Origin of the sequence: Pedobacter cryophilus (assembly GCF_005116455.1) — a bacterium.
GTDB lineage: Bacteria > Bacteroidota > Bacteroidia > Sphingobacteriales > Sphingobacteriaceae > Pseudopedobacter > Pseudopedobacter cryophilum.
In genome coordinates, this window is sequence record NZ_SWBP01000005.1 from 1 (window position 1) to 57671 (window position 57671).

The 57671-nt window shown below is 34.8% G+C and carries 44 protein-coding genes (1 of these 44 running past the window's edge); 31 read left to right on the plus strand and 13 right to left on the minus strand.

Annotated elements, in window-relative coordinates:
• The 3 genes from FA046_RS13460 to FA046_RS13470 all read right to left on the minus strand — a co-directional run.
• Positions 1-377, minus strand: a 377-nt coding sequence (locus FA046_RS13460; protein WP_136827058.1) for a sigma-70 family RNA polymerase sigma factor, incomplete at its 3' end; no start/stop codon positions are given.
• 206 nt (positions 378-583) lie between these two features.
• A complete protein-coding gene (murB, locus tag FA046_RS13465; RefSeq protein ID WP_136827059.1) occupies positions 584-1597 on the minus strand; it encodes a UDP-N-acetylmuramate dehydrogenase in 1014 nt (337 codons plus the stop codon).
• A gap of 105 nt (positions 1598-1702) precedes the next feature.
• Complete coding sequence (locus tag FA046_RS13470; RefSeq protein ID WP_136827060.1) at positions 1703-2140, minus strand: sterol desaturase family protein; 438 nt, start codon at positions 2138-2140, stop codon at positions 1703-1705.
• Between the two features lie 72 nt (positions 2141-2212).
• Here FA046_RS13470 and FA046_RS13475 point away from each other — a divergent pair, with 72 nt between their 5' ends.
• The 6 genes from FA046_RS13475 to FA046_RS13500 all read left to right on the plus strand — a co-directional run bounded on the left by FA046_RS13475 (position 2213) and on the right by FA046_RS13500 (position 9775).
• Positions 2213-2821, plus strand: coding sequence for a TetR/AcrR family transcriptional regulator (locus tag FA046_RS13475; RefSeq protein ID WP_136827061.1), 609 nt, complete (start codon positions 2213-2215; stop codon positions 2819-2821).
• Between the two features lie 120 nt (positions 2822-2941).
• Entirely contained in the window at positions 2942-3556 is a 615-nt protein-coding gene (locus FA046_RS13480) for a TetR/AcrR family transcriptional regulator (RefSeq protein ID WP_136827062.1), read from the plus strand.
• Entirely contained in the window at positions 3534-4148 is a 615-nt protein-coding gene (locus FA046_RS13485) for a TetR/AcrR family transcriptional regulator (RefSeq protein WP_136827063.1), read from the plus strand. The genes FA046_RS13480 and FA046_RS13485 overlap by 23 nt, the downstream gene beginning before the upstream one ends.
• A 23-nt stretch (positions 4149-4171) precedes the next feature.
• Complete coding sequence (locus FA046_RS13490) at positions 4172-5524, plus strand: TolC family protein (protein WP_136827064.1); 1353 nt, start codon at positions 4172-4174, stop codon at positions 5522-5524.
• 4 nt (positions 5525-5528) lie between these two features.
• Positions 5529-6587, plus strand: a complete 1059-nt coding sequence (locus FA046_RS13495) for an efflux RND transporter periplasmic adaptor subunit (protein ID WP_136827065.1) — start codon at positions 5529-5531, stop codon at positions 6585-6587.
• Positions 6588-6595: 8 nt separating this feature from the next.
• On the plus strand, positions 6596-9775 hold the full coding sequence (locus tag FA046_RS13500; protein WP_136827066.1) for an efflux RND transporter permease subunit: 3180 nt from the start codon (positions 6596-6598) through the stop codon (positions 9773-9775).
• 106 nt (positions 9776-9881) lie between these two features.
• Here the strand turns inward: FA046_RS13500 and lpdA are convergent, their stop codons facing one another.
• Complete coding sequence (gene lpdA, locus FA046_RS13505) at positions 9882-11285, minus strand: dihydrolipoyl dehydrogenase (RefSeq protein WP_136827067.1); 1404 nt, start codon at positions 11283-11285, stop codon at positions 9882-9884.
• 247 nt (positions 11286-11532) lie between these two features.
• Between lpdA and FA046_RS13510 the strand changes: the two genes are divergently transcribed.
• The 5 genes from FA046_RS13510 to FA046_RS13525 all read left to right on the plus strand — a co-directional run bounded on the left by FA046_RS13510 (position 11533) and on the right by FA046_RS13525 (position 13019).
• Positions 11533-11868 carry a nucleotidyltransferase family protein gene (locus FA046_RS13510; RefSeq protein WP_136827068.1) on the plus strand — a complete coding sequence of 112 codons (336 nt, stop codon included), beginning with the start codon at positions 11533-11535 and terminating at the stop codon, positions 11866-11868.
• Complete coding sequence (locus tag FA046_RS13515; RefSeq protein WP_205943657.1) at positions 11837-12058, plus strand: HepT-like ribonuclease domain-containing protein; 222 nt, start codon at positions 11837-11839, stop codon at positions 12056-12058. Before FA046_RS13510 ends, FA046_RS13515 begins: the two co-directional genes overlap by 32 nt.
• Before the next feature lie 8 nt (positions 12059-12066).
• Complete coding sequence (locus FA046_RS17635; protein WP_394347369.1) at positions 12067-12168, plus strand: HepT-like ribonuclease domain-containing protein; 102 nt, start codon at positions 12067-12069, stop codon at positions 12166-12168.
• A 7-nt stretch (positions 12169-12175) separates the two neighbouring features.
• Positions 12176-12532 carry a DoxX family protein gene (locus tag FA046_RS13520; protein ID WP_136827069.1) on the plus strand — a complete coding sequence of 119 codons (357 nt, stop codon included), beginning with the start codon at positions 12176-12178 and terminating at the stop codon, positions 12530-12532.
• A 61-nt stretch (positions 12533-12593) separates the two neighbouring features.
• Positions 12594-13019, plus strand: a complete 426-nt coding sequence (locus tag FA046_RS13525) for a hypothetical protein (RefSeq protein ID WP_136827070.1) — start codon at positions 12594-12596, stop codon at positions 13017-13019.
• A 21-nt stretch (positions 13020-13040) separates the two neighbouring features.
• On the opposite strand, the gene FA046_RS13530 is transcribed toward FA046_RS13525, so the two are convergent.
• The 7 genes from FA046_RS13530 to FA046_RS13560 all read right to left on the minus strand — a co-directional run bounded on the left by FA046_RS13530 (position 13041) and on the right by FA046_RS13560 (position 27587).
• The gene (locus FA046_RS13530; protein ID WP_136827071.1) at positions 13041-13604 is read right to left on the minus strand and encodes a DUF1003 domain-containing protein; all 564 of its coding nucleotides are present in this window, start codon (positions 13602-13604) and stop codon (positions 13041-13043) included.
• Positions 13605-13919: 315 nt separating this feature from the next.
• A complete protein-coding gene (locus FA046_RS13535; RefSeq protein ID WP_136827072.1) occupies positions 13920-14390 on the minus strand; it encodes a hypothetical protein in 471 nt (156 codons plus the stop codon).
• A 28-nt stretch (positions 14391-14418) separates the two neighbouring features.
• A complete protein-coding gene (locus FA046_RS13540) occupies positions 14419-14928 on the minus strand; it encodes a hypothetical protein (protein ID WP_136827073.1) in 510 nt (169 codons plus the stop codon).
• Between the two features lie 439 nt (positions 14929-15367).
• A complete protein-coding gene (locus FA046_RS13545) occupies positions 15368-17443 on the minus strand; it encodes a prolyl oligopeptidase family serine peptidase (RefSeq protein ID WP_394347370.1) in 2076 nt (691 codons plus the stop codon).
• Between the two features lie 171 nt (positions 17444-17614).
• Positions 17615-24616 (minus strand): T9SS outer membrane translocon Sov/SprA, encoded by a 7002-nt coding sequence (gene sov / locus FA046_RS13550; protein WP_136827075.1) that lies wholly within the window; start codon positions 24614-24616, stop codon positions 17615-17617.
• A gap of 62 nt (positions 24617-24678) precedes the next feature.
• Entirely contained in the window at positions 24679-25263 is a 585-nt protein-coding gene (gene ruvA, locus FA046_RS13555; protein ID WP_136827076.1) for a Holliday junction branch migration protein RuvA, read from the minus strand.
• A gap of 2 nt (positions 25264-25265) precedes the next feature.
• Entirely contained in the window at positions 25266-27587 is a 2322-nt protein-coding gene (locus tag FA046_RS13560) for an NADP-dependent malic enzyme (protein ID WP_136827077.1), read from the minus strand.
• Between the two features lie 357 nt (positions 27588-27944).
• On the opposite strand from FA046_RS13560, the gene FA046_RS13565 reads away from it, so the two are divergent.
• The 8 genes from FA046_RS13565 to FA046_RS13600 all read left to right on the plus strand — a co-directional run bounded on the left by FA046_RS13565 (position 27945) and on the right by FA046_RS13600 (position 37006).
• Positions 27945-29462, plus strand: a complete 1518-nt coding sequence (locus FA046_RS13565; protein ID WP_136827078.1) for a MiaB/RimO family radical SAM methylthiotransferase — start codon at positions 27945-27947, stop codon at positions 29460-29462.
• A 168-nt stretch (positions 29463-29630) separates the two neighbouring features.
• Entirely contained in the window at positions 29631-30869 is a 1239-nt protein-coding gene (locus FA046_RS13570; protein ID WP_136827079.1) for a sigma-54 interaction domain-containing protein, read from the plus strand.
• Positions 30870-30873: 4 nt separating this feature from the next.
• A complete protein-coding gene (locus FA046_RS13575) occupies positions 30874-31389 on the plus strand; it encodes an LptE family protein (RefSeq protein WP_136827080.1) in 516 nt (171 codons plus the stop codon).
• A gap of 44 nt (positions 31390-31433) precedes the next feature.
• Entirely contained in the window at positions 31434-33461 is a 2028-nt protein-coding gene (locus FA046_RS13580) for a hypothetical protein (protein WP_136827081.1), read from the plus strand.
• Between the two features lie 10 nt (positions 33462-33471).
• Positions 33472-33810 carry a preprotein translocase subunit SecG gene (secG, locus tag FA046_RS13585; RefSeq protein WP_136827082.1) on the plus strand — a complete coding sequence of 113 codons (339 nt, stop codon included), beginning with the start codon at positions 33472-33474 and terminating at the stop codon, positions 33808-33810.
• A gap of 354 nt (positions 33811-34164) precedes the next feature.
• On the plus strand, positions 34165-34440 hold the full coding sequence (locus FA046_RS13590) for a co-chaperone GroES (RefSeq protein WP_136827083.1): 276 nt from the start codon (positions 34165-34167) through the stop codon (positions 34438-34440).
• A gap of 118 nt (positions 34441-34558) precedes the next feature.
• Positions 34559-36196: a chaperonin GroEL gene (groL, locus tag FA046_RS13595; protein ID WP_136827084.1), complete on the plus strand. Its 1638-nt coding sequence runs from the start codon at positions 34559-34561 to the stop codon at positions 36194-36196.
• A 207-nt stretch (positions 36197-36403) separates the two neighbouring features.
• The gene (locus FA046_RS13600) at positions 36404-37006 is read left to right on the plus strand and encodes a hypothetical protein (protein WP_136827085.1); all 603 of its coding nucleotides are present in this window, start codon (positions 36404-36406) and stop codon (positions 37004-37006) included.
• 66 nt (positions 37007-37072) lie between these two features.
• Here the strand turns inward: FA046_RS13600 and FA046_RS13605 are convergent, their stop codons facing one another.
• Together FA046_RS13605 and FA046_RS13610 are read right to left on the minus strand one after the other, a co-directional pair.
• On the minus strand, positions 37073-38110 hold the full coding sequence (locus FA046_RS13605) for a zinc-dependent alcohol dehydrogenase family protein (protein ID WP_136827086.1): 1038 nt from the start codon (positions 38108-38110) through the stop codon (positions 37073-37075).
• A 107-nt stretch (positions 38111-38217) separates the two neighbouring features.
• Complete coding sequence (locus FA046_RS13610; protein WP_136827087.1) at positions 38218-39072, minus strand: OmpA/MotB family protein; 855 nt, start codon at positions 39070-39072, stop codon at positions 38218-38220.
• A gap of 184 nt (positions 39073-39256) precedes the next feature.
• Here FA046_RS13610 and FA046_RS13615 point away from each other — a divergent pair, with 184 nt between their 5' ends.
• The 12 genes from FA046_RS13615 to FA046_RS13670 form a co-directional block, all read left to right on the plus strand.
• On the plus strand, positions 39257-39934 hold the full coding sequence (locus tag FA046_RS13615) for a BON domain-containing protein (protein ID WP_136827088.1): 678 nt from the start codon (positions 39257-39259) through the stop codon (positions 39932-39934).
• 428 nt (positions 39935-40362) lie between these two features.
• Entirely contained in the window at positions 40363-40731 is a 369-nt protein-coding gene (locus FA046_RS13620; RefSeq protein ID WP_169303373.1) for a response regulator, read from the plus strand.
• A 174-nt stretch (positions 40732-40905) separates the two neighbouring features.
• A complete protein-coding gene (locus FA046_RS13625) occupies positions 40906-41307 on the plus strand; it encodes an Hsp20/alpha crystallin family protein (RefSeq protein WP_136827090.1) in 402 nt (133 codons plus the stop codon).
• Positions 41308-41401: 94 nt separating this feature from the next.
• The gene (locus tag FA046_RS13630) at positions 41402-42625 is read left to right on the plus strand and encodes a glycosyltransferase (protein WP_136827091.1); all 1224 of its coding nucleotides are present in this window, start codon (positions 41402-41404) and stop codon (positions 42623-42625) included.
• A 267-nt stretch (positions 42626-42892) separates the two neighbouring features.
• Complete coding sequence (locus FA046_RS13635; RefSeq protein ID WP_136827092.1) at positions 42893-44179, plus strand: BNR repeat-containing protein; 1287 nt, start codon at positions 42893-42895, stop codon at positions 44177-44179.
• Positions 44180-44212: 33 nt separating this feature from the next.
• The gene (locus FA046_RS13640; RefSeq protein WP_136827093.1) at positions 44213-47911 is read left to right on the plus strand and encodes a DUF4450 domain-containing protein; all 3699 of its coding nucleotides are present in this window, start codon (positions 44213-44215) and stop codon (positions 47909-47911) included.
• 52 nt (positions 47912-47963) lie between these two features.
• A complete protein-coding gene (locus FA046_RS13645; protein WP_136827094.1) occupies positions 47964-50330 on the plus strand; it encodes a glycoside hydrolase family 2 protein in 2367 nt (788 codons plus the stop codon).
• 26 nt (positions 50331-50356) lie between these two features.
• Positions 50357-51727: a TolB family protein gene (locus FA046_RS13650; protein WP_136827095.1), complete on the plus strand. Its 1371-nt coding sequence runs from the start codon at positions 50357-50359 to the stop codon at positions 51725-51727.
• Positions 51728-51745: 18 nt separating this feature from the next.
• Complete coding sequence (locus FA046_RS13655; RefSeq protein WP_136827096.1) at positions 51746-54091, plus strand: beta-galactosidase; 2346 nt, start codon at positions 51746-51748, stop codon at positions 54089-54091.
• 139 nt (positions 54092-54230) lie between these two features.
• Complete coding sequence (locus FA046_RS13660) at positions 54231-55790, plus strand: sialate O-acetylesterase (protein WP_136827097.1); 1560 nt, start codon at positions 54231-54233, stop codon at positions 55788-55790.
• A 79-nt stretch (positions 55791-55869) separates the two neighbouring features.
• Positions 55870-57411, plus strand: a complete 1542-nt coding sequence (locus FA046_RS13665; protein WP_136827098.1) for an alpha-N-arabinofuranosidase — start codon at positions 55870-55872, stop codon at positions 57409-57411.
• Between the two features lie 150 nt (positions 57412-57561).
• A protein-coding gene (locus FA046_RS13670) for a glycoside hydrolase family 95 protein (protein WP_136827099.1) crosses the window boundary here: on the plus strand, positions 57562-57671 show its start. Its footprint extends 2329 nt past the window's final position; only the first 110 of its 2439 coding nucleotides appear in the window; the start codon lies at positions 57562-57564; its stop codon lies beyond the right edge, outside the window.

Below are 57671 nucleotides of genomic sequence, written 5' to 3' on the forward strand. Positions count from 1 at the left end.
GTAAAAGGAGTATAATATTCTTTTTGTAAACTAGATAAAGCCTTTTTAATGTCATCCATTACAAACTTTTGTTCTCCACCATTTCCTGTTGCACTAAAAGAAAGTTGAGCTGATGATATTTCATCTGTTTTAGTTACAAAAGAGCTAATCTTTACAAAGCGACGGTAGTTATTAATAAATGTGTTTTTCATGATGGTATATAACCATCCTTTCAAATTTGTTCCTTCTTTAAACTTGTTGTAATAAGTTATTGCTTTTAATAAGGTATCCTGAACAAGATCATTGGCATCATCCGCATCATGAGTAAAATGTAAAGCATACATTTTTAGTGATGGAGCCTGACGCATTACGAGAGTATTGAATTCTATCTTTGTCATTTTGTTTAACCTTTTAATAAATAAGTTAAACAAAAGTAAGTAATGAATTTTACTTACGCAAGTTTTTGTTTAGCTTTTTATCAATTAACATAAACAAAATGTTTAAACACGTATTGTTATCATTGAAAAAGATACATGATTAAATGCTAGAGCGCTTTTATGAAAAAATTGGTAACAGAGTTAACGAAAATTTAATTTATAAATTTTTATATGATGTTAACTTCTCTTTGTAAAGTAACATTAAATTTCTCTTTTACAGAGGTGATAATTTCTTCAGAAAGTTTAAAAACCTCTAATCCTGAAGCATTTCCGTGGTTTACCAATACCAAAGCCTGATTTTTCCAAGTTCCGGTATTTCCTACTACTTTTCCTTTCCACCCACATTGCTCTATTAACCAACCAGCGGCTAATTTTACTTTATCATCTACTAAAAAGTGGACAATATTTGGATATAAATGATGAATTGGATCAAACTCAATTTTAGAAATCACAGGGTTTTTGAAAAAAGAACCCGCATTACCGATAGTGGAAGGATCAGGAAGTTTAGAAACTCTAATGGCAGAAACTACTTGAGAAACATCTTTGATATTAGGTTGGTGGATTCCTCTTTTTAATAATTCATCAGCAATAGCACCGTAAGATATATTGATTTGACCTTGAGTGTGCAATTTAAATTTCACACGGGTAATGATGTATTGATTTTTGAATTCTTGTTTAAATATGCTTTCGCGATAAGCAAAATGGCAATCTGCTTTGGTAAAATGTTTAGTCTCACTACTGGCAATTTCAAAAGCTTCACAGCTTTCAAAAATATCTTTAAGTTCTACACCATAAGCGCCTATATTTTGAATAGGAGAAGCGCCTACAGAACCCGGAATTAAGCTCAAGTTTTCTATCCCTGCAAAACCCCAATCTACACAGTAATTAACCAAATTATTCCATACCTCGCCAGCTCCAGCTTCTACGGTTACTTCGTTATGGTTAATCCGATGTTCAATGCCTCTAATATTTATTCTAATAACTAAACCATCAAAATTTTTAGTAAAAAGCATATTGCTGCCTCCACCTATCACTAATCGTTGGGTTTGTAGCCACTGCGGATCTTGAAAAAGCTCAACCAAATCTTCTTTATGATTAATTTCCACAAAATACCTTGCGAAAGCATCAATACTAAAACTATTGAAGTTTTTTAAAGAAACATTTTCGTGGATTTGAAGCATACTGATTTGAAAATTAGTTAATTTGAAGATAGGTATTGATTTGATGATTTGAAAATTAATGAATTTGAAGATTCCTAACAAACTAATAACTAACCATCCAACAAACTATTTAAAATATTTCTTTGAAGCAATTAGCAACCCAAACTCTTCCGCATCATCTTTCTCCATAGATTTATGATGAATTTTATGTGCTCGTCTAATTCCTTTTAAATATTTGTTTTCAGATTTAAAGGCTTTTAATCGGTTATGAATAAACCAATCGTGAAAAACAAAATAGATAATTCCGTAAATGGATATCCCTGCTCCAATCCAAAATTTATAATCTAAAGTTTCATGTCCTAACCATATTAAGCCAACAGCAATAGTTCCAAATAATAAACTGAAAATATCATTGAGTTCAAAAAAACCATGCCTTTGTTGATGATGCGTTTTATGAATAAACCAAAGCGGCCCATGAAATAAATATTTATGCATAGCCCATGAAATGATTTCCATCACAACTAAGGTTAATAAAATTATTACTATTGCAAAAAGCCAGTTCATATTATTTTAAAAAACAAAGATGCATTTAATTTTGTATCGTTAATTTAGCTTAATTATAATTTTGCGTAATAAATGGATCAACAAGATCAAAAAAGGGAACAGATTATTGAAGGTGCTTTAAAGCGGTTTGCACATTTTGGTTTAAATAAAACCACTATGAATGAAATTGCAAATGATTTAAGCTTGTCTAAATCACTCTTATACTATTATTTTCCTGATAAAATTAATTTATACGCCGCAGTTTTGTCTAAAGTATTTACAGAAATCACAAGTCAAGTAGATGCTAAATTGGCTAACGAAACTTCGCCAGAGGCTGCGCTTAAAATTTATATAGAAACCAGACAAAATTTTATAGAAAAGTACTTTCCCATCCTGGATTTTAACAAGTTTGCTAATATTGAGAAGTATCAAGATTTAAAAGTGATACTTGATCAATCAAACGCATCTGAGATTAACCACCTAAAAGAAATTATAGAAATAGGAATCAAAAGCAATACCTATTTGGTTGAAGATGCTACTTATACCGCAAATTTACTTTTTGATGCTTTGCAAGGCTTGCGTAAATTTTATATGAGCAGTTCAAATATTCAATTTGGTGTGGATAGAGCCTATTTAGATATGATTTCTAGACGACAAAAAGAAATTGTGTACATTTTTCTTAAAGGTCTGTCTAAGCCCTAATTATCATTTAATCGTCATTTGAAGAAATTTTCAGGTAAATATTCTTTGCCTGAAAATGTTTTGCTGTATTTTTGACTAAAATACTTATAAAGTCAGTAAGTAAATTATTCAAATCAATAAATGATTGAACAGGTAGATATAAAACAAGAGCAAATTATTGAAGTCGCCCTAAAAAGGTTTTCTCATTTTGGAGTTTCTAAAACTACCATGAATGAAATTGCCGATGATTTATCTTTTTCAAAGGCCCTATTATACTATTACTTTCCTGATAAAACCACGCTTGTACTTAAAGTTATAGAACACATTTTTTATGATTTCATTAATAAACAGAATTCGATTTTAGCTGGTCAAACATCATTGAAATTAGCTTTAAGCTCCCTAATTGATCTCAAGATTGAGTTCGGAAAGAAATACTTCATGTTGCATATGAATGATGGGCAAACTGATCATTATTTAACTGATGCCAGATTTAGAAGTTTATTAGATAAAACAAAAGAAGAAGAGTTAAACATACTTTTTAAACTTTTCAGCAGATTTAAATCACTTGGGCTAATTAAGGATATTGATTGCAAAGATACTGCGCAAATATTTATTGATGTACTAACAGGGCTTTGGGTTTTTGAAGTACATATCAACCTTAAAACATTGATCCCAACAGAAGAACAGTTTCTGAGCATCAAAACTAAGTATGAAAAACTAATCACCATTTTTTATGATGGCATTATTGCAAGATAAAACAGAAGATAGGACTAGGATATTAGAAAAAGCAAGAGAGCTATTTTTCTTTTTTGGCATAAGAAGCATCACCATGGATGATATATCTAAGCATTTAGGAATGTCTAAAAAAACGTTATACAACCATTTTAAGGATAAGGCAGAAATTGTAAACATCATCATTGATGATTTAATAGTTAGCCATGGTAATAAGCTCAATGAAACTAGAATGATAAGTCAAAATGCAATCGACGAATTGTATTTACAAGTGGATGTGCTACTCTATTTTTTCAAAGAAATTAGCCCAAATATATTTTTTGAGATGGATAAATATTTTCCCGAGTTATCAGGGCATTTTACACATCATCGGCATCATTGCATTTTGTTGGGTATTAAAGAAAATTTGGAGAGAGGTATAGAAGAGGGTTTGTACAGACCAGATTTAGAAGTTGAATTTATATCTAATGCTAGGTTAAATCAGTTTGTTGCTGCATTTGATGAAAACGCTTTTCCTGAGATAGATTTTGATGTTACTAAAACTTTAAACAAGCTTAATGATTTTTACCTCCATGCCGTTTGTAGCGATAAAGGCAAACTATATATTAAATCATAAATAATAAAAATTAACATATAAAAATGAAATCAATAAAAATAATGCTGCTTTTAATCATCGGATTATTTATAGCAGATATAACTTTTGCTCAACAAAGCCTGTCTTTAAAAGAGGCATTAAACTATGCTATAAAAAATAGTGAGAATATTAAAAAGGCTAAACTTGATATAGAAGGTGGAAAATACGCCACAGCAGAAATAAAAGCACAGGCTTTACCACAGATAAATGGAACAGGAACACTTACTAATAATTTAATTCTTCAACAAAATCCTTTGCCAGGAGAATTGGTTGGAAGGCCAGGAGAAACGGTTTTGGTTGCTTTTGGTACAAAATGGAATTCGGCAGCTCAAGTACAATTAAGTCAGCAAATTTTTAATCAATCTGTTTTTACTGGACTAAAAGCAGCAAAATCTGGTGAGGATTTTTACAACTTAAGTGCTGAATTAACTGAGGAGAGTGTAATTCAACAGGTAGCTTCTGCATATTATCAAGTGTTAGTTTACAAAGAAAACATTGCCGTACTTGATTCCAATATCAATTCTTTAAAAAGCACCCAAAAAATAGTAAGTGCTCAGTATCAAAATGGATTAGCAAAGAAGATTGATTTAGATAGGGTGAAAGTGAGTTTAACAAATTTATTAAACCAAAGAGCTCAAGTAATTGATGGGGTAACTCAGCAAGAGAATTTATTAAAGTTTTATATGGGGATGCCAATTTCTACAGCCATTGATATTCCAACAATAAATTTTAAGGAGTTAAATATTGATGCGAATAAAATTGCTGATAGTTTGACTTTGGCAGATTTAACAGAGTATAAGGTTTTAATGAAGCAAAAAGAGCTGTTACAGTTTCAGAAAAAAGCTAATCAGGCAGAGTATTTACCAAAATTATCTTTCAATAGCAACTTCGCATATACGGGGGTGAGTCAGAAATTTGATTTGTACCGAAGAAACAACGGTACAGCTACATGGTTTGATGCTTCTTCATTGGGGTTAACGCTAAATATCCCAATTTTTGATGGATTTGCCAGAAGATCAAGAGTAAATAAAGCTGATGTAGAAATTAGAAAGATTAATGAAGAGTTAACGCTTACCAAACAATCTTTAAATCTTGCTTATGAGAATGCTAAAATTCAAATTAGAAATAGTGTAAATACCATTAATTCACAAGAAGAAAATAAGCAGTTGGCCCAAGAAATTTACAACAGTACCCAAAATAACTATAAAAATGGATTAGCAAGTTTAACAGACTTGTTAGATGCAGAAAGTTCATTAACAGAGGCACAAAACAGCTATAATCAAGCTTTATTGAATTATAAACTGGCCGAAATACAACTAATCAAATCAAAAGGTAATATCCAAAATTTATTAAACTAAAAACATGAAAAAAATAATTATCCCGGTAATCAGCGTAATTACTTCAATTGTAGTTATTGGCTGGGTTCTTACAAATAATAAAAAAGAGAATGAGGCCAAAACAGCTATAGCAGCAGAAAGTGGAGGTGCTGTTATGGTAAGAACAAAATTGGCTACAAAAAATGATATTAATTTAAATTTTACTGCCAACGGAACTTTTGCAGCACTGCAAGACTTAACTTTCCTTTCTGAAAATTCTGGAAGAGTCACCCGCATCACAGTTGATGAAGGAAGCAAAGTTTCTAAAGGACAAGTATTGGCTTATTTAGATGCTGAAATTTTAGGTGTTAATGTACGTAATGCAAATGCTACCTATCAAAATGCCTTAAGGGATTTGGAAAGATACCAAAGTTCTTATCAAACTGGTGGTGTTACTCAGCAACAGTTTGATCAAGCAAAGTTAGGCGTAGAAAATTCAAAAGCCATGTTGCAAGAAGCAAAAAGAAAGTTAAGTGATGCTAATATTAAATCTCCAATAAACGGCATTGTGAATAAGCGATTTATAGAACAAGGCGCTTATGTATCAGCAGGAAAAGAACTGTTTGAATTGGTAGATGTTTCTAAACTTAAGTTGGCTTTAACAGTAAATGAATCTCAAGTGGCTAACCTTAAAGTAGGAGACCAAGTAAAAATAAAATCAAATGTTGTTGCTAATAAAGACTTTGTAGGGAAAATAACTTTTATAGCACCAAAGGCTGATAATTCATTGAATTTTCCGGTTGAAATTGAGTTGGTTAATAATGCCGAAAAGCAAATTAAAGCAGGTATGTATGGCACTGCAATTTTCGAGTTCCCTAAACAAGCTCCAACTTTAACTATTCCAAGAACTTCTTTTGTAGGTAGCGTGAGTAGTAATAAAATTTATGTAATGCAAAATAGATTAGCCAAAGAGCGTAAAGTAATTGCCGGTAGAATTTTAGCAGAACAGGTAGAAATTTTAGATGGGCTTAAAGAAGGCGAAACTGTAATTATAAGTGGCCAAATCAATTTAATTGACGGCGTAAAAGTGGCTCCTATTAAATAATTAAAACAATGAAAATTACAGAAATATCAATTAAGCGTCCATCGCTTGTAATTGTGGTTTTTACAGTACTTACTTTGCTGGGTTTATTAAGTTATTTCTCATTAAACTATGAGTTATTGCCTAAATTTTCTCCTTCGGTAGTTTCTGTAAGTACTATTTATCCAGGAGCATCACCAAGTGAGGTAGAGAATACCGTTACTAAAAAAATAGAAGATGCAGTTTCTTCTATGGAAAACATCAAAAAAATTGAAGCAAAATCTTTCGAAAGTTTATCATTGGTGACCATCACTTTAAATAGTGGAACTGATGTAGATTTAGCTTTAAATGATGCGCAAAGAAAAGTAAATGCCATTTTAGCTGATTTACCTGATGATATTGAGGCGCCAGGATTAAACAAATTCTCTTTAGATGATTTACCTATTATTACCATGTCGGCCTCAGCAAATATGACAGATGCCGAGTTTTTTGATTTAATTGATAAAAGAATTGCGCCAATTATATCTAGAGTACCCGGTGTAGCTCAAGTTAATTTAGTAGGTGGTGAGGAGCGTGAAATTCAAATTAGCATAGATGCTAGTAAATTAGAAGGTTATGGTTTATCCCTTTTACAGGTTGAAAAAGTTATACTAAGTTCTAATTTAGATTTTCCTACAGGTAGTGCCAGAACAGAAGATCAAGATATATTAATCAGATTAGCAGGGAAATATAAATCAACCAAAGACATCAGAGACCTAGTGATTAGTACAGGTAAAGAGGGTGCGCAAATTCGTTTAGGTGATATTGCTGATGTGCAAGACACCCAAAAAGATGTAGAGAAAATTGCTAGAGTAGATAGAAAAAACGCTATCGCTTTACAAGTCATAAAGCAGTCAGATGCTAATGCTGTGGAAGTGAGTGAAGGAGTGAAAGGACTCATTAAAAAAGTAGAAACTGATTATAAATCTACAGGATTAAAGATCAGCATCGCTAATGATAGCTCCGTTTTTACACTAGAATCAGCAGATGCGGTAATACATGATTTAATTTTAGCAATTATTTTAGTTGCATTTGTAATGCTTTTCTTCTTACATAGTATTAGAAACGCCTTAATTGTAATGGTTTCTATTCCTGCATCTTTAGTGGCAACTTTTATAGGAATGAGTTTATTAGGATACTCCCTCAACTTAATGTCGTTATTGGGATTATCACTGGTAGTGGGTATTCTTGTAGATGACGCTATTGTAGTTTTAGAAAATATCTATCGCCACATGGAGATGGGTAAAAATAAAGTAAGAGCTGCCATAGATGCTACAAAAGAAATAGGTTTCACAGTAGTTTCCATCACCTTGGTTATTGTGGTTGTATTTTTTCCTATTGCTTTAAGTTCGGGTTTGGTGTCAGATATTCTCACCCAATTTTGTGTGGTGGTTATTATGTCTACTTTATTATCGTTATTTACATCATTTACTATTATTCCTTTACTTTCTTCTCGTTTTGGAAAATTAGAACGCATTACCAATAGAACGTTTTTTGGCCGTATTATTTTAGGTTTCGAAAAGCAATTGCATCGTTTTACTAATTGGGTAACCGATATTTTAAAATGGTGTTTAGCACATAAGAAAACAGCTTTAGGAGTAACTTTTGGATTGTTAATTGCGTCTTTTGTATTATTAGGAAAAGGATATATTGGAGCAGAGTTTTTTCCTCAGAGTGATAAAGGAGAGTTTTTGGTGCAAATAGAAATGCCTAAAGATGCATCGATAGAGCAAACCAACCAAATGACAAGAAAAGCAGAAGAATTTCTATCCGCAAAAAAGGAAATTGTTTCTTTAATAACTACCGTTGGGCAATCAAGTGATGGTGGTACAGGCGCCTCACAATCAACAGCTTATAAATCAGAAATTAATGTAAAGTTGGTTGAAAAGAAAGATAGAGAAGATGATGCAACCATTTATGCAGCAAAGATAAGTAGAGAAATGGCCAAGCAATTGGTAGGTGTTAAGATTAAAACAGTTCCAATAAGTTTAATAGGTACTGCACAACAAGCACCTATTAATTTGGTAGTTATGGGTTCTGAATTGGATAGTGTACTGAAATTTGCTGAACAAGCTAAAACAGTTTTAGGTAAAATACCAGGAGCGGCTGAAGTAAAATTATCTGTTGAAGCGGGTAACCCAGAGATTAGGGTAGAAGTAAATAGAGATAAAATGGCCGTACTTAGTTTAGACTTACAAACAGTTGGCGGAACCATGCAAACGGCTTTTAGCGGTAACACTGATGGGAAATTTAGACAAGGAGAATACGAGTACGATATCAACATTCGCTATCAAGCTTTTAATAGAAAGAATATTAATGATGTAAGCAATTTATTGTTTGTAAACACCAAGGGAGAGCAAATTAAACTTTCTCAATTTGCATCCATTTCTCAAAGTTCAGGTCCAAGCCAATTAGAGCGCCGAGATAAAAGCACCTCGGTTTCTGTGCAATCACAAGCTATTGGTAGGCCAAGTGGAACTATTGTAGCAGATTTTCAAACAAAATTAGATGCCATGCCTAAGCCAACTGGTGTAAGCTTAACTTGGAGTGGCGACCAAGAAAACCAAAGCGAAGGTTTTGGGACTTTAGGTATTGCATTATTGGCTTCAATATTTTTGGTTTATTTTATTATGGTTGCCCTATATGATAGCTTTGTATATCCTTTTGTGGTGATGTTTTCTATCCCACTGTCAATTATTGGAGCCTTATTAGCTTTAGGCTTAACTAATAATTCTTTAAACCTGTTTACCATTTTGGGTTTAATTATGCTAATAGGTTTGGTAGCAAAAAATGCTATTATTTTGGTGGATTTTACCAATCAGATGAAGAAAGAAGGTAAAAGCACTTATGAGGCTCTCATTTTAGCCAATCATGCTCGTTTACGTCCCATTTTAATGACAACTATTGCCATGGTGATAGGGATGATCCCAATTGCTATTGCTAGTGGTGCAGGTGCCGAGTGGAAAAACGGATTGGCTTGGGTTATTATTGGTGGGTTAATGAGTTCTTTATTTCTTACTTTAATTATTGTTCCAGTAATGTATCAGATTTTTGATAGATTAATTGAAAAGTTTGGAGCTAAAAAGGGAGAAAAAACTATTGAAGAATTAATGGTAGAGGATTATAATCACAAAGATGTGAAAGAATATGAGCACTCTCCAGAAATGATTTAAAAATAGTTTAATTGTTAGTTTGAGTGAAAGGAGCCGCAGCTATGCGGCTTTTTTTAAGGCTTTGGATAAGAATCATCCAAAGCCTTAAAAAAATGATGTCTCAATATTAAATATGTATCGCCCTGTTTGCAGTTGCAGCTAAAGCAGCTTCTTTAAAAGATTCTGTAAATGTTGGGTGAGCATGGCTTATTCTACCAATATCCTCAGCACTTGCTCTAAACTCCATGGCTACCACAGCTTCTGCAATCATATCAGCACAACGTGGGCCAATCATGTGAACACCTAAAATTTCATCAGTATCGGCATCAGCTAAAACTTTTACCAAACCATCTGTATCCATACTTGCTCTTGCTCTTCCGCTAGCTTTAAATGGGAAAGAACCAACTTTGTATTTTTTGCCGGTCTCTTTTAACTGCTCTTCAGTATAACCAACAGCAGCAACTTCTGGCCAAGTGTAAACCACACCCGGAATTAAATTATAATTGATATGAGGTTTTTGTCCGGCTATTACCTCCGCAACAAAAGTTCCTTCTTCCTCAGCTTTGTGAGCCAACATAGCGCCTTTAATTACATCGCCAATAGCATAAATGCCTTTTACACTTGTTTCTAAATGCCCATCAACAGTAATTTTTCTGCCTCGTTCTTCAACTGTAATTCCAATGTTTTCAAGTCCTAAACCATCGGTGTAAGCTACTCTGCCCACAGCAACTAAGCAATAATCACCTTCTAAAACCACTTTTTCTCCTTTTGGCGAATCAGCAGTTACGGTTACTTTTTTACCTTTTACTTCAGCACCTGTTACTTTATGGCTCAACAAAAATTTCACACCAATTTTAGTCAGTGATTTTTGAAGTTCTTTACTTAGCGTACGGTCCATTGTAGGGATAATAGCATCAGCGTATTCAACTACTGTAACCTCTGCGCCTAAACGAGCATAAACAGAACCCAACTCTAAACCAATTACCCCACCGCCTATTAAAATAAGGTGTTTGGGTACTTCAGTCATGTTTAAAGCTTCGGTAGAAGTAATAATTCTTTTACCGTCAGTTTTTAAGAAAGGTAATGCTGTAGGTTTAGAACCTGTTGCAATAATTACGTTTTTACCAGTAATTTCCTGCTCGCCACCTTTTGTTAATGCAATTTTTACTGTGTTTTTATCTTTAAAAGAACCTAAGCCCTGGTAAGTATCAACTTTATTTTTTTTCATTAAAAAAGTAATGCCGGCAGTAGTTTGTTCTACCACTTCATTCTTTCTTTTAATCATTTGCGCTAAATTCACTTTCACTTCTTTCACATCAATTCCATGCTCAGCAAAAGTATGGGTAGCATTGTAGTAATGTTCTGAAGAATCTAATAAAGCTTTAGATGGGATACATCCTACGTTTAAACAAGTTCCACCAAAAGTTGAATATTTCTCAATTAAAGCAGTTTTTAAACCTAACTGAGCACAACGGATTGCGGCTACATAACCACCAGGACCCGAACCTATAACGATAACGTCGTATTGCATTTGTTTAATTTTTGTTTGCGCTAAATTAGTTAATCTATTTTTGGGATAGAAAGGTTGTTTTCATTTAATTGCCATAATTTTTTGAAGCGCAAGGTTAGGTTTTTCATAACTTAGGTTAGTCCCGCTTTTCCCTGCAATCTTTTTGCCCATTTGCTATGTTTATTAAAAAGGCAAAAAGGATTTTCGGTACAATCGGGGCTAGAGAATTTGGGTTAGTGCTGAAAAATTAAAATCAGTATATTTGAGTATGGATTTAGCCACACTTATAAAAGCAAGCTATTCAGAATTTATAGAATTATGCAGAATGCATCGGGTAGATAAAATCTATGCATTTGGATCTTCTATTACCAATCATTTTAATCCGATAACAAGCGATATTGATATTGTAGTTAAGTTAGATATTGATAATCCTGCAGACCGAGGAGAAGCATTATTGTCTTTATGGGATAAATTAGAAATCCTTTTTGGGCGGAAGGTTGATTTGTTGACTGAAGATGCTATCCGTAATCCTTACCTTAAAGAAAATATCAACAGAACAAAGAAATTGATTTATGACAGAGAAAGAGAAAAAGTTTTTAGCTGACATAGAACACTCCATTGAATTGATAGAAAGTTTTATTATAGAGATAAAATCTTTTGAGCAATACTCAAAAGACGAAAAAACAAAAAGTGCGGTAGAAAGACATTTAGGGATAATAGGGGAAGCGGTTAATAAGTTTTTAAAGAGTCTGATGATAATCTCCTTGAAAATGCGATTCAAATCATCAGTTTAAGAAATAGATTGATCCATTCTTATGATAATATAGACGATTCTATTATTTGGTCAATTTTAACTCGTCATCTTAAAAATCTCAAGATTGAAGTATTAAGTAAATTAGATTAATCCTTTAATGAATAAAAATTTTTGGGCTATATTTATAGGAATCATGTTTCTTCTAGCCGGAATCAATCATTTTGTGATGCCTGGTTTCTACCTGCAAATTATGCCGCCATACTTGCCTTTTCCTATGGCTTTAATTTATTTAAGTGGCTTGGCCGAAATTATTTGCGGCGCTTTATTTATTCCAAAGCAAAGCAGAAGAATGGGAGCTTGGTTAATTATTTTATTATTGATAGCCGTTTTTCCGGCTAATATTCAAATGAGTATTGATGAATATCAAAATGGTGGATGGCTTTTTTATGGTTCTGTTTTAAGATTGCCATTGCAATTTTTATTCATTTGGTGGAGTTATAAATTTACTAAATAGCCTAAAAAGAATAATTAGCACTCTTTTTATTTTTTTATGTACGTTTATAAGAAAAAAACCGATGATAAAATTCAAGCTAGTTGGCTTAATTCTAATTTTATTCACTACCATTTCATCTTGTAAAGAAGATAATGCAGCATCTGTAAGTATTAATCATAAAGTATGGGCTCCAGCTTTAATAGATAAAAATTCTTCTTCAAACCCAAGCGGTCAAATTTTGTATTATGCTGTTTTAGATTGCGAAAAAGATGATTCTTACCGTTTTGGTACGGATGGAAAATTAACCATTAACAGAGGCACAAACAAATGTAATAATGCCGAACTTTCTACAGAAGTTGTTAATTATACTTACAACTTAAGCAACAAAGAATTAATTATTAAAGGCGTAAAATATACCGTTGCTGATGAATCTGCGGTTCAGTTAAAGTATTATACAGCCATACCAAATGCTACAGGTTTTCAATCTCTGATTTTTTTATTTGAATAGGTTATTTATTTGATTTTAATTTTAGGGATTCTTTTTTAAATGCTCTCTTACTTTTTTATCTAAAGCTTCAATATTATCCATTTGAGCTTGTTGAATTTCAAAAAGATCTTTCATTTGCTCGGCAATTAAGAGGTCTATTTTTTCATGTAAATGCCTAATTTCTATCTCTGATTTTAAGTTCACCATATAATCATCCTGAGCTCTTTCTCTATCTCGGCTTTCTTTGCGATTTTGACTCATCATAATTACCGGAGCTTGTAAGGCTGCGATACTTGATAAAATTAAATTCAATAAAATAAAAGGATAAGGATCAAAACCTTTATTGCTGAGTGCAATTACATTAATGATCATCCAAATAACCAAAAAAACAGTGAAAATGATGATGAATTTCCAGCTACCACCAAAAGTGGCTACTTTATCTGCTAATTTTTCTCCAGCCGTTGGTTTAATATCTTGTTGTTTATCAAGTATTTTTTGAGATATTAATTGCTCTTCTTCTAAGGCTTTCACCACAATATCATGAAGCTTAGAAAGGTTTTTGTTATTGGTTTTCAGCAGTTCTCTGTAGTTTTTTTTCTTAGCCATGGATGTTTAATTCTTTTCTGAATTTAAGGATATTTTTTAGCTTTTAATTGGATAGTTTTTTTTGCCACGAATGCACAAATTTTAACCAATGAAATAGGGGTTTTGTATTTCTTGGGTGGTTAATATGGCTTAGGGATTGGAAAGGTTTTGCTGCAAGCAAAAGTGCAAAGTGCAACGAAGCACCGTAACAAAGTGAAGCCTTGTAAAGCCCGACCCACCCGATTTTTCTTCGGGTGGGGAAGCTGCAAATTATGCTATTTTTGATAGTTAACCTTTATGTTTTGAAACATAAAAGACCATTTATCTGCTTGTTCTTCAATTACTTTTTAATTTAATAATGGTTTCGACATCATTGCTAATTTTAACATTTAAAACTAAATCAAGTTTGTTTACTATTCCGTCTGCATTAATATCCGCATATTTTGTATCGCCAACTTTTGGATTTGGAATTTGGATAGGGTTAGCATCAATTTCCAGTTGACTTTTAAAAGTTCCTGTATTTCCAATATATAAATCTTTATACTCATAAGCTGGGACTAAATAAACTTGATAATTTTTATTATTTGCAACTATAAATTTTAGTTCTCCGTTTAATGAAGTTTTATTTTTTTGAAATCCAGGAGTTAGACTTAATAGATTATCAAAAACATCAACAAATATTCCAGAGGCTAATTGGTTGTTAATATCTAAAACTTTTATAGTTAATGTAGCAGTTTCATTTTCTTTTTTACAAGATATTAGGCAAAACACCATCAAAATTAAGGACATTAATTTATTGGTTTTCATAATGATAGTTTAAGAATTGAAAATTAATTTATTCTTTTTTAGCAGGTACAGATTCTTTATCAGGATTTTTTGTGTTATAAGCTTGAACTATCTTTTTCACACCTTTAATTGTTACTTTTTCTAAAGCTACTATCTGCGATTGATATTCCTCACCAAAAACAGCCAATAAATTAGCTCTTGAAATTTCCTGCATATATATTTTACCACCTTTAAAAGGATAAAATTGATAATAGGTATTCCCTGTTTTTCCTTTTCTTAAATAATAATAATCATTTATTTGGTAGCTATTAGCTAGCGGATTTGGACTGGCTTTAATTTCTAGCCAATTAATGCTTATTAGGTTTATATTACCCTTTATCAAATATTTTTTATTGAGGCTACCAGAAGGAGATTCAGTAAAACCTTCCTGAATTCTATCAATATTAAAAGGAAGTTTCTTTTCATTTAAAACCTCTAATTTGGCTTTTTTAATTGATTTTTTTTGAGCAAAAGAGGAATGAATGGAAAGCAATAACACTAAAAGTAAAATGTATCTCATAACCCAAAATTATAGAAAAAGATAGAGATTTAATTTTTTAGAAAAATATTATTCCTAATTTTTCACTCGTTAAACAACTCCCAAGATTATTTTATTGAAATCTCATTTCGATATTAAAACTTTCAAAGATTTTGAAAAACCTTTGATAACATATCTTCAGCATCCTCAGTCCTTTTCATACATCGTAAACATACTTTGAATAGGTAGCCGCTGTAATTTTCAAAAAGTTTACGCAATGCTTGAGGCTTCCCTCTTCTATAAGCTGTATGTTTATCAATTTTCTAATGCCTTTTATAGGTGTAATGCATAAAAACAACAGTAATGTTGCTTGGTTAGTAAATTTAATTCTTAAACAACAAAGCCACTAACTCACAAATCCAAACCTTTTTAGTGGCGTGTCTTCATGAGTTTGTGGCTTTAGAAAGCTTTTAAATCAATTCTATTTTTGATAGTTAATCTTCATGTTTTGAAACATAAAAGACCATTTATCTGCTTGTTCTTCTATAATTTTTGAAGTTGGTTTTCCAGCTCCATGTCCGGCTTTACTTTCTATTCTAATTAAAACAGGGCTATTTCCTTTATGGTATTCTTGCAAACGAGCTGCAAATTTAAAAGAGTGTGCAGGTACCACTCGGTCATCATGGTCTGCTGTGGTCACCATGGTGGCTGGGTAATTTGTACCTGCTTTTAATGCGCTATAAGGCGAATATTTATACAAGTATTCAAACATTTCTTTAGAATCTTCGGCGGTACCATAATCATAAGCCCAACCTGCGCCTGCGGTAAATTTATTGTAGCGCAACATATCCATCACGCCAACAGCTGGGAAAGCCACTTTAAATAATTCTGGACGCTGAGTCATGGCTGCTCCAACTAAAAGGCCACCGTTTGATCCTCCAGAAATGGCTAAATAAGGTGTGGATGTATATTTCTGATCTATCAAATATTGTGCTGCGGCAATAAAATCATCAAAAACATTTTGCTTTTGCATTTTAGTACCGGCTAAATGCCATTTCTCGCCATATTCGCCACCACCACGTAAATTAGGAACGGCATAAATACCGCCCTGCTCTAATAAAATAATGTTTGAAGTACTAAAAGCTGGGGTTAAATTCACACTAAATCCGCCGTAACCGTAAAGTAATGTTGGGTTTTTACCGTTTAATTCAATCCCTTTTTTATGGGTAATAATCATTGGAATTTTGGTGCCATCTTTAGAATTGTAGAACACCTGTTTTGATTCGTATTTCTCAGGGTCAAACTGTACACCAGATTTTTTATAAATTTCTGACTGACCTGTTCCTATATTATATTTAAAAATAGTAGACGGATAAACGTAAGAAGTGAAGGTAAAATACAATTCGCTTTCGCCTTTTTTAGCGCTAAAACCATCGGCAGTTCCTATGCCTGGTAAAGCAATTTCACGTTCTTTAGTTCCGCTCATGTCGTACTGCATCACCAATGATGTGGCGTCTTTAAGGTAATTGGCAAAAATTTTGTCGCCACCTGTAGCCGCACTCATTACGTTTGTGGTTTCGGCAATCATATCTTTCCAGTTTGAAATGGCTGGGTTGGCGGCATCAACGGTAACCAACCTATAATTAGGCGCTTTGTAATTGGTGTAAATGTATAAAACACTTGCTTTGTTGGTTAATACACTTTGTTCGCTATCAAAATTGCCTACTACTTTTACAATACCGCTATTGGGTTTGCTTAAATCTTTAAAATAAAGTTCGTTACCGGTGGTAGAATTTGCGGCGGTAATCACCAAAAATCTTTCGTCTTCAGTTAAGTAAGCGCCAATGTATCTGCGTGGAGTTTGTCCGCCACCAAAAATCAATTTATCAGCACTTTGTGGCGTTCCTAATTGGTGAAAAAACAATTTATGGTATTGGGTTAAACCCGATAATTGACTTCCTTCTGCGGGTTTATCATAACTACTGTAGTAAAATCCTTCGGTCCCTTGCCAAGCTAAACCCGAGAATTTTACATCAGTTAAAGTATCTCCAACGGTAGTTTTATCTGATGTTTTAATGACGATGACTTTGCGCCAATCTGACCCTCCTTCTGAGATTTGATAAGCAGCTAAACTGCCATTTTTAGAAAAATCTATGCCGGCTAAAGAAGTGGTGCCATCACCAGAAAATTTATTAGGATCTAAAAATACTTCGGGCTCACTGCCTTCGGTTTGGCGGTATAAAACCGATTGATTTTGCAAACCATCATTTTTGTAGAAGTAGGTATAGTTTCCTTCTTTAAAAGGAGCAGAGAATTTTTCGTAATTCCACAGTACTTCTAATTTTTTTTTAATGGCTTCGCGATAGGGGATTTGTTCTAAATAATTTTGGGTGACTTTATTTTCCTCTTCCACCCAAGCTTTAGTTTCTGCAGAGGTATCATTCTCTAACCAACGGTAAGGATCAGGAACGATGGTACCAAAATAATCATCGGTAACATTTCCTTTTGCAGTTTTTGGATAGGGTAAAGTTTTAATGGTATCAGCCGGAGCGATCATATCTTCTGAAGTGTTTGTTTTGTTATTGCTACAGCCCGCAAAAATAGCAGCCGAAAGCGTGAGTAATAATAATTTCTTCATATAAATGGGGTTGTTTAGCTTAATAATTAAAACTACTAAACAAGAGTTGATTAACCTAATTAGGAGTGTAAAAATTTGATGAAGAATAACTTACTGAATGGTAAATCTTAAGTTAATGCCAAAGTTGCTAAATGCGGTAACAAAAGTTTGAGAAGTGTAAGGCCTGGTCACGTTAGAATCGTAAAATAACCTTAAATTAAATTTTTGGTTAATCACGTAATCTATGCTTGGTCTAAAGGTGATGTTTTTAGAACCTGCAGAAACTTCTGGCTCTAATACATCTGCTCTGTAAATCACTGTTTTGTTATCTCTAATGGCTACATCCATTTTAAAGTTTAAATCATTTTTTAAATTAACGCCTTTAAATAAACCAAAAGGGAATCTAAAATCGGCAGTACGGTAACCAAAACCTAATACAATGGCTTCGTCTTTTTGTGAGGCTAATTGGCTGTTAGCTAAACTTAAGCTTAACGCTCTTGATTTACGGTATTCTACATTAGCCGTCATATTGTTTTTCAACCTCACATCTATTCCTAAAAGTGGAACAAATTGTTCAAATAAGGTGATTTGCGAGAATTGGTAAAAAGGTAAAAAGTTATTTTCGGCATCTCTTACGTTTACTCCTCCATTACTTTCAGAGTATCTAATTAAAGAGTTAAAACCATTTACGTTATAGGTAGAATTATAAGTATGCGTTAAATCTATCGAAGAAAATATTTCGCTAATGGCATCTATCTTGGCTAAGCCATTGTAGGTAATTCTCCAGTTTGGAACCGGAATTCTTGGGAATTTGTTTAAATCTGCAGAGCCGGCATCTTTATTTTGATAAGCCGCTAAAAAAGCAGGAACTACCACATCTTGTGCGCTTTTTCCGTAACCATCAGCAAAGGTGCCAATAGTGCCGCTACTATTTGGGTTTTGCCTGCCTAAACGTTGTGATACAATGGTTCTGTTGGCTAAAAATTGGTCAAATACAGATGAATTTTTTGCTCCATTTTTATCTTTAAACGCACTACCTAATGAGATCACAGAAATGCTATAATCGCCGGCTGTTATAGGACTTAAGCTGCTAAATCTATTGGTAGCGTTATTGTATCGGTAATTGGTAGAAAAGTTTCGGCTGTTATTTTTAAAAGCACTTAGCTCTATTCTCAAATCTCTTAAGGGTTCTAAAGTTCCTCTTAAATTTAGTTTTTCATTTAAAGTGGTTATGTATAGCTGATTTTGTAGAGTGTCTTGCGTAAGCCAACCGTTGCTTAATGCTTTAAACCTGAGGTCTTCCTGAGATCCTAAAATAAAACCTACACCAGGTGCATTGGTGCTAAAGTCCATTCCAAATGCATTGGTTTTAGGCAAATATCCTGGTAAGAAAGTCCCGTCGTTTTTGATGTAAGAACCACTCACATTCTTTAAACTAAATAAAAGATTAACGAAGAATTTACTCAATCCTTTTTCATTATTAGGGTCATTTAAACGCCTAAAAAAGCCAAACTTGTTATACAAGGTGGTCATGTTTAAGGTTGGGTTTATTTGTATAGTTCTAGAGTTTTGAATGGTGTTTCCAAAATCAATTTCAGGATCGTTTAAGCTCAATAATGGTTCGGCCATCCAGTTAAACTGCGTTTGATACCTAGTTACCACATTTATAAAATCTAAACCCGGTATTTTATTGATAGGTAAGGTATAACTTAAACTTACCGTGTGATTGTAGTTTGTTGTACGGCCCAATTTTTTAAGATTTTGCCAAACGGTATCTCGTTTTAGTCCAGTAATTCTTCCTTCGGGCTCATCAACTACAGAAAGGTTAGTGGCATTAAAATCTAATTTTAATGATTTTGAAAGATCCCAACTTACACCATACAACCTGTTAATTTGAAAATTCTTATTAAAATTTGTTCTAATTGGAATAAAGTTATTTGGATCGTTATCTCTTAAAGTATTTTCAGAATATAACCTGTTTAATTCTACCCTAAAGTTAAGTACCGATGGAAGTAAGTTAAAGTTTATGTCTTTAAACAGCGATAATGATTTTGATTTTATGGCTTTATTAAATGGAGTAATAAACTTAGCTGGGTTATTATAATTGTATCCTAAAGCCCCTCTGTATGTTTTTTGTTGGGTGTTTAAATTGATAAAATCTCGGTGCCCGTACTCTGTAAATGCATAGGTTAAGCTCCAGTTTTCTACATCCCACAAATGATTTTTTGCTGTAGGATTGGTTTTAATTTTACGCACATTGGTAAAGTTGATACTTTTTCTTTGCGTATAATCCTGAGCGTAATTATTAATAGAATCTCTGGTTTTTTTAGAAACCTGATCTAAAATATTCTTTAATTCTATATCAGGGTTACGAGGATCATATTGAGGGTTGCTTAACTGACTAGAATAGTTAATGTACATTGGAATTTTGATTCCGGTTTTTTCTGAGAAAAATTTACCCAATTCAAAACTAGATGATACATCAAAAAAGCGATCATCAGCTCTGCTTAATTCGCTCACTCTTTTTTCTAAAGATCCAAAACCAATGGTGCTTTTATTGGCAGAAATGGTAACATCACCAAAATCAGCTAGTTTGGCATTCATTCTTGCGGTAGCCGCCCAGCCACCACGTTCGTCAAAATCAGTTAAACGTAATTCATTAAACCATAATTCTACCGTTTTATCTAGCCCATCATCCCCTACAGAAGCATTCGTTTTTAAAGGATTTCTAGCGCCCAACATTAATACCCTAAGCTTACTTAAATCTGGCTGCCCTTTAATGGTAATTCGGTTAGTACCATCAATAAAAGTGTAAGGAATATTTACTGGCCAAGGTTGCCCGTTTAATAAAGCGGTATTTCTAGAAGTTTTTGCTAGTTGAAATAACCTAAATTCTATATCAATTTTATTTTCCTCAGGCCAAATCAAATTAGGGTCTTTTGTGCCAGCAAGAGTAATTTTTGTAGGAATCTCGTATTCGTAATAATTGTCTTGATAATCTGTTCCTATTCTTATAAACGCATTAATGTCGCCATCTTTTAACTGATCACCTTCGGCATGAATAAACATTTCCATACGCTTATAAGAACGTATATCATTCACCGTAGTCTTATAGGCTGCTCTTGCGTAACCATCTCTTAAATTTTTGACAATTACAGCCAAAGCTTGCTCATTTTGGCGGGTATCTCCTCTAAAATTCGAAAAATCTTTTTCTCTTTGAATACCCGGAGGCACTACATAAGGAATTGGCGTTCTTGTCCCGTTTTCTTCAATGTTTACTGTGGTAACATCTAGCGTAGAATTATCTAAACCAGGGTTATTTAGGCTTGGGTCTGTTAAGGCTTTCGCCGGATTGTTTTCGGCATTAAATCTTCTCCATTCACCACGCACCAACTGTAAACGAGCCAGTCTTAAAACGGCCGTATCGGTAAAATTGGTCATAAACATCCGCATAAAGCGAATAGATTTAAAATCCTGAATGTTGCCCACTCTACTTTCATATTGAGCAATAGGAATTTTAAATTGATACCAGCTTACAGCTTGTTTAGTGCCATTTGCCAAGGTTACATTAGAAGTAACTTTATCTGTAATATAATTTTGCCCAACCAATAAATCTTGCGGACGCATACTTACCTTATATTGGAAATACTCGTCGGATTTGGTTTGGTTATTATCTCTGTTAATATCCTCGCCATCTGGCAAAGCAGTAGAAGCGGCATTCTCTATGCCAACAGCGTCTAAAGATTGTTGCGAGGTTTTAGAATTACCTTCTGTACCGTTAAAATTCTCATATCTTTTTAAAATACCGGCACTTTGTTGGTCTAATTGGTTTCCTCTGTAATAAGTAAAATCATCAGATGAAGGGTCGCTTCTAAATTGGTTTGCAGCTTGCGTATTAAGTTGTGCTGTTACTTGGTTAACAATGGTTTGGTATTTTTGCAATTCACCGGCATTGCCTAAACCATCTAAACCAACATCCTGTATTTTTCTCGCATTAGGGTCGTTATCAAAAGCTTGAATTACCGGTTGCAGTTTAGGCACTCTGCCCCAAACTGTCTCGTCTGTGGTGGTGCTGTTGCCGTCAATGGGTAGTCCGTTTTCTAAACTTTTTCTGCCATCTTTTAAAATGTCTTCTGATATGTTTCCTATGTTAAAATAAACATCTCCACCTTGTGCATTAGGTTTGTAAATGAAAGGATCTAACACCCAAAATTCAATAAATTCTATGTTTAAAGCTTCAAAATCATTGGTTTCTATGCGTCTAAACATCCCGCCCCAGCGGCTTCTTGGATTGCTTAACGTTCCATCATTGTTTATCCCTGTTGAGGTGAAATTATACGGACCTCTTAGCGTTGGATAATAAGCTAAATTTAGCGTAGGCAAGGTGAGTAAAGTTCCGGTTTGAGATTGCTTAAATGGGAATACTTCGGTTTCTAAAATCTCCCTTACGTAATGATTAGAAAGTTCGGCTCTGTTATTTTGAATATTAGGAGGCGTAAAATTATTGCTTCGACTATAAAAAATAGGGTCGATATTAAAGAACGAAAGTTTTGCCCTGTTAAAGCCGTATGATAAATCGTTGGTAGATTGAGATTCGGCAAATAACTGTGGGGTTCCTGATAATTGCCAAGTCACAGCACTTTTTAAATCAATAATAGAACGGCTGCCTTCAAAATCGTCTAAATAACTTGTTCCGGTAGAGCTACCTGCAAAGTTTAAAGCTTTTGGATGCCCGGGATTAAAACTAGCATACTCGCCATTAAAATTTATGGAAGAGGTTTCTTTGGTTGATATTAAAGGAATTTTATCAATTAACCGAGTTAGTAAACGGCTATTGGTATTGTAATTTACATCAAAGCCATAAATGGTGTTTGAGATAGATTCTTCCCCAAAATTTACTTTTTGAGTAAGCGGAGTTTCTTTCAAATTCATAAGTGTAGCTCCTAAATTGAAGTTTTCACTAATCCGGTAATCTAATCGGGTACCAAATAATGATTTTTGCTGAATCCCAAAAAGCTCGTTACTTTCTAATTTTATTTTAATGGGTTGCCCCGAGTTTAGTAAAGCTTCGTTTAATATTTTAACTCTTCCAATATTGTAGTCAACGGTATAATCTGCGCCTTCGGTTAATTTTAAAGTTCCGGCGGTAACCACTACCGAACCTTCGGGTACGTTAATGGCATTCAACTGAAATTCAGAACTTACCTGAGATTGATAAGTCCCTTTAATCACATATCGGTTTAAACCAGGGAAAAATTGTTGTGCAATAGTTTTGGTAGAATCATACAAAGGTTGATACACATATTTTTTGATCAATGCTTGTTCTGCAACCGGATCAAACTGAGCGGCTAAATCTTTACCAAAAGGTTCTACTTCCGGAAAAATTAATCGGCCATTTTGGGCATCAATAGTTAAACCTTGTAAAAAGTCAAAGAAGCCATCAGGTTGTTTAGCATTTTGTTGATTTAAACGATCTAAGCTTGTTACCTGAATCCATAATTTTCCGTTTGTACCTGTGCCTTCGGTAATCAAAGGTTTTTCTACTCCCGATTGATCATCTAGCCTAAAAATATTTAACCTAAAATCAGTCTGACTAATTTGATAAGCTCCTAAAGAATAAATATTTTTCATCATTAAATCCCAAAGTGGCAGGTTGGTTTTAATGGTTTCGTTTTTTAATAATTTTGTAAATAAAACCGTAGGATTATCAGGCACAACCTGCAAATCTGATGAAAATTCGCCCACCTGATATTCTACACCGTTTACCGTATAACGATAAGCTACTGATAAAACCTCATCGGCATTTAACGCATTATTTAAAGATATATAACCTAATTGAGGGTTTAAAGTATATTCTTTTTCGTTTAATTTTCTGGCGTAAGTAAGCTTATTGTAATTATCGGTTCTGCCGCTAGACTGGAAATAATTATCAATATCATTAGAATTTGTTTGCCTAGAATTAGCAGGAATATTTTGAAGTAAATTGTTAGATTGTTGTGGAAAACCAGGGCCAGTAAAAGCAGCCGGAAGCCCTGAGAAACCTGCGCCACCTTGAAAAAGAGTTTGGTTATAAGGCGTGTTTTCTCCTAAATCTAAAAAGGCTAAAACATCTCTAGAATCTGTTGTACTGTTGTTTCTGTTGGTTACCCAAACTTCAATTTTAGTAATGTTGGTGTTAGAGGTAATGATAGGCAAATTGGCCATTGCCCTGTTGTAGTTGTTTCTAAAATACTGCGCCAAAAAATAGTGTTTGTTGGCTTCATAATTATCTGTAGTTAACCTAAACTCGTTTTGTTGGGCGCCATTGGTAATATTAATCTCTTTAGATTGCGATTTTTGCTGAGAATATATACTGGTAATGCCTAAACGACCAAATTGTAATTGCGTTTTTAAACCGAATAAGGCTTGGCTACCGCTAATTAAACTGGTGTTTAATGGGAAATTAACCATACCAGCTTCAATTTTTTTAATGATTTCGTCTTTTCTACCGGTGTATTCTAATTTAACCTGGTTTTCAAAATCAAATTGAGCTTCGGTATTGTAATTGGTGGTAATTTTTAGCTTATCGCCGATATTACCAATCACATTCATTTGAATACGCTGGTTAAAATCAAAGTTTCCTTGTTTACGCTGACGCTCATTAAACAAAGGATTTTCGTTTCTATTAATTCTGCCAGAAAAAGTTAAATCAGCGCTTCCTCTGGGTTGAATATTAATGGTGTTGCTGCCGAAAATTTTCTCAAAAGATTTACTGTTTACTTTAACAGAAGGGATAAATCCTTCGGCTGCAGCCGGCGCATCTGTAGCTACAAGCGTTTTCCAGTAAGAATTAATTATATTTTTTTCTTCTAAGGCTTGGTATTCTTTAAAGGTAAGGTATAAAGGAGCTTTGTATAATTTATCCCCAATCATTTCTTTAACTACATACTTTTTGGTAACAGGGTCATAAGTAACTGTTCTTTTGATGTTTTGAGGGTTATCTAAAAACAAACTGTTTTTACCAAAAGCAGGGGTGGTGTAACTGTCTTTAACAGGATATTTTAATTTTAAAGAGTCGGCGGGTTTGGTTTGAGAACAAGCATCACTGCTATAGAATAGCAACGAAAAAATCATACTTAGTCCAAGAAATAGACGGGTAAAATTTGATCTCAAGCGTTTTTAGTTAAGTTTTGTAATTATAAGCTTTTAAGCGCAATTTTTATGATTTCTTCTACAGTTAAAGGATTTACAGAAGATCTTATGGCAGAATCAACCACTTTCTCAGCTGCATTTTTAACAAAACCCAACATTACTAAAGCACTTAACGCTTCATCTTTAGAAGTATTATTTTTTGGAGCAGAAATTAATGTATCAGGGCCATCTTTTCTTAATTTATCCTGTAATTCTATAATTAAGCGTTGCGCAGATTTTGGCCCAATCCCTTTTATTCGTTTAATTTGGTCAATATCACCTTTAATAATAGCTTCTTGAATTTCTGTTGGAGTAATAGAAGAAAGCATCATTCGGCCGGTATTTGGGCCAATTCCATTTACCGAAATGAGGTGTAAGAAAAGTCTTCTTTCGCCTTCATCAGCAAAGCCGTATAAAGTGTGGGAATCTTCTTTAACAGATAGCCAGATATATAACTTACAGCGCTCTTGGTCTTTAAGAGCGCTGTAAGTATTTAATGAAATGTGAATGTGGTAGCCAATTCCGCCAGTTTCTATTATTACATAAGCCGGGCACTTAAAAGTTAACCGGCCATCTATATATGCATACATGATTAATCTTTTGTTTTTCTTATTTTAGATAGTATTCCTGATTTTTTTTCTAAGGTAGCATTTTGTTTGGTTTGTGCATCAACTACTGCAATAGTTACCATGTTTACAATCTCTCTAACCGAGCTTCCTAATTGTAATACATGTACAGGTTTGTTCATTCCTAATAAAATTGGTCCTACGGCTTCCGCACCACCTATTTCTTGTAATAGTTTATAAGCAATGTTTCCAGAATCTAAACTAGGGAAAACTAAAGTATTTGCTGGTCCGTCTTTTAGTTTAGAAAACGGGAAATTATCATTTAATAAATCCTTGTTTAGAGCGAAATTAGCCTGCATTTCTCCGTCAACAACAATATCAGGGTGTTGTTGATGTAATATTTTTACCGCTTCACGAGTTTTATTTGGAATTTCGCCTTCATTTGATCCGTAATTTGAGTAAGAAAGAATGGCAATTCTTGGATTAATATTAAACTGCTTTACAGATTTATTTACCAAAACAGTAATGTCAACCAGTTCCTCAGTATTTGGATTAATATTAATAGTGGTATCGGCAAAAAATACAGGACCTTCTTTGGTAAGCATCATGTACATTCCGGCAACGCGGTTTACACCAGGCTCTGTTCCTATAATTTGCAAAGCAGGCTTAACGGTAGTAGCGTAATTTTTGGTTAAACCAGAAATCAGCGCATCAGCATCACCAAATTCTACCATAGAAGCACCAAAATAATTACGATCTCTCATAAATTTATGCGCTTCGTATGAGGTAATGCCTCTTCTTTGGCGTTTTTCAAAAAAGTTTTGAGCAAACTTATCGCTCATTTCCACTTCTTCTAATGGGTCTATCACCAAAACATCATCTAACTCTAATTCATTTTCTTTAATCAGTTTTTTGATGATAGATTTTTTACCCAGCAAAATTGGAATGGCAATGCCTTCGTCTTTTACAATTTGCGCAGCTTTTAAAATTTTATAATTATCAGCCTCAGCAAAAACAACTCTTTTTGGGTCAGCTTTAGCTTTATTGGTAATGGTACGCATAATGGCATCATCCATTCCTAATCTTTTCTTCAGTTCATCGTTATATTTTTCCCAATCAGTGATAGGATAACGAGCCACACCAGAATCCATAGCTGCTTTAGCCACAGCTGGCGCTACCGTAGTAATTAATCTAAAATCAATGGGTTTTGGGATGATATAATCTTTACCGAATTTTAAGTTTTTGGTGTTATAAGCTAAATTTACGGCTTCTGGAACATGTTCTTTAGCTAAAGCGGCAATTGCTTTAACCGCAGCAATTTTCATTTCCTCATTAATTGCGGTAGAACGCACATCTAAAGCACCTCTAAAAATATAAGGGAAACCTAAAACATTATTTACTTGGTTAGGATAATCAGAACGACCGGTAGCCATAATAATATCCTTACGGGTTTTTACGGCTAAATCGTACGCTATTTCTGGGTTGGGGTTAGCCATTGCAAAAACAATAGGGTTTTTAGCCATTGTTTTTAACATATCAGCAGTAACCACATCAGCAGATGAAAGCCCAATAAAAACATCGGCATCTTTCATGGCATCAGCCAAGGTATGAATATCTCTTTTGGTTGCAAATTCTGCTTTTGTTCCGTCTAAATGCTCGCGATCTGCTCTAATTACACCTGTACGGTCAATCATTACTACGTTGTCTCTTAAAGCACCTAACGAAACGTATAATCTGGTACAAGAAATAGCTGCTGCGCCGGCGCCATTTATCACAATTTTAACTTTATCTAGCTTCTTTTTTTGCAATTCGCAAGCATTAATTAAAGCTGCTGCTGATATAATTGCTGTACCATGTTGGTCATCATGCATCACCGGAATTTTCATTTCGGCTTTTAACCTGCGTTCAATCTCAAAACATTCTGGTGCCTTAATATCTTCTAAGTTAACACCTCCAAAAGTGGGCTCTAAAGCCTTCACAATCTTTACAAAATCGTCAACGTTTTTGGTGTCTAATTCTAAGTCAAAAACATCAATATCAGCAAAAATCTTAAACAAAATACCTTTACCTTCCATCACAGGTTTTCCTGCTTCGGGGCCAATATCACCTAAACCTAAAACAGCAGTTCCGTTACTAATTACAGCAACTAAATTGCCCTTAGCGGTATATTTATAAACATCTTCTACGTTTTCTGCAATTTTTAAGCAGGGTTCGGCTACGCCTGGCGAATAAGCCAAAGCTAAATCTCTTTGTGAATTTGTAGGCTTGGTAGATACTACTTGAATTTTACCCGGTCTGCCCTGAGAATGATAATCCAGTGCATCTTGTTTTTTATTGGTCTTGCTCATAGTTTCGCTTGATCTTAACGGACAAAAATACAATTCTTATGTGGAGGTGGAAATAAAATAGAAGTTTATAAATTTTTTTAGAAAAGCGACAGTAGTATTTATGGGTTTAGCGGCTAAATGCGTTAACGATGGAAACGTCATCCTTTTTGGTTTTTTTTGACCAAAAAGATACCTTGCCTGCGGCAGGCAGGTAGTGGACAGTGTGTTTAAACGCCCAAATTATTGTTATTCATCTTCTTTTAACAACTGCTCTTCATTCAAATTCCATCATTTCAAAATCATCATCAAAAATTTATAGGCTGACAAACTGTCATTTTAATAGAATCTTTACTAATTTTGTAATCCAAATAAAAAAGCATGTTGACACTAGATTTAGCTTCTAAAGAACACGATGAGTCCAGACAAGGAGAAGCATTAGTTTTAGATCAAAAAAAGAATAATATACATCAGCGAAAGCTATATATAGAAAGTTATGGCTGTGCTATGAATTTTGCTGATAGCGAAATTGTGGCCTCTATTTTAAGTGATGATGGTTTTATTACTACTCCAGACTATAATGAAGCCGATGTAATTTTTATCAACACCTGCTCTATCAGAGAAAATGCCGAAACCCGAGTGAGAAACAGATTGAAGCAATTTAAAGCCATTAAAAGAACCAATAAAGGTTTGGTGATTGGTGTTTTAGGGTGTATGGCCGAGCGTTTAAAGGCGAAATTTTTAGAAGAAGAACAATTGGTGGATGTGGTAGTTGGGCCAGATGCTTACCGAGATCTTCCAAATTTAATTCAGCAGGTAAACGGAGGTCAAAAAGCCATTAATGTTTTGCTTTCCAGAGAAGAAACTTATGCAGATGTGAGTCCGGTGAGGTTAAACTCTAACGGAATTAGTGCTTTTGTTTCTATTATGCGTGGTTGCGATAATATGTGCTCGTTTTGTGTGGTTCCTTTTACCAGAGGAAGAGAGCGTAGCCGAGATGCTGTTTCTATTGTTAAAGAAGTACAAGATCTATATAACGAAGGCTATAAAGAAGTCACGCTTTTAGGGCAAAATGTTGATTCTTATAAGTGGGTAAGGCCTCATCCTCAATCCTTCTCCAAAGGAGAAGGAAGCGCAGGAGAAGCCCAAAACATAGCAGAGCCATCTGCAAAGAACTCCCTCTCCTTTGGAGAGGGGCGGGGTGAGGTTGTTAATTTCGCTCAATTATTAGAAATGGTGGCTTTGGTAAGTCCAGAAATTAGGGTGAGGTTTTCTACATCGCATCCAAAAGATATAACTGATGAGGTTTTGCATACCATTGCCAAATATGAGAATATTTGCAACCATGTGCATTTGCCAGTACAATCTGGAAACTCTAGAGTTTTAGATTTAATGAACAGAACTTACGCCAGAGAATGGTATTTAAACCGGATTGAAGCAATTTGGAATATCATTCCTGAATGCAGCATTTCTACCGATATTATTTCTGGTTTTTGTACCGAAACAGAAGAAGATCACCAGGAAACTTTAAGCATGATGGAGGTGGTGAAATATGCTTTTGCTTATATGTATTCTTATTCTGAAAGACCAGGAACGCCAGCAGCTAAAAAATTAGCTGATGATGTACCCGAAGAAGAAAAACAGCGCAGATTAGCAGAAATTATTGCTTTGCAACAGCACCATAGTTTTTTTCAGGCACAAAAAAGAGTAGGCAAAATAGAAAAAGTACTGATTGAAGGATTTTCTAAAAAGTCTAAAAGTGATTTCTGTGGAAGAAGTGATAGAAACCACATGGTAATATTCCCGGTTCAAGGAGAGCACAAACCCGGAGATTATGTAAACGTTTTGGTAGAAAAAACTACCACAGCAACATTGATAGGTAAAATAGTTTCTGTTTAGTAGCAAGATATTAGTATCAAGTATCAAGACTTGCCTATAAGGTTATAGATTAATTTTTAAGAGCAATAGTATAAAGAAAAAGATTTAAGAAATCATCAGTAGAGTTTTTTGAAGCGTGTAGTTCTTGCTACTTGCTACTCAAGACTTGCTACTTAATTCTCAAAATAAATGGATGTACAAGATATAAAACAACGCTTTGGAATTATTGGCGGTTCGCCTTTGTTAAACAGAGCCATAGATATAGCTAGGCAGGTTGCGCCAACAGATATTACTGTTTTAATTACAGGAGAAAGCGGATCTGGAAAGGAAGTTTTTTCGCATATCATTCATCAAATGAGTGCCCGTAAACATGGTCCTTTTATAGCAGTAAATTGTGGCGCTATCCCAGAAGGAACCATAGATTCTGAATTGTTTGGTCACGAGAAAGGCTCTTTTACCGGAGCTCATGAAGCCAGAAAAGGTTATTTTGAAGTGGTAAACGGTGGAACAATTTTCTTAGACGAAGTAGGCGAATTGCCATTGGGTACGCAAGCCAGATTACTGCGAGTGTTAGAATCAGGAGAATACATTAGAGTAGGCTCTTCGAAAGTTCAAAAGACAGATGCAAGAGTGGTAGCCGCCACTAACGTAGATATGTTTGGTGCGGTACAAGCGGGTAAGTTTAGAGAAGATTTGTACTATCGTTTAAATACGGTTCCGCTAAAAATCCCACCATTAAGAGATCGTAAAGAAGATATTCATTTACTTTTTAGAAAATTTGTGGCCGATTTTTCTGATAAATACCGCTCTCCAAATGTAACTTTAGCAGACGATGCCGTACAGGTTTTAACCAATTATGGATGGCCAGGAAATGTGAGGCAATTAAAGAATATTGCCGAGCAAATTGCGGTTTTAGAAAGAGACCGACATATTACAGCACATACACTATTATCTTACATTCCGCTAGATCAAACCAGTACTTTGCCTATGCGCTTAAACCAGCAGGGTAAAAAAGATGATTTTTCTGAAAGAGATATCCTTTATAAAGTATTGTTTGATATGAAAAAGGATATGGTAGAACTTAAAAAATTAGTGGTTGATATTATTCAGAACGGAGATAACGTCTCTAATTACGCAGCAAGCAACCCGCAAGTGATTAATTCTTTATATCGTGATATTGAAATGCCAACCAGTGAATCTACGCTCACTATACAGCAACCGGTAAATATCAACCGACAAGAAGATTATCACATTACACATCATGATGCTGAAGAAGTGGAAGAATCACTTTCTTTGATAGATAAAGAGGCAGATATGATTAAAAGGGCACTTAAAAAGCATAAAGGAAAAAGAAAAGCCGCATCAGAAGAATTAGGAATTTCTGAACGAACTTTATATAGAAAAATTAAGGAATTAAACCTGAATTAAGGCAATGAGCAAGAGATTAGCATTCTTATTTATATTACCGTTTTTGTTTTTGCAAGCCGGATGTGGAGTTTATTCATTTACCGGAGGCTCAATATCTGCGGGAATGAAAACAGTTTCTGTGCCTTTGTTTGAAAACACAGCGCAATTGGTGGTTCCTAATTTAAGTCAATCTTTTACTGAAGCTTTAAAAGACAGGATTAGAACCCAAACCGGATTAAGTTTTTTAAGAGTAGATGGAGATGCAAATTTTGAAGGTCGAATTACAGATTATAACATTCAACCGGTTGCAATACAAGGTAACCAGCAAGTTACGGCTGGTTTAACACGTTTAAGTATTACTGTACAAGTAAAATACACCAATAAAATAGAAGCAGATAAGGGTTTTGACCAGGCTTTTACGCGTTTTATAGATTTTTCAACGCAGGCTGGTTCTTTCTCCGCACAAGAGCAAGCGTTAATAAAAAATATCAATCAGCAATTAACAGAGGATATTTATAACAGAGCTTTTGCCAATTGGTAGGCTTTTGTTAACTTCACAGGGTTTTAAAATAATAATAAGCAGCATTGAATTCAAATCAAACCGAGGCTAGTAAATTTCGTACTTATCATTCAAATCCGAATGCGTTGAGCAGTAGTGATTTGTATTTAATTAAGGAATGGATTGAAAAATATCCTTATTGCCAAAGCTTGCATTATTTGGCCTCTCGCACTGCAATAAATACTCAGGAATATGAAAATTTTCTTACTCAGGCAGCAGCTATTGCGCCATCAAGGGCAGTTTTACATGCTGTTGTTTATGAGCCTGAACAATTTTTCACCGAGTTAAGTCTTATTATTGAAGAGGAAGAAACTCATCATGAAACGGTTCAAACCGATCAGGATAATGCTGATAATCCTTTTGGAATAGATCTGAATCAAATTTACGGATCCGAATTTAAAGTCGAAACTACCGAGCCAGACGCTGAAGCATTAGATAAAGAAGCTGAAGAAATTCTTTTGGTAGAAGATGATGTAGAAGTTGAAATATGGAATCCAGAGGAAGAGCAAGCAATTGCCGGGGATTTGAATTTAGACAGTGAGATTGTTTCTGAGGATTTAGGAAAGCAAACTCAGCTAGAAATAGTTGAAGAAGAAGAAGAGTTTGAAATAGCCCTTAAAGGCGAAGAACAAATAGCTTTGCTACAGGAAACCGAAATAGTTGAAAACATAGAAGCTGAGATTACCGAAGAAGTAGAGCTGGTTGAAGAAGAAGAAATAGTAGAAGACAAAGAAGTTGAGCCAGTTGAAAACATCGAGGACGAAGTTTCGATTACCGAAGAAATAGTAGAAGAAAAGGAAATAGAATCAGTTGAAAACATTGAGGACGAAGTTTCGATTACCGAAGAAACAGAATTGGTTGTTGAAGATGAAGAAATAGTAGAAGAAAAGGAAATAGAATCAGTTGAAAACATTGAGGACGAAGTTTCGATTACCGAAGAAATAGTAGAAGAAAAGGAAATAGAATCAGTTGAAAACATTGAGGATGAGGTTTCGATTACCGAAGAAACAGAATTAGTTGTTGAAGAGGAAGAAATAGTAGAAGACACGGAAGTTGAGTCAGTTGAAAACATCCAAGACGAAGTTTCGATTACTGAAGAAACTGAGCCAGTTGTTGAAGAGGAAGAAGTAGTAGAAGACACGGAAGTTGAGTCAGTTGAAAACATCGAGGACGAAGTTGCGATTACCGAAGAAACTGAATTAGCTGTTGAAGAGGAAGAAATAGTAGAAGACACGGAAGTTGAGTCAGTTGAAAACATCCAGGACGAAGTTTCGATTACTGAAGAAACTGAGCCAGTTGTTGAAGAGGAAGAAGTAGTAGAAGAAAAGGAAGTTGAGCCAGTTGAAAACATCGAGGACGAAGTTGCGATTACCGAAGAAACTGAATTAGCTGTTGAAGAGGAAGAATTAACAGTTTCCGTCTCCGCAACTGAACCGATTAAAAAAGATGAATTACAATTTGATCATCCCATTCAAGCTGATTTTTTTGCTTTAAATCGTAAAGAATTAGCTAAAATAGAAGTTAAACAAGAGGAGCAAAGTGTAAGTCAGTATAACGACGAAAGGATGCCATATACATTTCTTTGGTGGTTAAATAAAACAAGAAAAGAGCATTCTTCCAATCATCAGCCTTACAGTTCTTTTAAATTAGATACCAGCAAGCAGATAAAAAAAGCTGATCCCGACAGGTTAAATCAGCAAATAGCAGAAAATATTTTTCATTTAAGAGGAGCAGAAGAAATATCTTCTTCATCAGCAAATTATACAGTTCCGTTTGATTTTAGAAAGAAGGAGTTTCAGATTATCGAAAAATTCATCAAAGAAGAGCCTCAAATTAAGCCTCCAACTGCAAATAAAATAGATTCAGAAAATAAAGCAAAGCGGAGTTCAGAAGATGCAAACCAAGTAGTTTCAGAAACATTAGCTAAAATTTATGTAGAGCAAATGCTTTATCACAAAGCTTTAGATGTGTACAAAAAATTAAGTTTGAAATTTCCAGAAAAAAGCACTTACTTTGCCAGCCAAATAAAATATTTGGAATTAAAGGTTAATTAATAAAAGAATTATGATAACGTTTTTAGTGATATTGGGAATTTTAATTTGTGTGCTTTTGGTATTAATCATTTTAATCCAAAATCCTAAAGGCGGAGGTTTATCTTCTGGGTTTTCATCTTCAAACAACATTATGGGCGTACAGCGCACCGGAGATTTTCTTGAAAAAGGAACTTGGAGCTTAGCAATCATATTAATGGTTGTAGCCATTTTTATTAATATCTCAAGTCCTAAAACAGGAGGAGCTGTAAAAACAGATTCTAAAATTCAGGAGCAAATTGATAAAACAGCAGCACCATCTTCTATTCCATCAATGCCTCAACCAAGTTCACAAGATACTTCTAAGAAGTAATTAAAATAAAATATATTGAAAAGACTGTTCTCTAAAAGGACGGTCTTTTTTGTTTTAGAATTGTTTTACTAAACGGCGTTTAATTTTAGTAAAGCTGCGTTAACGATTGTAGCGGCATCCCCGCCTGAACCGGTCGGGCAGGCTTTATCCCTTTTTTGGGATAAAGATATAGCGGAAAGCGTGTTAAAACGCCCTAATAAATTAGTTAGACCAATAACTGACAAGCTGACATTTGATATTTAGCATACCATTAACAAACCCGCCTTTTAAAGTGAAAATTTGGCAAAAGTGGGTTTTGGCATGTTCTGTGTCACAGAGGGCGTAGAAATTAAACATTATAAATAAAGATAAATTATGGCATTGAACATTAAACCTATCGCAGATAGAGTAGTGATAGAAGCTGCTCCTGCAGAAGAAAAAACTGCTTCAGGTATTTACATCCCTGATACCGCAAAAGAAAAACCTCAAAGTGGTGTTGTTGTAGCTGTTGGAAATGGCAAAGTAGACGAGCCAATGACCGTTAAAGTTGGTGATCAGGTTTTATACGGAAAATACTCAGGTACAGAAATTACTTATGAAGGTAAAGAATACTTGATTATGAAAGAAAGCGATATATACGCTGTAATTTAAATTAGAATCAAGATACAAGTAGAAAGAATCAAGACACTTGTTAAATTAATTAAACATATAGAGGGTAAAGTTTGTAAGTAAATCTTGCTACTGGTACTCACTACTCAATACTAAAAAAATGGCAAAACAAGTTAAATACAATGTAGAAGCCCGCGATGCTTTAAAACGCGGAGTAGATATTTTAGCTAATGCAGTTAAAGTAACCTTAGGTCCAAAAGGAAGAAACGTAATTATCGATAAAAAATTTGGCGCTCCAATTATCACTAAAGATGGAGTAACCGTGGCTAAAGAAGTAGAATTAAAAGATACTTTAGAAAACATGGGTGCTCAAATGGTAAAAGAAGTGGCTTCTAAAACTGCTGATATTGCAGGTGACGGAACTACAACTGCAACAGTTTTGGCGCAAGCAATTGTAACTGCGGGTATTAAAAACGTAGCTTCAGGTGCAAACCCAATGGATTTAAAAAGAGGAATTGACAAAGCAGTTTTTGCAGTTGTAGAAAACCTTAAAAAACAATCTCAGTCTGTTGGTGATGATAACAACAAAATCAAACAAGTTGCATCTATATCAGCTAATAACGATGATGTAATTGGTTCTTTAATTGCTCAAGCTATGGCTAAAGTAGGAAAAGACGGTGTAATTACAGTTGAAGAAGCAAAAGGTACAGAAACTGAAGTGAAAACGGTTGAAGGTATGCAGTTTGACAGAGGTTATTTATCTCCATACTTTGTAACCAATGCTGATAAAATGGAAGTAGAATTAGAAAGTCCATACATTTTAATCTACGATAAGAAAATCAGTAACATGAAAGAATTGCTTCCTATTTTAGAAAAGCAAGTTCAAACTGGTAAGCCATTATTAATTATTGCAGAAGATTTAGACGGAGAAGCATTAGCTACTTTGGTAGTAAATAAAATCCGTGGATCTTTGAAAGTTGCAGCTGTTAAAGCTCCAGGTTTTGGCGATAGAAGAAAAGCAATGTTAGAAGACATCGCTATTTTAACCGGTGGAACTGTAATTTCTGAAGAAAGAGGTTATAAATTAGAAAACGCAGATTTAACTTATTTAGGTCAGGCAGAAAAAATCACTATTGATAAAGATAATACCACCATCATTAACGGTATTGGTAAATCAGAAGATATCAAAGCCAGAGTAAACCAAATTAAAGCTCAAATAGAAACTACCACTTCAGATTACGATAAAGAAAAATTACAAGAGCGCTTAGCTAAATTAGCTGGTGGTGTTGCGGTTCTTTACGTAGGTGCTGCTACAGAAGTAGAAATGAAAGAGAAGAAAGACCGTGTTGACGATGCTTTACATGCAACAAGAGCTGCTGTAGAAGAAGGTATTGTTGCTGGTGGAGGTGTTGCCTTTATTAGAGCAGTAGAAGCTTTAGCAGATCTTAAAGGTGCTAATGAAGATGAAAACACAGGTATCAAAATCATTAAAAGAGCAATTGAAGAACCACTTCGTCAAATTTGTGCAAATGCAGGAATTGAAGGTTCTATTGTTGTTCACAACGTAAAACAAGGTAAAGACGATTACGGATACAATGCCCGTACAGATGTTTACGAAAACTTAATTGGTGCAGGTGTAATTGATCCAACTAAAGTTGCTAGAGTAGCTTTAGAAAACGCAGCATCTATTGCGGCTATGTTGTTAACTACAGAATGTGTGTTAGCAGACGAGCCAGAAGAAGGTGGTGCAGCAGCAATGCCTCCAATGGGCGGCGGCGGCATGGGCGGAATGATGTAATTTTTTCCAAGCATAAAGCTGAAGGCCAAAAGCCAAAAGCAATTAAAAATCCCTGTTCATTCAATTGAGCAGGGATTTTTTTATTTGGAAAAGCAAAGTCAATCCTTCTTTGGTTGAAGTGAAAGGGTAATATTTTTAATCGTGTTAATTGAAATCTATTAATTAACAATGGTTTGATTATTGCCTCTAAGTTTTTAAATAAACTTTATGATGATGAATATTTTAAAGAGCTTGATTTACACGATTTTTATTTTGATTGTTGCCTGTAATAATAGCGAAAAAACAGTCGAACAAGCTTCGGATAAGGAAATAAATATGGATACATTAGCTGAGGGATCAGCAAAAGATAGTTCTTCAACTTTATCTAACTTGTTAATTGAGCCAAATCAATTTTACGGAATTAAGCTAAGGGATGCGTTTTTAGAACTTCAAAAAAAGTATCCCGCTAGGTTAGAAAAAAGTATTAAAAAAACGGGAGAAGGAAGTTTCCAAATTTATAAGATTAATGGGGAAGACGGAGCGCATTTAGCTAATATTTATCCAGACCAAAAAGATGAAAAATTGGTAGGTCAAATTGAAATTATTAGCGCTAATGTAAAAACTATAAAGGGTATAAAAATTGGGAATACCTTTCAAGATTTAACAATGAAAGAAGGTGATGTAGAAGTGCATGGATCAGAAATTGAAGGTAGAACTTATGCTTCTAAAGACGGAATTTACTACCGGTTAGAGATGAATCATTTTTCTTATGATTTAGATAAAAGCAGTATTAAATCGGATGTTAAAATTATAGAAATAGTAATTAGGTAATTGCTTAAGCCCTATTCAAAAAAGAGCAGCCATTCTATTTTGATGGCTGCTCTTTTTTATATGTGATTAACTTGTTAAAATCACCTTTAAGGCTTTTTCTTTAGCGGCATTTCCAAAAGCTTCATAAGCGTCTATAATTTCATCTAATTTAAAATGATGCGTAATCAGTTGTTTTGGATCTAATTTACCAGCTTGAACTGTTTTAAAAAGCATAGGAGTGGTTGAAGTATCTACCAGCCTAGTGGTAATGGTAATATTTTTAGACCATAATGTTTCTAAATGTAAAGTCACGCTTTTACCATGTACACCAATATTAGCAATATGCCCACCAGCGGTAACAATAGATTGGCACATTTCAAATGTTGCGGGAATACCAACTGCTTCTATAGCTACATCAACTCCTTTTCCTTTAGTTAAAGTCATTACCATTTCAGCAGCATTTTCTGTTAAACTGTTGATGGTATGTGTTGCTCCAAACGTTTTTGCAACATTCAATCGGTTTTCATCTACATCAATTACAATAATTTCTGAAGGAGTATAAAACTGAGCGGTAAGTAAAGTAGCCATGCCAATGGGTCCGGCGCCTACAATAGCAACGGTATCGCCTGGTTTTACTTGTCCATTTAATACGCCACATTCAAAGCCTGTGGGTAAAATATCACTCAACATTACCAAAGCTTCTTCATCAGCCCCTTCTGGAATTGGGTACAGGCTGGTGTCTGCATAGGGTATTCTTACATATTCGGCCTGTGTGCCATCAATTAAATTTCCTAATATCCAGCCACCATTTTCACAATGCGAATACATGGCTTTTTTGCAATAATCACATTTACCGCAAGAAGTAATACAAGAAATAATTACATGGTCACCTTTTTTAAAAGCGCTTACTGCACTTCCTGCTTCTTCAATTATTCCCACACCTTCATGCCCAATTATTCTGCCATCCGTTACGGTGGGCACATCGCCTTTCATAATGTGTAAATCTGTACCACAAATGGTAGTTTTAAGGATTTTCACAATGGCGTCTGTAGGATTAATAATGATTGGTTTAGGTTTTTCTTCCCAGGCTTTTTTTCCGGGGCCATGATAAACAAGTGCTTTCATCTTTTTATGGTTTATTAAATGAGATTAAATGTGAGCTTAAAAAGCTAGCTAATAAATGACCACAAACACCTTTATAAGTGATAGATTGTTGTAACCAACCCTATTTATTATTTAGCCAAAGGTGGGCGTTCTAATAACTTAAAAAACTGATCTAATTGCGGAAGAATTACAATTCTTGTCCGCCTGTTTGAAGCTCTTCCAGCTACGGTTGAATTAGAGGCTATCGGGATATATTCTCCCCGGCCAGCGGCCACCATTCTGGTAGCAGGTACATTATATTTTTGCTGCAAAATTCTAATTACCGAGGTAGAGCGTTTTACACTTAAATCCCAATTATCTAAAAGTACCCCATCACGGTAAGGAACGGTATCTGTGTGCCCTTCTACCATAAATTCAATTTCGGGATGATTGATTAGTACCTTGGCTATCTTTCCTAATACTTCACTCGCTTTTTCAGTTACTTCATACTTCCCGGTACGGAATAATAGTTTATCAGAAATGTTAATGTAGATCACTCCTTTCTCAATTTTAATATCAATATCCTCATCATTAATATTGCCAATAGCGCCTTTTAAATTCATCACCAAAATCATATTGAGAGAGTCTTTTCTATCCATTGAAGTTTGTAAATTTCTGATATAAGCATCTTTACCTCCAATATTATCTAATGATTTTTTGATGCTTTCGGCCTGTGAATTGGTAATTACAGATAGCTCTTTTAGTTGATCAACCAATACATCATTAGTAGATTTTTGCATCTCAATTTGAGATTGATAACTTTTTGATAAGTCTTTGTAAATACGGGTAGAATCTTGGTATTGATCGCAAAGGATTTGAACTTCATTATAAGAACTCTCCAACTTATTAAAATCAGACCAAACGGTGTCATATTTTTTTTTGGATACGCATGAACTCAGCATCAAACCACCCATTAAAAAAATAAAAAAGCTTTTTAAGTTCATCACCTGTAGATTTTAGAATCTCAAATTTCAGTACTCGTTTTGGCAAACCTGATGATAGGTATCAGCTTCATTATTGATTTTTATTGAATGTTCTGTTTTTGATTAGAGTCAATGAGCTTATTGATAGTCATCATTTGAGTGCAATGCGGTTTAGCGTTCCTTTGAATCAATAAATATTAATATTATGAAGACTGATAATCAAATTCAAAAAGATGTAATGGAAGAATTGAGCTGGGAGCCTTTTTTAAATGAATCGGAAATTGGAGTAGCTGTAAAAAACGGAATTGTAACACTCTCCGGTATTGTAGATTCCTACTCCAAAAAACTATCTGCCGAAAAAGCAGCAAAGAAAGTTACAGGCGTAAAAGCCGTAGCAGAGGATATTCAGGTAGGGATTTCGCCAAGCTATCGAAAATCTGATACTGAAATTGCAGAAGCGGTATTAAATGCTTTAAAATGGCATACCGCAGTGCAAGATGAAAAAGTTAAAATTAAGGTAGAGGATGGTATTGTGAAGCTAGAAGGTGAAGTAGAGTGGGAATATCAACGCACCAATGCAAGAACAGCGGTAGAAAATTTAACAGGCGTAAGGTCTATTATTAACCTAATTACAGTAAAACCCAGAATTGCAGCTGTAGATATTCAGAAAAAAATTAGTGCCGCTCTTCATCGCAGTGCAACATTTGATGCCGAAAGAATTCAGGTAGATGTAGTAGGAAGCAAGGCTATTATTAAAGGGAAAGTACGCTCATTTGCCGAAAAAGATGATGCTGAAAATGCAGCATGGTCGGCTCCAGGGATTGTAAGTGTAGAGAATAAGATAGAAATAGAAGTTCCTTCTTATGCTTTTACCGAAGCGTAAAGCGCTTAAATTTTTATTAAGAAAAAACGAAAAAGTATAAATGCAGGAAGCGGTTTTGTGCTTCATCACCAAAATAACTTCCTGCATTATTATTGATTACTTATTTAAATGATTTGCTAAATAAACCTAAACGATCATCAAAAGTTAAAGTCAATCTGATTCTTTTTCATGAGGATAAAATCATCCTGCTGATTTTTTAAACGTTTCATCACCATAAGACTTAAAAGTCTAAATAGCTGTTTGTTATTTGGTTTTTTAAGCAAATACCTGAGTTCGATTTTAATCATACCTATAGCCTTTTATGAGGCAGAAATTGAAGCTAAAGATTAAAAATGGAACAGAGGTTAAATGTGAAGTATATTCTTAGACTTTACAGGTGAAAGTTGTTTTTGAAATTTCAATAAACATCAATTATTAAAATGAAAATTATGCTCAAGCGAATTCTGATAGTTGACGATAATACAGAACATTTAGATGTATTAAAAGATGCTTTAAGTTACTTTAACTTCTTGATAGAAACGAGGTGTGATGGTAAAGAACTGCTTTCTGTTGTAGAAAATTTTAAACCCGATTTACTGCTTTTAGATTATATACTGCCCGGAGATAATGGCGTAGATTTATGTCAGAAAATTAAAAATAATGCTCAAACCAATGATATACCTGTTATTTTAATGTCGGGGTATTTGGGCGTTTTAGAGCAATTTACTTGTTGTAATGGCTTTTTATATAAACCTCTTGATTTGAATGTGCTATTAGAAAAAATTGATGATTTAATTGGCGATAAAGTAACGGTGTAAGATTAAAAAAACGTTTTTTGATGAAGTCTAAAGTTGATTTTTTAGCTCCTATTCCTAAATAAGTTCTTTCTGTTTTAAGTAATTGATGATAATCAATTTTTGGGTTGAGTAAAATCAATATCCAACTCAATTGGTCAAACTACCTTTATAAACCAATAAAAGAAAGAACCTGTTATGACTTTAAGAGCCCAATTTTCATTAAATTTTTTTGATAGCGATAGATATCTTGATGCGTTTTCAAAAGAGACCATCAACCACCAACCAGCAGTAAATATTAATGAAACCGAAAAGGAGTTGGTAATAGAATTAGTTGCCCCAGGTTTAAAAAAAGAGGATTTTAAAATTTTTGTAGAAAACGGAATAATTACCATTAGCGTAGAAAAAGAAGAAGATAAAATGGAGCATTTTATTAAACATGAATTTAATTATTGTTCTTTTTCTCGATCTTTTACCTTGCCAGAAAAGGTAATTATAGAAGGTATAAAAGCTAAATACGAAAATGGTATTTTACAAATACACCTTGCAAAAAGAGGAGAAAATCCTTCAAAACCAAAATTAGAAATTAAAGTAACCTAAATTTCTATCTCAAAAAAAGCAAGTCGGTAAAAAGATAATTCCTTTCCTCTGTAATTGGTGTTCAGAAAAAATCAGCAACCCCTAATAAAAATTTATGAAGACAAATAATGCGCTCAATCAGATACTTATATTAAGTTCTTATCCCCCTCGTCAGTGCGGAATTGCCACTTACAGTAAAGATTTGGTAGACGCATTATCTACAAAGAAAAACAGTTCTTTTTCAGTAGCTATTTGTGCTTTAGAAAAAGGTAAATATGAAAGAGATTATCCTGCAGAAGTAAAGTATGTTTTAGATACTTCAAAAACAGAAGAGTACATTCAATTAGCAAATAAAATAAACAATGATGTAACCATTAAAATGGTTTTTATTCAGCATGAATTTGGCTTGTTTATGGGCGAGTATGGCGAGACATTATTGTATTTTTTATATGCTTTAAAAAAGCCAACCGTTATTACTTTTCATACGGTGCTGCCCAACCCTGGCGAAAGATTAAAAGCAATTTTAAAAGGAATTACTGATGCTGCTGATACTGTAATAGTGATGACAAAAAGCTCTAAAGAGATTTTGGAAAAAGAGTATCAAATAGCTCCTTCAAAAATAAATATCATCCCTCATGGCACTCACCCGGTTAAGCATAAAAATAAGTTAAAATTAAAAGAAAAATATAATTGCGAAGGCCGAACGGTACTTTCTACTTTTGGCTTGATCAATGCAAATAAAAACATTGAGACAGCTATTGAAGCCTTGCCAAAGGTGGTGCAAAAATTCCCTGATGTTTTGTACCTGATTATTGGGAAAACACATCCCGAAGTATTAAAAAATGAAGGAGAAGTTTACCGAGAAGAATTAGAAAAAAAAGTTCAAAAACTTGGTTTAAGCAAGCATGTAAGGTTTATCAACCAATATGTAGAAATTTCTGAACTATTAGATTTACTGCAAATGACTGATGTTTATTTATTTACCTCAAAAGATGAAAATCAGGCGGTAAGTGGCACATTTGCTTATGCCATGAGTTGCGGATGCCCAATTATTTCTACAAAAATACCACATGCTAAAGAAATGCTTTCGTCTGATACCGGCATATTGGTAGATTTTCAGCAACCCGATCAGTTGGTAAATGGCTTGCTAAAATTGTTAAGCGATAATCAATTAAGAAATAGCATGAGTAAAAAAGCAATAGAAAAATCTAAAGTAAGCGAGTGGAAAAATGTAGCCATTCAACATGCTGTTTTACTGCACAAATATTTATCCTATAACTCATTTGTGTTAAATTTCACCAAAATTTCTGTAAAGTATTTGTATCGTTTAGCCAACTAAAAGCATCTTCAAAAAGATTTATCTTTATTATGCGGTGTTCTCTGCTGCTCTATGGTTAAAAATTTAACCACAATTAGGCTATCAGGATAAAGCAGGATGAATGTTTCGCCCAAAGACATCATCTTAGCAATAACCAATTTTTAGAAAGTTTATTCTAAGCCTAAAAAATTTATGATGTATCGTTTGCAAATAATTGTAAAAGTTGCTTTTGCTTTCGGCGAGAAAATAATTATTTCTAAAAATCAACCTTTTGTAAGCAAATAAAAAATGATAAAATTCAAAAGCCTGCTTTTTTTATTGCTTTTATGCTCCACACTTGTACTTGCACAAGAAGTTTCTAACGTGGGTTTGGCTTGGGCGGGGAATAGCGTAAATACGGTAGTTTTCAGAAAAAATTCGGTAGTTACTTTTAAAAATATGCAATACACTTCTTATTATGATTCGGTAGGGAATGTAATATTAGCAAAACGTAAACTCGGGACAGATTCTTGGCAAATTAAACAAACTCCTTATAAAGGCAATTACAAAGACGCTCATAATTCTATCAGCATTATTATTGATGGAGACGGTTTTTTGCATATTTCTTGGGATCAACATGCTAGTAAATTGCGATATGCAAAAAGTACAGCTCCAAATTCTTTAGAACTAGGTCCAGAAATTGCCATGATAGGGAAAAACGAAATCAAGGCAACTTATCCCGAATTTTACAAACTAAAAAATGGTGATTTGTTTTTTCTTTACCGAGAAGGCGCATCAGGGCAAGGGAATTTGGTTTTAAACCGATACCATACTCAAACCAAAAAATGGGAACGCATTCATGATAATTTAATTGATGGACAAAACCAAAGAAACGCTTATTGGCAAGCTTGTATAGATAGCAAAGGTGTTTTTCATTTGAGTTGGGTTTGGCGAGAAAAAAGTGATGTAGCTACCAACCATGATATGAGTTACGCTAAATCTTTAGATGGCGGTAAAACTTGGTCATCATCTAGTAATGAGGCTTATGCTATGCCAATGAATAGCTCAAATACCAAACCTATTGTAACCATTCCTCAAAAAAGCGAATTAATTAATTCTACTTCTATGACTACCAATCATAAAGGAAATCCATACATCGCAACTTATTGGAGAGCCCAAAATTCAACCATTCCTCAATATCAACTCATTTATTTTGATGGGAAAAATTGGCTTGTAAAACAGGTCTCAGACAGAAAAACACCTTTTTCTTTAAGCGGAGTTGGCACAAAAAAAATTCCAATTTCTCGTCCGCAAATTGTGGTAAATAAAAAAGCAGTTTCTGTTGTTTTTAGAGACGAAGAAAGAGGAAATAAAGTATCAGTGGCAACTATTAAAGATGTTAAAAACGGAGCATGGAAGATAAAAGATTTAGGTAATGATGAGGTGGGGCAATGGGAGCCATCTCTTGATACCGAGTTGTGGCTGAATAGAAAAAAACTTCATTTGTTTGTACAACAAACAGCGCAAGGCGATGGCGAAAAAACAGTAAATAGACCCGCTCAAATGGTGAAAATCATCAATGTTAATCTAAAATGATACCACTCTTTAACCAAATAAATAAAAGAAAAAATGTTGACCAGCAATAAGTACTTTAAATTAAAAGTTGTTTTAACCTTCATACTTTTTACCCAAATTTTAACTTCTAAAGGGCAGGGTGTAATTAATATAACTGAAAACAAGTTATGGCATAACCAAGAGCGAGAATTACGTTACCGTCCGGATGGGGAAGATTTTGTAATTACCAACGGAAACCGACTGTTTACCAGAGCATTGTACGGGACAAATACCGCTTTTAGAGTAGAAACTGGCGATAAACCTGAGTTTGCCTTGTATATGCCCGGCATGGGCGGCAATTTTAAGTTAGGGGTTGAAAGTAATGGCTCAAACATTTGGTTAAACGATGCTAAAAATGTAGAAGCCAGATACAGGGCCGGAGCAAGAATTTATCAAATTGAAGACCCAATTTTAGGCAACGGAACACTTACTTTACATATTTTGGCTTTAGCCGATGCCGAAGGGTTTATTCTTAAATTATCAGCCAAAAACCTGAGTAAGCCTTTAAACTTTATCACAGCATTTGGTGGTGCAACCGGTAAAAAATTCTCTAGAGATGGAGATATGGGCCCCGATCCGGCCTCAAATTTCTTCTTAAAGCCAGCTAATTGTACAGATAATATTTACCAACTTGATAAAGCAACCTTTACCTTAAAGTATGGCGTAGGTTTACAAGTAGGGCAAGATGGACGGTATTTTACCGAAGATTTAAAACAGCAATCTCAACTGAGTAAAGAGCAAATTTTAAAAGGAGTTTTTCCCTCATCAACCGAGTTAAAAATTGTTGATGCTGCTAAATTAAGTCAGCCGCTTAATTATTTTCAATCCGTAGTTTCCAAAACTCCAGCTTTGGCTGGGAAGTTAAAAATCGAGCAAAACAAAGACTATTATTTCATCATCTATAAGCCCGATTCTAAATCAAACTTTAAAAATCAGGCTTCCGCCGAAGTTTTTCAAAAAGCAGAAGAAGCCCGAAAACTCATAGCCGATAGAATTAAAATTAACACGCCCGATTCATTTATCAATACCATTGGCGGCACTTTAGCCATTGCAGCTGATGCCAATTGGGAAGCGCCATCTTATATGCATGGCGCAATTGGTTGGCGAATGCGTTTAAACGGATGGCGTGGCGCTTACATGGCAGATGCTTTGGGTTGGCATGATAGAGCAAAATTAAATTTGCAAAGTTATGCCTTGTCGCAAGTGAAAACTCCAGAAAGTGGTGTGATTACGCCTGATTCTGCCACACATTTTTCTAGAAGTTTAGAGAAGTTGGGTGTAGGCATGTTTACCAAAGGTTATATCAGCAGAGACCCGTTGGGGAAAACCCTAAAAGCCCACCATTATGATATGAATTTGGTGTATATCGATATTTTATTGAGGCATTACCAGTGGAATGGAGATTTAACTTTTCTAAAAGAGACTTGGCCGGTTTTAAAGGATCATTTAGAATGGGAAACCAGAAACTTTGATGTAGATAGAGACGGTTTGTATGATGCTTATGCCGCAATTTGGGCGAGTGATGCGCTACAGTATAGCGGCGGCGGCGTGGCACATAGTTCGGCATACAATTATTTTGCTTTCAAAAAAGCGGCAGAAATTGCTATTATTTTAGGTGAAGATGCAACACCTTATAGGAAAGAAGCCAATAAGATTTTAAACGCCATGAATTCTATTTTATGGATGAAAAATAAAGGTGCTTACGCTGAGTTTAAAGATGCTATTGGAAACCAATTAATTCATCCATCGGCTGCTTTATGGACTATTTACCACAGCATGGATTCTGAGACCATGAACCCTTTTCAGGCTTACCAAAGCATGAAATATATTGATAACGAGATTCCACATATTCCAATTAAAGCGAAGGGTTTAGAGGATAATAATTATTATACTTTATCAACCACCAATTGGATGCCTTACACTTGGTCGCTCAATAATGTGGCTTTAGCCGAGTCTATGCACACCATTTTAGCAAATTGGCAAGCTGGTAGAAATGAAAATGCTTTTCATCTTTTCAAAAGCGAAGTGCTGGCTTCTATGTATTTAGGGGGTAGCCCTGGTGCGCTAGTTCAAATCTCACATTATGATGCCATTAGGGCAGAAGCTTATCGTGATTTTGCCGACCCAGTTGGAATGTTTTCTAGAGCTTTAGTAGAAGGCCTATTTGGTATTAAGCCTGATGCCTTACAAAAAGTAGTCGCCATTACTCCGGGTTTACCTGCCAGCTGGAATTATGCTTCCTTCTCTACGCCAGATATTTCTTTTGATTTTAAAAGAAACGGCAAAACAGATAATTATCAAATCATTCCCAAATTCCCAATTCAATTAAACCTAAAATTTCAGGTGATTGCTCAAGGAAAAGTAAAGTTGATTACCCTTAACGGGAAAGAAATAAAATGGACATACGTTGCCACCTCGGTTGGAAACCCAATTATTGAAATTAATACCGCTGCTGCAGAGAATTATACCATCAAAATAGTTTGGGAAGGAGAAAAACCTTCATCGGCTTTGCCAGAGAAAACGTATGTAGCAGGAGGTTCAATTTCCGAAAATATAAATGGAGCTAAGGCCATTAAACTTTACGATCCACAAGAAGCTTTTAAAACATTTAAAATCACATATAATGGTTTTACTGGAGAGTTAAACGCAAAAACGGGGAATCATACCGCATTTATTCAGGTTGTACAAGGTGATTTAACTTGGTGGATGCCTTACAGTTTTAAAGTTGAAAATGCGGTTGAGTTGGTAAAATCAAACGATACTGAATTAAATCAGCAGGGTTTTAAAATCAAAAACAACACGAATCAAAATCAAATTGTAAATGTTTCTGTAAACGGATTTGAAACCAAATTAACAATTGAATCAGAGAAAACATCTAATGAAATTCAAATTCCAGAGGCAGATTTAATCACAGGTACAAACCTCCTTAAAATGCAATTAGCCAATGGAGAAGTAATTTCAGAAAAATTGGTGAATTGGAATGTTAAAACAGCTAAAAAGCAAGAGCAAATAGACCTATCAAATTATTTTAATGATAAAGTCACTCAAATTTTCAAGAATCAATATTTAACGCCTCGTCCGCAGGTTACTACTTTACAATTACCTTGGCAAGGCACAGGAGATTGGCCTCATCCACTAGAAACTCATGAAATTGATGATACTGGTTTACGAAAATTGGCTGGCGAAACCAATCGTTTTTCTATTCCCCAAGGCATCAGCTTTGTTACTCCAAATAGCATCGACAAAAAGAACATTCTTTTTACTTCGCAATGGGATAATTACCCAAAAGAAGCTAGTATTCCTTTAACAGGAAAAGCTTCTCATGCTTATTTATTAATGGCGGGTTCTACCAACCCAATGCAAAGTCAGCTAGAAAATGGAGCCGTTTTAGTGGAATATACTGATGGAACTACAGCTAAACTTTCGCTCAAAAATCCAGAAACCTGGTGGCCAATTGAAGAAGATTATTATACCGATGGTTTTGCTTTTTCTTTAAAACAACCTCGTCCACCAAGAATACATTTAAAAACAGGTTTAATAGTTTCAGGAGAAGAATCAAAAGCAAAATATAACGGAGTGGAGATTAAAGGTGGCGCTGCAACTATCTTAGATATCCCACTTGATAAATCAAAAATATTAAAAAAAATTACGCTACAAACCATTGCAAATGATGTAGTAATAGGTTTAATGGCTGTAACTTTAATTAGAGAATAAATGTTCACCTTACAAAAAGACCACTAAGACTAATAAAAAACACTATAGTTATATGTTTAAATCCATTTTTGTCTATTTCATTTCTTTGCTATTTATTCATTCATCTTATTCGCAAACCCAACTTTTTAATCAAGATTGGGAATTTGTGAAGGATATAGATACCGCAATTAATCCAACTTTATTTGAAAGAAATAGTAAGGTAGTATGGCAAAAAATCAGCATTCCGCATACTGCTAATATAGAACCTATTGAAAAAGTAAAGCAACAATGGCAAGGCATTGCTTTTTACAGAAAGTTTTTTACTGTTTCAGCTACTGAAAAGGGAAAGCATTTGGCTTTTAAATTTGATGGTGCTATGCAAGAAGCAGATGTTTACCTCAACGGTAAAAAAGTGCTGAATCATAAAGGAGGTTATTTGCCTTTTTATGTTAATGTAACCGATGGAATAAATTACGGCTCAGAGAATGTGATTTTAGTAAAATTAAATAATCAGGATAATCCTATCATCCCACCCGGAAAACCTATTGCCGATTTAGATTTTAACTATTACAGCGGCATTTATAGAAATGTTTGGTTCATCAAAAAAAATCAATTGCACATTTCTGATGCGGTTGCAGCCAACAGAAAAGCTGGTGGTGGCTTATTGGTTCATTATGAAAATGTAACATCATCGTCGGCTACACTAACTCTTCAAACAGAAGTAGAAAACGGTGGAGATTTGGAGCGTACAGCATCAATAAGGACTAAGTTATTTGATCCAAATGGTAAATTAGTAGCCTCAAATAATGTCCCTATTGCAATAGATATTAGAGAAAATGATTTTGAGCTTTTTACACAAGTTATTGAAATTCAAAATCCTCAATTATGGTCGCCAAATTTGCCTTATCTCTACACGCTAAAAGTTGAAGTTTTAGAGAATGGAAAAGTTATAGATACAGAACAAATTAAAACCGGAATTAGAAGTTTAAAAATTGAAGCCAGTGCTTTGACTTTGAATGGAGAAAAAATAGTGATTAGAGGCACTAATCGCCATCAGGAGTATCCTTATGTTGGCAATGCGCTTTCGGATCAAGCGCAATACCGAGACGCTTATAAAATTAAGCAAGCAGGGTTTAATTTTGTGAGAAGTTCACATTATCCTCATGCTAATTCTTTTTTAGATGCTTGTGATGAGTTGGGTATTTTAGTAATGGATGCCATACCGGGTTGGCAGTTTGTGGGAAAAGAAGCCTTTACAGAAAACAGCTATCAAGATACCCGAGATATGATAAGAAGAGATCGTAACCATCCTTCTATTATTATGTGGGAAGCTTCGCTAAATGAATCGGGCATGAGTAAAGCCTACATGAAAAAAACGCATCAGATTGTGCATGAAGAATTACCATTTAACGATACCTATTCTGCTGGTTGGATAGACGATGCTTACGATGTTTTTTTACCTGCCCGTCAGCATGGTAAATACCCGGTTTATTGGAAAAACTATCAAAAAAATAAACCTTTGCTTATTGCCGAATATGGCGATTGGGAGTATTATGCAGGGAATGCTGGTTTCAATCAAAAAGAATATCAAAACCTAAATAAAGAAGAAAAATCATCACGACAGTTAAGGGCTTTTGGTCAAAAACGTTTATTGCAACAAGCGTTAAATTATCAAGAATCTCATAACGATAATTTAAATGGAAAAGCCATTGGAGATGCCAATTGGTTGATTTTTGATTACAAAAGAGGTTATGCTGATGATATTGAATCATCGGGAATTATGGATATAGTAAGGCTGCCAAAGTTTGCTTTTTACTTTTATCAAAGTCAGTTGAATCCAAATTTGAAGGGCGAAAATGAATTCAATAAACCCATGTTGTCTATCGCTAATTATTGGTCAAATATTGGAGATTCTACGGTGAAAATTTACAGTAATTGTGAAGAAGTAGAACTGTTTTTAAACGGAAAATCTTTAGGGAAACAAAAGCCAGATCAGGATAAAAATTCCAACAATTTAAAGCATCCTCCATTTACTTTCTCCATCAATGAGTTTACAGCAGGAACATTAACTGCGCTCGGTTTCATCAACAATCAAGAAGTGATTAAACAAGTGGTGAAAACGCCAGAAAAACCTGTAAAAATCAATTTAAGGGTTGATTTTAGTGGGAAGAATTTAAAAGCCGGAACCAATGATGTGGTGTTTGTTTATGCGGAAGTTTTAGATGCTAATGGCACAATCATTCCTGCTGCAAACCATAGCATTGAGTTTGAATTACAAGGTGACGCAGAAAATATTGCTCCAAAATTGGTGAAAGCCGAAGCAGGTATTGCTACTATTTTGTTAAAAGCTGGAAATAAGCCAGGCAAAATTAAAGTAACAGCAAAATCAGAAGGATTAAATCAAGCGCAATTAAAAATCAAATCAGTAAAATCAAATTGAATATCACCGATATAAACCAAACAAAAATGAAACTGAAGGCAGTAAAAATCGTCCTCACTAGTGTACTTGTGTTATTATTAAATATAGCATTTGCACAAATAGGCACAAGGTTTCCATCTGAAAAAAAGATTGTAAAAGATCCAGTTACAGGTGTAGAGCTTGTTTTTTTAACCAGTAAAGCCAAAGGCGATGGTAAAATTTACCAAACGCATAATCAATGGACAGCGGATAGTAAATGGTTAATTTTTAAATCGGATAGAGTACGCGGAGAAGCCATGGCCGTAAATGAACAAACTGGGGATATTGTACAGGTAACCGAGGGCGGATATATGGGGATGCTTAATATAGCCAGAAACTCCATGAAACTTTATTTTATGCGTAGAATAGGCAACAGAGCGAATCCCAATAATGCGGTTCAAATTGTTGAAGTTGATTTAGAAAAATTATTTAAAGACAGTGAGGCCGGAACTTTAAAAACTGCTGATACTTATCAAAAAGTTTGTGGCACTACTCCGCCAGAAATTGGTGCAGGTGGTGATATGGCTTTGGATGGAGACGAAAAAAGAGTTTATTTTAGAGTGGGCGAAGCCGATGCTGCAAAGCATTTAGCCCCAAACACCAAATTAGAAGAAAATTTTGGTCCGCGTAAAATGGGAGCTGGTCCCGCAGGTATAGCCTGTATGGATTTAACCACAGGCAAAGTAAATCATGTAATTTCTGTCCCTTTTCAGGTTGGGCATATCCAAACTAACCCTTGGATGCCGGGCGAAATTGTTTTTTGTTGGGAAACCGGAGGCAAATCTCCACAACGTATTTGGACTGTAAACGCTGATGGAGCAGGCTTACGTCCACTTTACCCCGAAGCGGATTATGAATGGGTAACTCATGAAGCAGTCATTACCAAAGACGAAGTAGCTTTTGCTATTATGGGGCATCGCAAAATACCCGGTACCAATACCAATGTAGCCGCAGGAACTGAGGTTGGCGGTGCCAATCCGGGTCAAGATGCAGCTTGGGGACCGTCCGGCACTCGTGAGAAACCAACCGGTTTAGCTATTGTAAATTTTAGAACAAGAGAAACTTATATTGTTGGTCAAACACCAAGCGGAAGCGGATTGTGGCATGTAAGTGGTTCATCTGATGGTAGATTTGCCGTTGGCGATGATTTTTCTAGAAGCCTTTATTTAATAGACAGGCAAACAAAAGAAATGATGTTGTTAACCACAGGGCATAAAGCAACAGCTGCAGATCATCCGCATCCAACTTTTAGTCCTGATGGCACAAGAATACAAATTCAATCAGCTATGCTTTCTGAAGATAACAGATCAATGAATATTTGTATTGTTCCCGTTCCCCAGGCTTGGTTAAAACGAGTTGCTCCAACAAAGAAACCATAAAAGCCCTTAAAAATGATGATGAAGAAGACGTTTGTCCTTATCTATATATTACTCAACTTGGCTTTTGCTGCAAACAGTCAAGGTTTAAAAACTAATCCACAAACGTTTATTGCGGGCAATAAAGAATTTTTATTAAACGGAAAACCTTATGTAGTAAGGGCTGGAGAATTGCATTTTCCAAGAATTCCTCGCGAATATTGGGATCAAAGAATAAAGCTTACCAAAGCCATGGGAATGAATACCATTTGTATTTATCTTTTTTGGAATTTTCATGAGCAAGAACAAGATGTTTTTGATTTTACAGGGCAAAAAGATGTAGCTGCTTTTGTAAAATTGGTACAAGAAAACGGAATGTATTGTATTGTAAGACCTGGGCCTTATGCTTGCGCCGAGTGGGATATGGGCGGTTTACCCTGGTGGTTATTAAAGAAACAAGATATTGAGGTGCGTACCGCTAAAGATGCTTTTTTTATGCAACGTACTGCCAAATATTTGCAAAAAGTTGGGGAGCAATTGGCGCCACTTCAAATTCAAAATGGTGGTAATATCATTATGGTGCAGGTAGAAAATGAGTTTGCTTCTTTTGGAAACGAGCAACCTTATATGGAAGCCGTTAAAAACGAAGTGATAAAAGCAGGGTTTGATAAAGTACAATTATTTAGATGCGATTGGTCTTCTAATTTTAATAAATACGAATTGGATGGCGTGGCTACTACTTTAAATTTTGGGGCAGGTTCTGATATTGATAAGCAGTTTAAAATCTTTCAAGAAAAATACCCCACATCGCCATTAATGTGTAGCGAGTATTGGTCGGGTTGGTTTGATCATTGGGGTCGTCCGCATGAAACAAGGTCTATTTCATCCTTCATTGGGAGTTTAAAAGATATGCTGGATAGGAAAATTTCTTTCAGTTTATACATGGCGCATGGCGGCACATCTTTTGGCCAGTGGGGCGGAGCAAATGCGCCCCCATACTCTGCAATGGCAACATCTTATGATTATAATGCGCCCATTGGCGAACAAGGAAATACTACTGATAAGTTTTTTGCAGTAAGAGATTTATTGAAGAATTACCTACAAGAAGGAGAGAGTTTGGGCGAAATTCCATCCGCTATGCCTGTAATAGAAATACCCACTTTTTATTTAAACCAAACGGCTAATCTTTTTGATAATCTGCCTAAAGGCATCAAATCAGAAAATATACAACCTATGGAAATGTTTAACCAAGGTTGGGGTCGCATCCTGTATAGAACCACTTTAAAACCATCAGCTATAAAACAAAAACTAGTGATTACGGAGGTGCATGATTGGGCAAATGTGTTTATTAATGGAAAATCAATAGGTAGGTTAGACCGAAGAAGGGGCGATAATAGTATAGAAATTCCAGCATCGGCGAAAGCCTTGCAATTAGATATTTTAGTGGAAGCAACAGGCCGAGTGAACTACGGAAAAGCCATTATTGATAGAAAAGGAATTACCCAAAAAGTGGAGTTAATTAATGGGAAAGAGAAAGTAGCATTAAAGAATTGGACGGTGTATAATTTCCCGGTTGATTATGGTTTTCAAACCAAGGCTAAGTTTAAAAAACGAGAAAATAATGGTCCCGCTTGGTTTAAAGGAGAATTTAATTTAGAAAAAACTGGCGATACTTTTTTAGATGTAAGCACTTGGGGAAAAGGGATGGTTTGGGTTAACGGCTATAATATGGGTAGGTTTTGGAAAATTGGACCTCAGCAAACATTATTTATGCCAGGTGTTTGGCTTAAAAAAGGTAAGAATGAAATCATTGTTTTAGATGTGGATAATCCAAAAGAAACCAAAATTACAGGGTTGAAAGAAGCTATTTTAAATGAATTAAACCAAGATGAATCTTTACTACACCGCACTAAAAATCAAAATTTAGATCTTTCTGCCGAAAAGCCAATTGAAACAGGTGCTTTCGCAGCCGGAAATGGATGGAAAGAAGTAAAATTTGAGGGTGTACAACAAGGGCGCTATTTATGTTTTGAAGCCTTAAATTCACAACAAGAAAAAGATGTTTTAAGCGCTATTGCCGAGTTAGAATTGATTGGAAAAGACGGAAATTCAATTTCGACCTTAAAGTGGAAGGTGGTTTATGCAGATTCTGAAGAAATTACTGCTGCCAATAACGCGGCTGATAAAGTTTACGACCAGCAAGAATCTACTTTTTGGCAAAGCCAAGCCGTTGGAGGCAAGCCCAAACATCCGCATCAAATTGTGATAGATTTGGGTGAAGTTACAGCGGTTAGTGGTCTAAAATATCTTCCTCGATCTGATAAAAGCCAAAACGGAATGGTTAAAGATTATAGAATTTTTATTAAAACAGAACCGTTTAAAATGTGATTATTATTTAATGCAGGATAACACAGGATACCCAAATAAGTTATTGCACATAAATTAGTTGTCAGATTAATTTTAACCAATTATTATCTTCAATTTTAAATTTTCTTGGTTTACAGCCAAATTAGCTTATTTATATAATATGAATCAGTTTATTAAAAAATGTTTTCTAATAATTTTTACCGGTTATTCTTGTGCTTACGCCGATGTAAAGTTGGCGAGTCCTTTTTCAGATCACATGGTTTTACAGCGTGAAATTGTAGTCCCTGTTTGGGGTACTGCAGATGCAGGGGAAAAAGTAACCGTAAAATTGGGCGCTCAAACCAAAACAACAATTACTAAAGCTAATGGAAAATGGATGGTAAAGCTTAATAAATTGAAAGCAGGCGGGCCTTTTGTGATGACTGTAACTGGTAAAAATAAGTTGAGTATTGATGATGTTTACGCTGGCGAAGTTTGGGTTTGTTCGGGCCAGTCTAATATGGATTTTACCGTTGCACAAGAAGATAGGTATTGGTGCGGAGTGTACAATGAAAAAGAAGAGGTAGCACAAGCAAATTATCCTTTAATTAGAGTTTTTGATACCGATTTTGCTCCAAATAATCAAGCTCAAGATTTTGTAAAAGGTAATTGGGAAGTGGTTTCTCCACAAAGTATTGGCCATTTATCTGCGGTAGCTTATTTTTTTGCCAGAGAAATTCAAAAGAAAATTAAAGTGCCTATTGGCTTAATTACCACCGCTTATGGTGCAAGTACTGCCGAAGCTTGGATAAGAAAAGAATCATTAGAAAAGAACGCGATTTTTAAAGGATTGCTTAATAGTTTTGATGATAAGTTGATCAAATTTAAAGCAGATACCGGTGCAAAAACAACCTACAATACAGCTTTAGAAAAATGGAAAATTGCTGCTGCAAAGGCAAAAGCAGATGGTAAAGATGCCCCTCGTGGTCCAAAAAATCCCGATCCGGTGATGGATCAACACAATCCGTATGTTTTATGGAATGGAATGGTAAAACCTTTGGTGCCTTACGCCATCAGAGGAGCGCTTTGGTATCAAGGCGAATCTAATTCGCCAACTGCTTCCATCTATAAAAATTTGATGGAAACTCTAATTAAAGATTGGAGAACGCAATGGGGCCAGGGAGATTTCCCTTTCTATTATGTGCAATTAGCTAATATTGGGAAAGAAATAGAATTTGTGCCTGCCAAAGGAGGTACAGAAGCCATTAAAAGAGAAGCCCAATTACAAAACTTATTACTGCCCCATACCGCTATGGCAGTAGCTATTGATAATGCAAACCCAGAAAACATGGGCGATGTGCATCCTAAGAACAAGCAAGATATTGGCTACCGATTAGCTTTACCTGCTTTAAATAATATCTACAAAGTAAAAACACCTTATTCGGGCCCTATTTACCAAAAAATGCAAGTTTTTGGGAATACCATTAAAATTTATTTTAAACATGTTGAAGGTGGTTTAATCATTAAAGGTGATGAATTAAAAGGTTTTGCAATTGCCGGCGAAGACAAAAAATTTGTTTGGGCCAAGGCTACTATTGTAGGGAATGAAATACTCATTACATCGCCAGAGGTGCTCAACCCCAAAGCTATAAGATATGGATGGGGTGCTAATCCAATAATCAGCCTTTATAATTCGGCTAATTTACCTGCATCACCTTTTAGAACAGATAACTGGAAATAAGCCTCATCAATTAAAATAAATTTCATTTGGTAAATAAGATCAATCTAAGTCTATTCACAATATGCTCAATAACAATTACATGAAAAAAACGATATTATTTTTAAGCTGCTTGGTGCTTACGCTGAGTTTAAATGCGCAAACTAGCGTTTCGGGCTATGTAAGTACCGTAAACCAAAATCAACAAATTAGTAAACATATTTATGGTCATTTTTCTGAACATTTAGGGAGGTGTATTTATGATGGTTTTTGGGTAGATAAAAGCTTAAATGTGAAAAAAGAAGGTCGTATTCGTATGGATATTGTGGATGCTTTAAAAGCGATAAATATTCCAAACTTACGTTGGCCGGGAGGTTGTTTTGCCGATGAATACCATTGGAGAGATGGAATTGGAGCGCCAAACAGTCGCCCAAAAATGGTAAATACCAATTGGGGTGGCGTTACAGAAGACAATAGTTTTGGTACGCATGAGTTTTTGGAACTTTGTAAATTATTAGGGACCGAGCCTTACATTAGTGGGAATGTAGGCAGCGGAACGGTAGAAGAAATGAGCAAATGGGTAGAGTATTTAAACTTTGATGGAGAAAGCCCAATGTCTAAACTGAGAAAAGAAAACGGACGTACAGAACCATGGAAAGTGAGTTTTTGGGGTGTTGGAAACGAGAGTTGGGGTTGTGGCGGAAATATGACTGCCGAGTATTATGCAGATCAGTTTAACCGTTACGCTACTTATTCCAGAGACTACCCGGGTACAAAACTAAAGAAAGTTGCAGGTGGCGCCAATAGCGATGATTATAATTGGACAGATGTATTGATGCGTAAAAGCAGAAACCAAATGTGGGGTTTATCATTGCATTATTACGCTATTCCAACGGGTAGTTGGGGTAATAAAGGATCTGCAACAGATTTTGAAGAGCAAGAATACTTTAGCAGCATGAAAAATGCTTTAAGAATGGACGAATTAGTAACCAAACATTCTGCCGTAATGGATAAATACGATCCGGCTAAAAAAGTAGCTTTAGTGGTAGATGAGTGGGGAATTTGGACAAATGTAGAGCCAGGCACAAATCCGGGCTTTTTATACCAACAAAATAGCTTACGCGATGCTTTAGTTGCTGGTTCTACCCTAAATATTTTTAATAACCATAGTGATAGGGTGAAAATGGCCAACTTGGCTCAAACCGTAAATGTGTTGCAAGCTTTAATCTTAACCGAAAAAGATAAAATGTTGTTAACGCCAACTTACTGGGTGTTTGATATGTACAAAACCCATCAAGAGGCTACTTTGCTGCCGGTAAAATTTACTTCACCTAATTATGTGGTAAATAATAAAAGCCTTCCATCCGTAAATATTTCTGCCTCAAAAGATAAAAATGGCGTAGTGCATTTAACCATGGTAAATCTTGATGCTAAAAACAATATCCCTGTAAAGTTAAATTTTGAGGATTTAAATTGGAGTAAAGCTGTTGGAACCATCTTAACCTCAGCAAAATTTACCGATTACAATTCTTTTGATCAGCCTAATAAAATTAAACCTGCGGCATTTAATGGGGCAAGCAAAAACGGAGATCAGCTGCAATTAAGTTTACCTCCATTAAGTGTGGTAGCTATTACATTAAATTAATTTTAAAATTGATATTATGGTAAGGATGAGCTTCGGCTTATCCTTTTTTATAAATGTATTTTTTCCTTCATATTATCTAAACTAGATGAATCATGATGGTAGTTGTGTGATTATTTTTTAGATTTATCCCAACCAATAACCTTGTTATCAATGTCTTTTCTTAAAAAGTGTTTTCCATTTGGGATATTCTGTTTGCTTGGCTTAAATAATATTTGTGCACAAAGCCAAAAAGCTGAATCTTTAGAATTATGGTATAACAA

What these genes read in the sequence shown, in the direction of transcription:
- FA046_RS13535 (WP_136827072.1), bottom strand. Translation starts at nt 14,390, where the DNA reads ATGAAAACCAATAAATTAATGTCCTTAATTTTGATGGTGTTTTGCCTA.
- secG (WP_136827082.1), top strand. Translation starts at nt 33,472, where the DNA reads ATGATAACGTTTTTAGTGATATTGGGAATTTTAATTTGTGTGCTTTTG.
- FA046_RS13510 (WP_136827068.1), top strand. Translation starts at nt 11,533, where the DNA reads ATGGATTTAGCCACACTTATAAAAGCAAGCTATTCAGAATTTATAGAA.
- FA046_RS13495 (WP_136827065.1), top strand. Translation starts at nt 5,529, where the DNA reads ATGAAAAAAATAATTATCCCGGTAATCAGCGTAATTACTTCAATTGTA.
- FA046_RS13615 (WP_136827088.1), top strand. Translation starts at nt 39,257, where the DNA reads ATGAAGACTGATAATCAAATTCAAAAAGATGTAATGGAAGAATTGAGC.
- FA046_RS13650 (WP_136827095.1), top strand. Translation starts at nt 50,357, where the DNA reads ATGAAACTGAAGGCAGTAAAAATCGTCCTCACTAGTGTACTTGTGTTA.
- murB (WP_136827059.1), bottom strand. Translation starts at nt 1,597, where the DNA reads ATGCTTCAAATCCACGAAAATGTTTCTTTAAAAAACTTCAATAGTTTT.
- FA046_RS13475 (WP_136827061.1), top strand. Translation starts at nt 2,213, where the DNA reads ATGGATCAACAAGATCAAAAAAGGGAACAGATTATTGAAGGTGCTTTA.
- groL (WP_136827084.1), top strand. Translation starts at nt 34,559, where the DNA reads ATGGCAAAACAAGTTAAATACAATGTAGAAGCCCGCGATGCTTTAAAA.
- sov (WP_136827075.1), bottom strand. Translation starts at nt 24,616, where the DNA reads ATGATTTTTTCGTTGCTATTCTATAGCAGTGATGCTTGTTCTCAAACC.
- FA046_RS13515 (WP_205943657.1), top strand. Translation starts at nt 11,837, where the DNA reads ATGACAGAGAAAGAGAAAAAGTTTTTAGCTGACATAGAACACTCCATT.
- FA046_RS13485 (WP_136827063.1), top strand. Translation starts at nt 3,534, where the DNA reads ATGATGGCATTATTGCAAGATAAAACAGAAGATAGGACTAGGATATTA.
- FA046_RS13490 (WP_136827064.1), top strand. Translation starts at nt 4,172, where the DNA reads ATGAAATCAATAAAAATAATGCTGCTTTTAATCATCGGATTATTTATA.
- FA046_RS13570 (WP_136827079.1), top strand. Translation starts at nt 29,631, where the DNA reads ATGGATGTACAAGATATAAAACAACGCTTTGGAATTATTGGCGGTTCG.
- FA046_RS13605 (WP_136827086.1), bottom strand. Translation starts at nt 38,110, where the DNA reads ATGAAAGCACTTGTTTATCATGGCCCCGGAAAAAAAGCCTGGGAAGAA.
- FA046_RS13600 (WP_136827085.1), top strand. Translation starts at nt 36,404, where the DNA reads ATGATGATGAATATTTTAAAGAGCTTGATTTACACGATTTTTATTTTG.
- FA046_RS13470 (WP_136827060.1), bottom strand. Translation starts at nt 2,140, where the DNA reads ATGAACTGGCTTTTTGCAATAGTAATAATTTTATTAACCTTAGTTGTG.
- FA046_RS13500 (WP_136827066.1), top strand. Translation starts at nt 6,596, where the DNA reads ATGAAAATTACAGAAATATCAATTAAGCGTCCATCGCTTGTAATTGTG.
- FA046_RS13525 (WP_136827070.1), top strand. Translation starts at nt 12,594, where the DNA reads ATGATAAAATTCAAGCTAGTTGGCTTAATTCTAATTTTATTCACTACC.
- FA046_RS13630 (WP_136827091.1), top strand. Translation starts at nt 41,402, where the DNA reads ATGAAGACAAATAATGCGCTCAATCAGATACTTATATTAAGTTCTTAT.
- FA046_RS13645 (WP_136827094.1), top strand. Translation starts at nt 47,964, where the DNA reads ATGTTTAAATCCATTTTTGTCTATTTCATTTCTTTGCTATTTATTCAT.
- FA046_RS13665 (WP_136827098.1), top strand. Translation starts at nt 55,870, where the DNA reads ATGAAAAAAACGATATTATTTTTAAGCTGCTTGGTGCTTACGCTGAGT.
- FA046_RS13610 (WP_136827087.1), bottom strand. Translation starts at nt 39,072, where the DNA reads ATGAACTTAAAAAGCTTTTTTATTTTTTTAATGGGTGGTTTGATGCTG.
- ruvA (WP_136827076.1), bottom strand. Translation starts at nt 25,263, where the DNA reads ATGTATGCATATATAGATGGCCGGTTAACTTTTAAGTGCCCGGCTTAT.
- FA046_RS13480 (WP_136827062.1), top strand. Translation starts at nt 2,942, where the DNA reads ATGATTGAACAGGTAGATATAAAACAAGAGCAAATTATTGAAGTCGCC.
- FA046_RS13590 (WP_136827083.1), top strand. Translation starts at nt 34,165, where the DNA reads ATGGCATTGAACATTAAACCTATCGCAGATAGAGTAGTGATAGAAGCT.
- lpdA (WP_136827067.1), bottom strand. Translation starts at nt 11,285, where the DNA reads ATGCAATACGACGTTATCGTTATAGGTTCGGGTCCTGGTGGTTATGTA.
- FA046_RS13545 (WP_394347370.1), bottom strand. Translation starts at nt 17,443, where the DNA reads ATGATCGCTCCGGCTGATACCATTAAAACTTTACCCTATCCAAAAACT.
- FA046_RS13625 (WP_136827090.1), top strand. Translation starts at nt 40,906, where the DNA reads ATGACTTTAAGAGCCCAATTTTCATTAAATTTTTTTGATAGCGATAGA.
- FA046_RS13640 (WP_136827093.1), top strand. Translation starts at nt 44,213, where the DNA reads ATGTTGACCAGCAATAAGTACTTTAAATTAAAAGTTGTTTTAACCTTC.
- FA046_RS13620 (WP_169303373.1), top strand. Translation starts at nt 40,363, where the DNA reads ATGCTCAAGCGAATTCTGATAGTTGACGATAATACAGAACATTTAGAT.
- FA046_RS13540 (WP_136827073.1), bottom strand. Translation starts at nt 14,928, where the DNA reads ATGAGATACATTTTACTTTTAGTGTTATTGCTTTCCATTCATTCCTCT.
- FA046_RS13530 (WP_136827071.1), bottom strand. Translation starts at nt 13,604, where the DNA reads ATGGCTAAGAAAAAAAACTACAGAGAACTGCTGAAAACCAATAACAAA.
- FA046_RS13520 (WP_136827069.1), top strand. Translation starts at nt 12,176, where the DNA reads ATGAATAAAAATTTTTGGGCTATATTTATAGGAATCATGTTTCTTCTA.
- FA046_RS13655 (WP_136827096.1), top strand. Translation starts at nt 51,746, where the DNA reads ATGAAGAAGACGTTTGTCCTTATCTATATATTACTCAACTTGGCTTTT.
- FA046_RS13560 (WP_136827077.1), bottom strand. Translation starts at nt 27,587, where the DNA reads ATGAGCAAGACCAATAAAAAACAAGATGCACTGGATTATCATTCTCAG.
- FA046_RS13575 (WP_136827080.1), top strand. Translation starts at nt 30,874, where the DNA reads ATGAGCAAGAGATTAGCATTCTTATTTATATTACCGTTTTTGTTTTTG.
- FA046_RS13660 (WP_136827097.1), top strand. Translation starts at nt 54,231, where the DNA reads ATGAATCAGTTTATTAAAAAATGTTTTCTAATAATTTTTACCGGTTAT.
- FA046_RS13565 (WP_136827078.1), top strand. Translation starts at nt 27,945, where the DNA reads ATGTTGACACTAGATTTAGCTTCTAAAGAACACGATGAGTCCAGACAA.
- FA046_RS13635 (WP_136827092.1), top strand. Translation starts at nt 42,893, where the DNA reads ATGATAAAATTCAAAAGCCTGCTTTTTTTATTGCTTTTATGCTCCACA.